Origin of the sequence: Brucella pseudintermedia, assembly GCF_008932435.1 — a bacterium.
GTDB lineage: Bacteria > Pseudomonadota > Alphaproteobacteria > Rhizobiales > Rhizobiaceae > Brucella > Brucella pseudintermedia.
Genome location: NZ_WBWE01000020.1, coordinates 1 through 44,336, shown reverse-complemented (window position 1 = coordinate 44,336; position 44,336 = coordinate 1). Strand labels below are relative to the sequence as shown.

The window sequence follows — 44,336 nt, the reverse complement described above, 5'->3', positions numbered from 1 at the left end:
TCGTGACCCAGTATCTCCATCCGCATCGTCTACCTCAATCTCAAGACACGTCATTAACGTCGTCGCTAAAGACGTGTCTTACGTCACGAGGCTTTGCTTCAACAGGCGGTAGCAATCGGGCCGTTACGGTATATCTCCGATTCTCTCAATTCTCCCGAAACGGCCTGCTCGCCGCTCAGCCCGGCCATGCTCGCCGGCATTTGTCCCCTCCCATCCCCAGGGCTCGCGCCCCCCCGGGAGGCATGTCGGGGACATGCCTCCGGCATTAACGGAAGAAGGATTGGAACAATGGCAAGGACTGCGAAGAAGACGAAGGCCGTCGCTGTTGCGGCGGCGGAAAATGTGGCGACGGATGCGGAAATCCGCAGCATCGGAGACGTAGCGGTGGAGGTGGTGGCGGCATTGCCCGCACCGAAACCTTTTCCGGACCCCGATATAACGGCGGAAGCCGAAACCGTTGCGGATGCGGCAATTGTTGCTAAGGAACCCGCAACCGGCACGGAAATCTTCATTCCTCTCAGCAAGCTCAAAAAGTCGCCCCGCAATGCGCGCAAGACCCCGCACAGCCAAGAGCATATCGAAGCGCTTGCGGCCAGCATCGCCGCCAAGGGGCTTTACCAGAACCTTGTGGTGGAACCGGAACTGAACGAGGCTAGCGAAGCAACCGGCTTCTATTTCGTGACCATCGGAGAAGGCCGCAGGCAGGCGCAGCTTTTGCGTGTCAAGCGCAAGGAAATCAGAAAGACGGAAGCCATCCGTTGCGTTCTGGATACTGCGAACGACCCGCAGGAAATCAGCCTTGACGAGAACGTGACGCGGGCCAACATGCACCCCGCCGACGAGTTCGAGGCGTTCCGCGAGCTTGCGGACAATCGCGGATGGAGCGCGGCGGATATTGCCGCCCGCTTCGGCGTGAGCGAGCATGTCGTGAGGCAGCGCCTCAAGCTCGGCGCGGTCAGCCCGAAGCTGATGCAGGTGTACCGCGAAGGCGGCTTGAACCTTGAGCAGTTGCAGGCATTCGCCATCACCGACAACCACGTGCGGCAGGAGCAGGTGTTCGAGAACCTGCACTATAACAGGGAAGCACGGATCATCCGCCGCGACCTGACCGCGAGCAACGTTCCTGCCACGGAGCGGCGCGCTATCTTCATCGGAGCGGAAGCCTACACGGAAGCGGGCGGCACGATCATCCGTGACCTGTTTACCGAAGATCGCGGCGGCTACTACGACGATCCCGCGCTTCTCGACCGCCTTGTTCTCGAAAAGCTGGAAGCCATCGCCGCCGACATTCGGGCGGAAGGTTGGAAGTGGGTGGAAGCCTATATGGACTTCCCTTACGCCCACGGCTTGCGCCGTGTTTACCCGGAGCCGGTCGGGCTTTCGGATGAAGATGAAGCGGCCTATGCCGCCGCGCAGGAGGAACATGAACGGTTGGCGGAAGAATTGGGGAGCGTGGACGAATACGCCCCGGAAGACGAAGTCCGTTTCATGGAGCTTGAAGCGGAAATGGTGCGGCTGGATGGCAAGCGGGAAGCCTACGACCCCGACGAGCTTGCGCGTGGCGGTGTCTTCATATGCCTCAACCATGATGGAACCGCCCGCATCGAGCGCGGCTTTATCCGCCCCGAAGACGAGGCACCGGCGCCGGAACCGGAGGATGCCGAAGGCGGCGAAACCATCATCGACGGTATTCGCGTCAATGCGGATGGCGAAGTTCTCGAGGACGGTTTCAGCCCGGACCCCGATAACGCCGACGACGAGGAACCGGAAGGAGACGCGGGCCAGCCTATTTCCGATCTTCTCACCCGCGACCTGACCGCGCACCGGACGCTTGGCCTTCGCCTTGCGCTTGGCGAGCAGCCGGAAATAGCCTTGATCGCCGTCACCCATGCGCTGGCGGCGCAGACATTCTATCGCGGCGTGGACGCCCACGCCCTCGAAATCCGCCCCGTCAGTGTTCAGCTTGGCGGGCACGCGGACGGCATCGAGGACACGGCGGCGGCGAAGATGCTGGCGGATCGCCACGCCGGATGGGCTTGCGACATGCCGCAGAACGTGGCGGACCTTTGGGATTTCATCGCTGGTCTCGACCCCGTAAGCGTCATAGCGCTGTTCGCTCATTGCGCATCGCTGACCGTCAATGCCCTGAAACTGCCTTGGGAGCAGAACAAGCGCCGTGCTCATGCGACCGCCGACAAACTGGCGACCGCGCTTGCGCTGGACATGAGCCAGTATTGGACGCCGACCGTCAGTTCCTATCTTGGCCGCGTCACCAAGGCCCATATCCTTGAGGCTGTCGTAGATGGGACAAGCTACGGAGCCGCCGAACGCATCAAGGATAAGAAAAAGCAGGAAATGGCGGAAAACGCCGAGCAGCTTCTGGCCGGAAGCAGATGGCTCCCGCCGCTTCTGCGCACCGAGCCGCCCGCATGGCAGGACGAGCCGCAGCAGGCAGAGGCGGAAGCCGAAACCGTTGCGGATGCACTCGAAACCATAGAGCCGGAAGACCCGGAAGACATTGCGGCGGAAGCAACGGAACCCGCCATGCCGGAACCGGAAGCATCGGAGCTTGTCGGACCCGACGCGGAGGAAATCGCGGCAATCGACGCGGCAGGGTTTGCCGAGCCGGAGGACGCACCCACCTTGGAGGAGGTGCCGGACCCTGATGCGCCGGAGTCGGAGGAAATCGCTCCGGACTTGGCTGATGCCGAAGTCGATGCGGCCTTCTACGAAGCCGCCGAGTGAACCACATGGCCGGAGCCGCTCACGCGGTTCCGGCCTCGTTCCCTTTGCACCGAGGACAGTTTCCGCCGCGCCGCAATCGGCGCGGCAGGAAACCTCGACGGATCGCAGGAAACACGACAATGAACACCTATGCCGAACAGCAAGCAATGCTGGCCCACACGGTCAGAGCGCGGGACGAAACCCGCCGCCATATCGAAATCATCAGGCGGCAGATCGAGAAGCGCGCCGAGCGTATGACCATCACCGCCCGCCTAAAGACCCGCCAGTATGACCGCATGAAATCCACATGGACCCGCGCCGACGAGCGTGACTATCGGGAGAATGCCGCGCAACTCCGCTTCCAGCCGCGTGGCGAAATCGACGCGCTCACCCGGAAGCTGGAACGGCAGGATGCGGCTATCGCCGCCTTTCGTGACCGTTACCGGCTTAACGAGGATGCAGCGCTTTGGTCCGCACCGGAGGGAATGGCGTCATGACACGGCGATTTCCCCGAACCGAACTCCTGATCCCTGACGATCTGCGCGCCGCGCTGATCGCCAATGGCCGCGCCAGCGAGCAACAGGAGGATTTCAATCCGCGCCCTGTCGTGAAGCTGTTCACTCCGGACGGTTCGGCCACATGGCTGATTACCGAAGCATACGAGGAACCGGACGGTGATTTGCGGCTATTCGGCTTGATGGACCTTGGCTTTGGCAGTCCTGAACTTGGCTACGCCATGTTGTCCGAGATTGAGGACGTTCGCGGCGGGCTTGGCCTGCCGGTCGAGCGTGACCTGTATTTCAGGCCCGAATATCGCCTCAGCCGATATGCCGAAATCGCAAACCACGCCGGAAGGATTGTCACCTGAAACACTGTTCCTGCGCGTCGGACCCTGATGCGCCGGAGCGCCTAACCGAAAGAAATGCAAGGAGACCGGGAATGATTGTGTTCGCTACATTGTCCGTCGTGATGGTCATCGCCATGTGTTCGCTGGCCTATATGCTGGCGACCTATGCCGTGCCGTTTTTCTTCGCCGTCATGGCAACCCGCTTCGCTTTCGCTACCGGAGCCGGTTATCTCGGCGCTGGCATCGTTGGTCTGTTTGCGGGCGTGGCTTCCTACGGTTTCCTTACCTATCTTTACGCCACGCTGCGCTCACCGGGATTGCGTCTTGCCATCGCACTGTTATTCGCGCTTCCTGCTGCCATTGCAGGTTTCGCCCTGGTGCATGGCATCGCCCGCGAGGCGGTTCCGTCCGAAGTCTGGCGGAAAATCTTTTCTCTCATCGGTGGCGGGTTCGTTGGAGCGTCAGCGTTGGCGAGGCTGGACGACCCGTCCATGTTCCATGAAGACCGCTAACTCCACATTTGTTGGGCTTTTGACGAACGGCATGATGCAGGCCGCGAGGAAGATATGGGCGTTGCCCTGCGGGCCGGGCTGTCGGCTTCGCTGAAGCCCGCTAAAGCAGTCTTCACCCTTCGGGCTTCCATCCCTAACGCAAGGGATGGCGGCGGCGGCATTCGCCCGAAAAAGCCAGCGCTTCCACAAGACCGAACCGATAGCCTGTTCAGTCGATGACACAGCAACACAACCAGATCAGGGCCATATCCTCGCTGTCCGTCCCGGCCATGCCCGCATGGAGGCGACCGAAGAGCAAAACAAGGAATCGTCCAGCTTCACCGAGAGGTAGGAATTGCCCGGCGCTGGACAGGCAGGCTCTTTCCATGCCGCTCCAAACCCACTGTCTCCAGCAAACAGCATGGGCGGAAGTCCGGCCCGTTTTCGGTTTCGACTCATGACGACCGTGAGGGAACTTCACCGACTTGACGTTGAGATTGAGGGGCTTGCCTGCGAGGGAGGCAGCGAAACCGTTGTCGGCGCAGAAGAAAGTGCTGACCGATAGCAGCCATGACGTGATTTCCTTTTTCCGCCGACCGGACCACGCCCACCGCGATCTCGATTGATTTGGTCTGACCGAAGACCGGCGACGCAAGCGCCGCCTCGATCTCAATCCTGCAACGTCCGGCGACAACTTTTTTCCGCCGCCCAACCACCCCATGCGGCGAGCCGCATGGGGACCCCGGCTTGGCTTTGCATCGCGATCCAAAAAAGCTGCCACCGGCCGCCCTCCATTTCATTCCGGCCCTAAGGACCACCCCCTTACGCAAGCGCAACGGGGACCCCGGTGGGTGCAGGCCGATCGTCCCCGGTCCATCGACCATCATCGAGACCGCGATGGGCGCGGCCCGATCAGCAGAAGGAAAACATGGTATGGCTACTATCGGCACTTTCTCCCGCACCGACAACGGCTTCGCTGGCTCGATCAAGACCCTCAACCTCAACGTCAAGTCGGTGAAGTTCATCCCGGCCGAGGACGAAACCGAAAACGGGCCGGACTTCCGCGTGTTCGCCGGAGCCACCGAGTTCGGAGCAGCATGGAAGAAGCAGTCCGTGCAGGGCAACCCCTACCTCTCGGTGAAGCTGGACGATCCCTCGTTCCCCGCTCCGATCTATGCGAGCCTGGTCGCGACGGACAGCGAGGATATGGCCCTGATCTGGTCGCGCCGCCGCGCCACCAACTAAACAGGCCACCGGCCCGGCCCCGCGAAAGCGGGGCTTCGCCATGCTCATGCCCGCCGCCGCCATCAATCCATACGGAGCGCTGCGCGCCCATTGTCCTGATCGGCTACGGCTGAAGCCTAGCCGATCATGAGGGGAAACCAAGGGGAACTTTTCCCCTTTCTCCCCTCAAGCGCCGCCTGCGCATGGCAGGGTCGCCCGCTTCTCAGGACGGCTCACTGTTTTCATGGTCTTCGCTTTCCAATCCGTCCCGCTTGCGCGCAACCCGGCCATGCTCGCCGGCACTTGTCCCCTTCCATCCCCGCGCACTCTCGCGCCCCCGGAAGGCATGTCGAGGGACATGCCTTCGGCAATTAAGGGAAAAAGAGGAGCAAGGACCATGAATGTCATCACCAGCAGCCACAACAGCCAGCCAATCAATAAGGGTTTTCGCGTGGACATTTCGCGCGGCGTGAACATCGACCGCGTTTCGTCGGAATGGTTTTCGCGCCCGGACGATGAGCGGTTTCTTTCGCTCACCGAGCTTTACGACGCCGTGAAGGCGCGGGCGGATCGCGCCACGGCCCGCACCGTCGAAAGCCGCGCCGTGCGCGTGGACGCCAGCCGCGACAATGCGGAACGGCTTTCGATTATCGTCCCCGGACAGGATGAACCGATTGCGCCGACGCATTGGAGTTTCGGCCAGCTTTGCAGCCTTGTCGGAGCGCCTGCAACCTATATGCGCCAGCTTCCCGCGCCGCTGGCAGGCATCAACCTACAGCATGGCTTGCTTTCGCATCGCGCCGAACTGGTGAAGACGCTGGAAACGGAGGACGGCCGCATTGAATTGCGCGCCGTAACCGGCCCGGACTACGGGCGCATCTGGGATCACGAGCTTGTCGCAGCCGTGATGAAGATCGCGGGCAACGGCGTGGGCGATACCATGTGGAAGGTTCCCGGCGTACTGGATTGGGCGACCATGACGCACAATCCTTTCGTGGACGTGACCAAGGACACGACCACGCTTTACGCTTCGGATCGTGACGTCTTCCTGTTTCTGGTGGACGATACGCACCCCATTGAAGCCGGACGCCTGCCGAACGGCGAGCCGGATTTGTATTTTCGCGGCTTTTATGCGTGGAACAGCGAAGTCGGCAGCAAGACCCTTGGAATTGCAAGCTTTTACCTGCGAGCAGTTTGCATGAATCGCAATTTGTGGGGCGTCGAAAATTTCGAGGAAATAACCATCCGCCACAGCAAGTTTGCGGCGCAGCGTTTCGCCCATGAAGCCGCGCCCGCGCTTCGCAGCTTCGCCAATTCCAACCCCGCGCCCTTCATTGCCGGGATCAAGGCGGCGCGGGAAAGGATCGTCGCCCACAACGACGAGGACCGGGAGACCTTCTTTCGCCGTCGCGGTTTCAGCAAGGCCGAAACCGGCAAGATCATTGAAACCGTCTTGCAGGAGGAAGGACGGCCCCCGGAGACGATTTTTGACTTTGTGCAGGGCATGACCGCCCATGCCCGCACCAAGACCAATCAGGATACCCGCCTTGAACTGGAGGGAAAGGCGAAGACCTTGCTTGAACGGGCGTCGTAGCAGCCAAGGTCCGCGCCGCCAGCAATGGCGGTGCGGTTCCGCCGCAGATTGCGCCGATCCTTCCAGCGAAATCCGGTTTACGCCACAGGCAAATCGGATCGGCGGTGTCCGCGCCTGGACGGCACGGCCGCCGCTCGCCGGTCTGTGACCGGCTCGCAAGACCACGCACAGGTTTTTTGACGAGCCACTTTCCCTTTTCAGGAATCACTAGTATATTGGGTGGAAGTATATTAGGTAGTCGGTGACTGCTTTCCCATGAGCTTACGGGAGAGAGTCGCCAAGAACCTGCGTCGGTTGAGACATGATCGGTCCATGTCACAAGAAGAGCTTGCCCATCGCGCCAAGGTCAATCGCAACTATGTCGGTATGCTTGAGCGCGCGGAGTATTCAGCTTCCGTCGATACGCTTGAAAAACTCGGCGTAGCGCTCGATGTCGATCCGATCGAATTTTTTCGCAACGATCTCTAACAGATGTCCAACCGCAGCCCTGCTAAGACGTTTCAGGTATAAGGCTATTCCGCAATTGCGGATATTACCGTCATGAAACTGTCACCCCGCAGACGGATAAAATACTGGTCCGTTTTGAGCGTGGCTTTCTGCGAAGAGGCCCCATGAAGAAGCCCTTGCGGGACAATGGCCCACCCTTGACCGACAGGGTGAACGCCTATGATGAAGCCCATCTGGCAACCTACCTTCGTCTTCTGGACGCCGACGAGGAGGGAGCTGACTGGCGCGACGCCGTGCGCATCATCTTCGGTATCGACGTCGATGCCGACCCGGAACGCGCCCGGCGTATCCATGAAACGCACCTTGCCCGCGCCCGCTGGATGACCGAAATCGGCTACCGCCATCTTCTCGAACCGCCCATGCAATAGAGTGCTTGGCCCCTTCGGTCGGACGCAAGATCATATTCCAATTTTGTGTATTCCGGCCCCAGAAACTTCGCCAATACTCCCACCATCCCAAGGTTGAGTTTCCCAAGGGGAGTGGCATGGAAGCATTGCAGGACTGGACCTCGCCACGGTTCGAAGAAGAACTGCGGCGTCTTGGACGCGGTGGCATGACCTTCGAGTTCCTTCGCCGCAATAAACGTTACCGCGACGATTACAAGCAAATTTTCGAAGGCCCTGCTTCCGGCTCCGCGGAACAGGATGAAGCCGAGAAACGATTGTCTCAACGTTGGGGCGTCACCTTTCCCGGCTGATCCATCTCAGCCGGCTCCGGTGGCGCGACCGCTCTGGCATCCGCGAATGTTTCCCGCAACCATCATCATTGAACCCGCGCCAGCGGGCTTCAACGGCTTCCCGTTGCTCAATCCGTTCGATCCAGCCTTTGCCGGGCATATGACGGCGGACGGGTTCCATGCGGTCGTCAGGGACAAACACGGCGATCATTATGTCTGGCTTCCATGCGGACGCCGGATCATTAGTGCCGCCATCAAGATGCCGCCTGACGAATATTACACCGAACGCGAGCAATGCGTCCGCCGTTTGGTCTCCTGGATGAGCGGCAAGCCATCCGGACCGTTGCCATACTGGTTGCGCCTTTCCCGCTACCAACTCCACAGGTTCAGCCTGATGCTGCGCGTATGGGACGGCGTGGAGGCAGGCGCATCGCGTCAGGAAATCGCCAGCGTCCTTCTCAACACGGAACTTGGCAGACTGCGTTCTATCGACTGGAAAAACACGTCCGAACGAAGGCGCATTGCCCGTCTTTATGGCGCTGCGCAGGAAATGATCAACGGCGGCTATCCGCGCCTGCTTTGCCCGTTCCAGAAATTTCCCGACCATCCGCGCCGTTGACCGTGCTGCTCGCCTCTATCGTTCGTCGGCTTTGGTGCGACTGGCATGGGGGACATTTACGCAGGCGATTATTTTGTCACTCCGCCAGGCCGCATAAATTTCGCCATCCTCGCAACAGAACCGCCGTTCCGGTGGCGACTGCGATGGAGGCCCACATGCAACAGAAGATCGAAGAGAATTGGCCGCGTTTCGTGCGCACGGTGGAAGCTGCCCACCTTCTTGGCCTCTCTCCCCGGACGCTGGAAAAGCACCGTTGTGACGGAACCGGTCCGATCTATCGCAAGCTCGGCGGTCGTGTCGTTTACACTGTCGCCGATCTTCAGGCATGGATTGATGCCGCCGCCCGTCTATCGACGTCCGAAGCCGCACCACCCCGACTGTTGCAGGTGCTGGACACCGACGCAGACACTGACCTTGCCGCTGACGCCGCGTGCTGAGCGGACGCCGCCATGTCCTCGCACCGGATATATCAGGGCCAGCAGCTTGAACTCTTCCGTCCATGCAGCGGCGACATCGCCACCCGCGATGCGCAGGATCTCATGTCGTGGCCGTTTTTTTCGTTGGCCAAGTCTCGCCGCGTGAGGCCAATCGACTTTCGCATGGGCGATGTGTCGATCCGGGTCGAAGCGACGGCCGAACACGGCATGGCGACGATCTGGGACGCCGATATTCTCATATGGGCCGCTTCGCAGATCGTTCAGGCCCGCGACAATGGCTTGCAGACTTCGCGTTTCATGTTCGCCACGCCTTACGAAATCCTCTCCTTCATCGGCCGCACGGATTCCGGCCTGAACTATGACCGGCTGAAAGCAGCGCTGGACCGGCTTCAATCCACAACAGTCGTTACATCGATCCGCCAGCCGTCAGAGCGTCGGCGGCACCGCTTCTCGTGGATCGCCGAATGGAAAGAGCAACTGGATGCGACCGGCCGGCCGCTCGGCATAGAACTCATCCTGGCGGATTGGTTCTATGCCGGCGTCATAGATGACGCCCTGATCCTCACCATTGACCGGGCTTATTTCGATCTGATGGGCGGGCTTGAGCGCTGGCTTTACCGTCTCGTGCGTAAGCATGGCGGTCGCCAGCAATGGGGCTGGAGCTTCGATCTTGAACACCTCTATCTCAAATCCGGCAGTCTTTCACCTTTCCGGCGTTTCCGTTTCGAGCTGCACGCCATTGTCGAGCGTCAGCCACTTCCGGGCTACCGCCTCGCGCTGGCCGACGATCCGGATGGCAGGCAACGTCTCACATTCCGCCCGGGACCACCGAAGAAAATCATTGTGCCGCGCGGGCGGGAAGGGGGTGGACGATGATCGGTTCAGCTTGCCGCGTCGGTCGGTGGATAAGGTGGGGACAGAGCCGTACTATCGGGAACGCTGGAACCCGTGCTATCCGGAACGCGATTCCCGTACTATCGGGAACGCTGATGGCCCATATCCTTATGAATCCAAAAGCGGATTCCGGCCCCTCTAACTTACCTAACATAGAATCCTTCGGATTCTTCCTAACGCAACCCACCAGAAATCGCGTTGTGGAAGGGCTGCTGATTTTCCCCAAATCGTGGACTCGCTTTCCTTTAATCGTGGAACGACCTTCCCTCTGGTTCTCGATTGAAAGGAAAGCGCAGAGGACGCTTGCTATACCCTTCAGTCGGAGGGCGGGTCGATGAAGGCAGACACTTCCTCTCCCCGCACCTTGGTTCATCTGACATGGCGGGAGAACCGCATCGAGCAGCGTATTCATTTCGGCCGGATCGCCGAAGAACAGCGCATCGACCGTCATCGCCGTGTCGTCGGCTTCGATCCCGGCGCGATTTTCGCGTTCGTCAGATGGGCCGCGAATGATTACGGCACCGTCATTTCCCGCATCGACATTCTGCGCGCCGTTGCACCCGGCGAGGGCTATCAGACCGTGCCTCTGGTTGATCCCGGCGGCGAAATCCTTCTGCGTATCCACGGCTGGCCGAAGGTTCAGAAGGTGCTCGACACTATAGACGCCATCGAGCGGCTTGGCATCGAACCGGAAGACGTTGCGCCGGATCACTGGCGGCACATCCACAATCGCCTTGTCGTCAATGAACCGTTCCGCGCCTACAGTCGTGAACAGCATCGCGCCTGGCTGCGCCGCCGCGAGGTGCAGTCATGACAATGCGCCGTATGACGTTCCTCGCGATGCTGGCCGGCACAGTGCTGATTGCTCTGCCAGTCTGGAACCCGCCCGCTATTCGCATGATCTGGAACGCGTCGGCCAGCGTGCCGGTCGGCCTCTACCGGATCGTTCCGCTGGATGTGTCAGAGGGCGACCAGCTCGACGTCACCGATCTTGCCGTGGTCATGCCGCCCGACGATCTGGCCGGATTCCTCGATGAGCGCCGCTATCTGCCGAAGGGCCTGCCGCTTCTCAAGCGCGTGCTGGCACTTTCCGGAACAACCGTCTGCCGCAACGGCGCGCAGATCACCGCCTACGGCATGACCTACGGGCAGGCCCGCGAGCGCGACGGCCAGGGCCGTCCGCTGCCCGTCTGGCAAGGCTGCCGGACGCTTCGCGCCGGCGAAGCCTTCTTCATGAACTGGGACAGTCCCGACAGCTTCGACAGCCGCTATTTCGGGCCGCTTCCGCTCTCAACCGTCGTCGGCAGGGCAATCCCGCTCTGGACCACTGACGATCCCGATCCGGTCGTGGAAACCTTCCGCGAGCCAGTTTCCGACGAGCCGTGAACGGCTCGCTTCTTCAACCGCAGGAGTTTTTCGCAATGGCCCAGATAGGCACCTTCACCCGCAACAATGATGGCTTCTTCGGCCGCATCCGCACGCTCACCCTCGACGCCGAAGTGACCATCCTTCCCATCGATGAGACGGACGCCGAGAACGCACCGAACCATCGCATCTTCGCCGATGGCCTCGAAGTCGGCGCGGCATGGGACCGAACCGGCGAGCGTGCAGGCGCGTATCTCTCCGTCACCATCGACGATCCTTCCTTCGTCGAACCGATCCGCGCCCGCATGTTCGAGTCCGACACCAGGAAGGACGTGTGGAATCTTCACTGGACGCGCAAGACACGGCGCGACGAACAGGCGTGACCCTCATGCGCTGCCATCCTTCCCGCGAACTTTCAGGCTCACTCCCTTTGATCGATCGAGCGCCGATCACTCCCCTCGACCCGATCGCCAACGGGGCGGCCGTCGCGCGCAGCGGCGGTCAGGGGCGACGGCCTGTTTTCCGTATAACGGACACGTCTTGCGACGATGCCCGTCCGGAAAATGTTGGCCGTCGGCGAAGCCTTGCCCCTGACCATAGCGAGCACGATGGCAGGCTGATGGGCAATCGGGACGGCGGACAATGCGCCGCCGTTCCTGCGATCATCGCGCTGCTGATCGCAGGCACCATGATCGTCACGCTGCCATGCGCTGCAATGGCAGATCCGCTGGCAAACGAAACGCAGACGACGCGCACGGCCATCGCCGTCGCATCGTCCGATTCTTGGTCCTTTCATATCACGGAAGCGGCCAAGCGCTTCGCCATTCCCGAACGCTGGATACGCGCCGTCATGCAGGCCGAGAGCGATCATAATCCGCACGCCATCTCGCCAAAAGGCGCGATGGGCCTGATGCAGATCATGCCCGCGACATGGGCGGAATTGCGCGCCCGACATGGCCTTGGCGACGATCCCTATGATCCCCGCGATAACATTCTGGCGGGCAGCGCCTATCTCGCCGAGCTGCATGAACTCTACGGTTCGCCGGGTTTTCTCGCCGCCTACAATGCCGGTCCCGGCCGCTACGAAAAGCATCTTGTCGCTGGCGATCCATTGCCCGCCGAGACGGTCGCCTACATGGCGAAGATTGTTCCGCAGATCGACGCGGACGCCGCCGTTGCCTATCGCACGGCGGATCGTCCGGCGCGCTCCGAATGGTCCATCGCACAGCTCTTCGTTACTCGTGCGACTGTCGAGATCGCCGACGATCTTCCGTCCGTCCGATCGTTCAATTCCGGCACGATTACAGATCTTTCGGCGCTAGCGCCGCCTTCCAACGGCCTGTTCATACGCGGATCAGCAGATAAAGAAGCTCGGAGATGATTTTCGTGGAAATTCGTGCTATTTCGTGTATTGTCGTAGACTATACTGTTGGCGGTATGTCAGCGGAAGCAACCGTAGAGTTATGGCAAGATAAAAGGCCGCACATCGCGGCTTGGACGGTCGGTTGTTTTGATTGGCTTTTTTCCGGCTTTCCGCACATCGCGGACTATGCGTGCGATGTGCGCACCCTGAATTTATCGAATGTTTTCAATGAAACCTGCACCTCGCAGCGAGTGACCCCATGAGCCGGGACGACGATTTCCGCGTCCGTCCTGGGCGCATCCGTTCCAGCAAGGCCCAGCGGGCGAGGCCGTTCGTCGCCCAGGCGCTCGCCGCCGCGCAGAAGGCCGGCGGGCATGTTTCCCGCTCCGGCAAGGGCCGTGGGCCGAGCTTCGCCCGCGGCCGCGTGGCGAGCGTGCGCGCCAATCGCCTCATTACAAATCGCACCCGCTTCTGCACGGTGAAGGCGCGCATCGTCCGCAACAAGGGCGACCGTGGCCCGCTTGCCCGTCACCTCAATTATCTTCGTCGTGATGGCGTCACCCGCGACGGCGAAAAAGCCCGCATGTTCGGTCCCGAAACCGACAATGCCGACGCGAAGGAATTTGCCGATCGCTGCAAGGATGATCGGCATCATTTCCGGTTCATTGTCTCGCCAGAAGATGCCGCCGACATGGAAGACCTGAAGCGGTTCACGCGCGAGCTGATGGCGCAGGCCGAAAAGGATCTCGGCACGAAACTCGAATGGGTCGGCGTCGATCACTGGAATACGGACAATCCGCATGTGCATGTCATCGTGCGCGGTCGCACTGAGGACGGGCAAGACCTCGTGATAGACCGGGACTATATCAAGAGCGGGCTGCGTGACCGGGCGCAGGATCTCGTGACGCTGGAATTGGGGCCGCGTACCGATCTCGACATTTGCCGCTCGCTGGAGCGTCAGATAGAAGCCGACCGCTGGACGCAGCTTGATCGCCAGCTTGTCCGCGACGCCAACGAGCAAGGCGTTATCGACGTTGCTCCGTCTCCGGATAAGCAGCCCGACGATTATTCGATCCAGAAGGTCGGCCGGCTTCGTCACCTCGAACATCTCGGCCTGGCTGAAACCATCGGTCCCGGCCAGTGGATCATATCCGGCGACGCCGAAGCCACTTTGCGCGAGCTTGGGCTACGCGGCGACATCATCAAGCGGATGCACCGGGCTTTGACGGAACAGGGTATCGAGCGCGGCGCTGCCGACTACGTGCTGTCCGGCGAAGCGCACGGCGAGCCGGTCATCGGCCGGCTGGTCGAACGCGGCCTTGACGATGAGTTGCGCGGCACGGCCTTCGCCGTGGTCGATGGCGTGGACGGCCACACCCATCATATCCGTCTTCCCGACATTGAAGCGGCTGGCGACAGCGCGCCGGGTTCGATTGTCGAACTGCGCTCTTTCGAGGATGCGAGAGGGGAGCGCCGTGTTGCGCTGGCGGTTCGTTCCGATTTCTCCCTTGAGGCCCAGACTACGGCCGACGGCGCCACATGGCTCGACCGCCAGCTTGTCGCCCGCGATCCGGTCGATCTCGGCGGCGGCTTTGGGCTGGAGGTGCAACAGGCGATGAAAGCGCGGGCCGAACATCTGATCGAAGAAGGTCTGGCGCGGCGAGAGGGCGAGCGGGTTATCTTCGCCCGCAATCTTCTCGGCACGCTCCGCGAACGTGAACTGGACGCGCTCGGCGAAAAGCTCTCCCATGAAATGAACATACCGTTTCGCGAAGCGGCCGCAGGCGAATATGTCGCCGGCACCTACAGCCGGCGTTTCACCCTGGCATCCGGCCGCTTCGCGATGGTCGATGATGGCCTCGGCTTCAGCCTCGTGCCGTGGACGCCTTCCGTGGAGAAGCACATTGGTCAGCACATATCCGGCGTAGCTCGCGCCGATGGCGGCGTTGACTGGAGCTTTGGTCGCAAGCGCGGCTTGGGCTTGTGATGGGCATTCGGCCGCCGGATCGCGTGTGCGGTTTGCTGCTCCCTCTGGAAATGGTGTATGCTGGGCAAGCCGTCAGACGGAGGTAGCCGATGAAAATCACAACGCTTTCCAGCGCCGATGACGAGTTCGAAAAATTGGCAGGAGAACGCCGCAGTGTTACGGCGGCTCTGGCCATGCCCGGATCGCCGGACATTGAATTTGATCCACCGCGTTTTGCCGATCTTCTTTTGGCCTTTCCCGGCGAACGGGGAGATATTCCCGAACGGCTGCGTAAGCATGCCCGTGCGCTGGATGAAAACAGCCTTTGAATTATCGTGACCGTTTTGGTCTTGCGCGCCGTTCGCCCGCTTCACGTCCCAAATCGGCGATGAAGCCTTCCAGCTTATCGGCCGGCACATCGACAAACCGGCCTTCGACCAGATCGGTAAATCCGATGCGGGATGCTTTTCGCAAAGCGTTCAGTTGCGCCATTTGGTGATGTTCATCGGGAACAACGTTGCGGGTCGGCATGGGAGTGTCCCTGAATCACTGTCTCAAACCATATGATGCAGATGGGACGCCGCAACCTGCAAGTATTTTTTCGACCGTCTTCGCCAGACTACTATGCCGACGTTCAATCATGTTGAAATCATTTCGGAAATTCCTTTTCCCTGAACATGAAACCATGTTTGGAAGGGAGTTTCCGCCTTGTCGGCTACGCGCGTGCTCTGGGGGCAGATAGCCGTCGTCTTCCTGATCGTGCTCATCGCGGTCTGGAGCGCGACGCAATGGGTCGCGTGGCGTCTTGGTTTCCAGCCGCAGCTTGGCTCGCCCTGGTTCGAGCTTGCCGGTCAGCCCTTCTATCCGCCGCCGGCCCTGTTCTGGTGGTGGTATTTCTATGATGCCTATGCGCCGAACGTCTTTCTCGAAGGTGGCGCGATTGCCGCATCCGGTGGCCTGATCGCAATCGCGGTCGCCATCTTCATGTCGATCTGGCGCGCACGCGAGGCGAAGGACGTCAAGACGTTCGGCTCCGCCCGCTGGGCCGAGCGCGACGAGATCGAAAAGGCCGGCCTGCTTGGCGACGACGGCGTGGTGCTTGGCCGCTATGAACACGAATATCTCCGCCATGACGGTGCGGAGCATGTGCTTTGCTTTGCCCCGACGCGATCCGGCAAGGGCGTTGGCCTTGTCGTGCCGACGCTTCTGACCTGGGCGGGATCGGCCATCGTTCACGACATAAAGGGCGAGAACTGGGAACTGACGTCCGGTTTCCGGGCAAGGCATGGCCGCGTTCTGCTGTTCGATCCGACCAATTCGGCGTCTTCCGCCTACAATCCGTTGCTGGAGGTCCGCAAGGGTGAATGGGAGGTTCGGGACGTGCAAAACGTCGCCGATGTGCTGGTCGATCCGGAAGGGTCGTTGGAAAAGCGGAATCATTGGGAGAAAACATCCCATTCGCTTCTGGTCGGCGCGATCCTGCATGTTCTCTATGCGGAGAAGGACAAGACGCTGGCGGGCGTCGCCGCCTTTCTCTCCGATCCTCGCCGTCCTATCGAAACAACCTTGTCCGCCATGATGACCACGCCGCATCTCGGCGAGAAGGGGTCGCATCCGGTGATTGCCAGCGCCGCCCGTGAACTGCTCAACAAATCCGACAACGAGCGGTCCGGCGTCTTGAGCACCGCCATGTCTTTCCTTGGCCTCTATCGCGATCCGGTCGTGGCGGCCGTTACCAGCCGTTGCGACTGGCGCATTGCCGATCTGGTCAGCGAGGAGCGACCGGCAACGCTCTATCTGGTCGTGCCGCCGTCCGACATTTCCCGTACCAAACCGCTCGTGCGCCTTGTCCTCAACCAGATTGGCCGGCGCTTGACGGAAGACCTGCATGCGAAGGATCGTCGCCACCGGCTGCTGATGATGCTCGACGAGTTTCCGGCGCTCGGCAGGCTCGACTTCTTCGAGAGCGCGCTTGCCTTCATGGCCGGGTATTCGATCAAGGCTTTTCTGATCGCGCAGAGCCTCAACCAGATCGAGAAGGCTTACGGTGCGAACAACAGCGTGCTCGACAACTGCCATGTGAGGGTCAGCTTCGCGACCAATGACGAAAGGACCGCAAAAAGAGTGTCGGACTCGCTTGGCACCGCGACCGAGATGCGTGCCATGCAGAACTACGCCGGACACCGCCTTGCACCGTGGCTGTCGCACCTGATGGTTTCTCGTTCCGAGACGGCGCGGCCGTTGCTCACCCCCGGCGAAATCATGCAGCTCCCGCCCGACGATGAAATTATCATGGTTGCCGGTATTCCGCCGATCCGCGCGAAGAAGGCGCGGTATTTCGAGGATGGTCGCTTCAAGGAGCGGGTGCTTTCTACCCCTGCCGATCCGAAGGCCGGGTTTGCGCCGAAGGCGGATGATTGGTCTGAATTGAACCCGATCCCGGCTCCGCTTGCTGGCAAAGGCGGATCTGCAATAAACGACGACGCCAAACCGGACGACGATCCGGCCAATGCCGGCCTGCGCCGCGAACCCGGTCTTGAACCGCACAAGGACGTAGCGCCGGAACCGGAAAGAAAACCCATCAACGAGTTCGATCCCGACATGGATGAGCCGGAACGCGATGCCGTCACCAGTCGGGCGCTTGCCCGCAACATGCGTCAGGTCGCACGGCAGATTTCGATGGACCCTAGCGACGGTATGGAGTTGTGATCCATGCCCCCACGTCCCGACAAGAAACAGCGCCTTTCCGTCTACCTGGATCCCGATCTGAAGCGTCGCCTCGCGGATTTCGCGGAGAGGCGCGGGCAATCGGATTCCCTGATCGCGGAAGCTGCCATCGCGTCGTTTCTTTCGCCCGATGCCGATGAACGGAAGGAAGCAGCGATCGGCAAGCGCCTCGACCGGATCGACCGTAACATCCAGCGGCTCGAACGGGACGTCGGCATTGCCAATGAAGCGTTTGCCCTGTTCATCCGCTTATGGCTGAACTCAACCGCTTCCTTGCCGGAGACCGTGCAGGCCGCTGCCCGTGCCAAGGGTGGAGAGCGTTATGACAAATTCCTCGAAGCTCTTGGCCGGAGACTCGCCAACGGGCCGCGGCTCAGGCAGGAGGTGCCGGAGGATGAGGAACGATCCCACTGAGTTTCCCCTCGTCATATAACTGGATTTTTTACTGAAAGTTTTGCTAAAGGATAATTCGAGGCATGTACGATGCTCCACTATCGTACCGCATGATGGAGATCACTCGACCGTATTGGGCGCATATTCTAATATGCATGTCGAGAATTCTCGAATGGTTCTAAAGAAATGGCCGGAGACAAGAAGAAAAATATACTTGAGAGCTTCGCGGCCAGTTACGGAGAACTGTTAAGGCATCTCTCCCGTCGCCTTGGTCGTGATGCGGATGCGGACGATGTGTTGCAGGATACGTTTCTGCGGCTTCAAAGCATTCCCGTTGAATCCGACATAAAGAACCCGCGCTCCTATCTGTTTCGCATGGCCGATAATCTGGCGACAGACCATATTCGCGGCAAACGTTCGCTTGAGCGTTATTTATCTTCGGGCGAGTTCCCTGATTCCGTTGACGATAAACCGTCGCCGGAAAGGATTGTCGATTACCGCCAGCGTCTGGGTCGTCTTCAACAGGCGATTTCGGAATTGCCTCAGCGACAACGGCAGGTCTTCCTGATGCACAAGTTCGACGGATTGAGCCACGCCGAAATCGCCAGCGAATTGAAGATCACGAAAAGCGCGGTAGAAAAACTAACTATGAAGGCGCTTGCACACCTGCGGGACCGGCTGGGCGACCTCATTGACTAAAGAATTTGAAAAAATATTTGCGACAAGGGTGAGGTGGTGCCCGTTCGTATACGTCTATATGTCGGATACTCGGACCGGGGAGCGTCGCCCTGTCTTGCGCAAGGAAATAGCCGGTGGCCACGATGGCAGCAACGAGTAACGATAAACAACGAAAATCGCGCGATGAGGCGCTGGCTTGGTTCGTGCGTATCAATTCGGGCGATGCGACCGAAAGCGAACGGGTCGATCACGCCGCATGGATGGCGTCCGATCCTTTGAACCGCGCTGAATACGCCAAGCTCGGCGACATATGGTCCGATCTGGACCGGATTCCTGATCCGCGCACGGTCGCTTCCCGACAAACAGCCTGTCGCCCGTTCCCGTCTCGCCGTGCTTTTCTTGCCGGAGGCACCGCCGCCCTGGCCGTAGCCGCCGTTGCAATGGTGGCTGGCCCACCGGATTTCCTGACAAGCGATCATTTTACCGGAACGGGCGAATTACGCAGCGTAACCCTCGCCGATGGAACGAAGGTTGATCTGGATGCCGACACAGCAATAGCGCTGGACTTTACCGATGCGATCCGCACTGTTCGCTTGCTTCGCGGTCGAGCCTTTTTTAACGTCGCCAAGGATGCCAGCCGTCCGTTCACCGTTGTCGCAGCCACGGGCGGCACCACGGCTTTGGGAACACGTTTCGTTGTTCACGAATGGTCCGGCACTGTTACCGTATCCGTTGAGGAGAGTGCTGTTTCTGTTGTTGGACCTGACGGCTCCAATGCCGTCGTCAACGCCGGAGAATATGTCATCTATGATGACAAGCGGCTTGGCAGGGTTCAGCCCGTCGATATGGAAGCTGAAGTTGCATGGCGGCGCGGCAAACTGATTTTCGAGGATCGTCCACTTCGGCAGGTTCTTGCTGACGTGAACCGTTATCGTTCTGGCACCATCCGCGTCACAGATAGCCGTTTGCTGAACATGCGCGTGAGCGGCATTTTTGACATCAACAATCCCGATGGCGTGCTCGATGCGATCCGGACGACGTTGCCGGTTCGAACCTTCCAATTGTCGCCCTGGCTGGTTGTTCTCCATCCTGCATAAACGAGAGAGAAAAACGGGTTGGTTTGCCGCCTCGTTTGAGCCGAATTTCAAAAAAATCAAATCCTGACGATTATTGTCCACTTTGGGGGTGAGGTGGTATGCCTCGAAATCCGTCTTTGCATAAGACGAGTGCGTGCGTGCTCGTAAAATACGCAAAACAGGAGTTCGACAGGGGCTATGGTCAAGCAGTTTGGGGACAGGTCATCCGCTAGGGTAAGAGGACACATCGGAGGATTTGGTTTGGCGCTTCTGGCGTCAACGGCAATTTCTTTGACGGCTGCCGCCACCGTGCGGCCCGCGGCAGCGCAGCAGACATCCGCCACGATCAACTATTCGGTTCCAGCTGGCTCGCTTGGGACGGCGATTTCCCGCTTCGGGGACCTCTCCAACCTTCAGGTTCTGTATCCGGCCAATCTGGTGCGTGGTAAGACTTCGGCCGGTGTTTCCGGAAATCTCACGCGGGAAGACGCCTTAGGCAAGTTGCTTGCAGGGACGGGACTTTCCTACCGCTTCACCGCTGCGAACACCGTAACCATTGTCGACCCCACAGCGGCGGCGAATGCTGCTGGTATATCGGGTGATGGCTCGACGGTGCTCGATACGATCACCGTGCAAGGTCAAGGTGCGACGACGGAGGGCTCTGGTTCCTACACAACTGGTCAGATGAGCACGGCGACCAAACTGCCCCTATCTATTCGGGAAACACCGCAAAGTGTTTCTGTGGTGACGCAACAGCAGATTAAAGACAAAAATTACGACACGCTCGACAAGGCACTTCAGGATGCGCCTGGGATAACCGCAACACAGGGTTTCGGAGATACCCGTTGGGAATATTTCGCGCGTGGGGATGCAATTAACAATATTCAGTTCGATGGCGTAGCCAGCCCGATCAACAATTTCACGCGCGACGTTCTGGTTCAAGACAATCTGGCGATTTATGACCGAGTAGAAATCATCCGTGGCGCAACTGGCTTGACTGAAGGCTCTGGAAATCCTTCAGCTTCGATCAATCTGGTTCGAAAGCGCCCCACGGCAACGCCACAATATTCGTTTGAGACTTCTGCCTCATCATATGGCAAGGCGCGCGGAACATTCGATGCCTCTGGACCGCTCAATGAGGCCGGAACTCTGCGTGGTCGGTTCGTAGCCTCGGGGGGGGCGGGTGACGGCTACAGAGATTATTTCGAGCAGAAAAACCTCACACTTTACGGCGTGATCGATGCGGATATAACCGAAGATACGACAGTCAGTCTGGGTTTCAGTTATCAAAAAGAAGATACCGACGGCTACACTTGGGGTGGTCTGCCCACTCGGGCAGACGGATCATTCTACAATTTCTCTCCGAAGACCTATCTCGGAAGCGATTGGGAATATTTGAAGAAGACGCAGAACACTGCTTACCTCGATATTGAACATCGCTTCGATAATGGCTGGAAGCTTAATGCGTCGGCTCGTGGTATATGGGCGAACGCCGATATGCTCACCTCCTTCACATGGCGTGTGGGTGACGATGTTCGTAAGAACGATCGCCTTTACGATTATGACGATGATCAGCTTTCGGGAGATATTCATGCCTCCGGCCCTGTGGAGTTGTTTGGACGGGAGCATGATGTTGTCTTCGGCGTGAGCGCTATGCGCGAAAAACATGCCTATGTCGGCGGGAGCAGCCCGTTCTATGTCATCGATCCGGAGACTTGGGATCCAACATCTGTTGCGAAGCCGAATATAACCATCGGTTCGTTCAGTGGGGATTTGGATCAACGCGAGGCAGGTATATATGCCTCGACGCGTCTCAACATTGCAGACCCGTTGAAAGTTATTCTTGGTGGTCGTCTAAGCTGGTACAAGAATAATGATATGTACAGCGATGATGAGTATAGCGAAAACGGAAAATTTATTCCCTATATCGGCGTCGTCTATGATCTGAATGACACTTTTTCTGTTTATGGAAGCTATACCGGCATTTTCAAACCGCAAATGGCCTACGGTGTTGACGGTGCGCTACTTGAGCCGGTTGATGGCGATAATAAGGAAATCGGCATCAAGGGTGAATTTCTCGGCGGACGCCTGAATGCATCGGTGGCTCTCTTTGAAACCACGCAAGAGGGCTTGGCTGTCGAGTTGGAAGAATTCACCTATTGCAATCCGGTTGCTTATACTTGCTATGAAGCGGCCGATAAGATTCGGACACGCGGGGTCGAGCTGGAAGTCAGCGGGGAGGTTTGGGACAATCTGAACCTCGGATTTGGCTACACCTACAGCCAGTCCAAATATGTTGAGGGCGAGAATTCAGGCGACAAGTACAACACGAACAAAATGCCGTCGCATCTCTTCAAGCTCAGTGCAGCCTATCAGCTACCCGGAGAACTGGAAAACTGGACGATTGGGGGCAGCGTCCGCGCTCAAAGCAAGACCTACTATCAAGGGTCGAATTTCAAGATCGAGCAGCCCGCCTACGCCGTCGTCGATCTCATGGCGCGATATAAGTTTAGTGAACAGACAGAGATGCAAGTCAACGTCAATAACCTGTTTGACAAGGAATATTATTCCTCGATTTCAGGGCTAACGTCTTACGGCAATTTCATAGGCGCTTCTCGCGAGCTTACTCTTTCCTTGCGACATAAGTTTTGATTGGCTGCGGCAGGTGTATCATTTGGTGCATCTGCCGCTTTGCTTTTAGCTAGGCAAAAATGATGCTTTTTCCCCAATTATTCCGATTGTCTCGTAGATTGATGTTTCTCTGGCTTCTGGCGTGGATGATTTTCATGCTTGAGCAACCTGCCACGGCCACCGATCTTGATGCCTTTCCGGTTACAATTGAACATGCGTTGGGAAAAACGACGATAACGTCTGAACCACAACGCATCGTTACCTTCGGATGGAATGCGGAGGATGCCGTTCTGGCGCTGGGAAAATATCCGATTGCCATGCCACGCTATAGTTTTTTTCCAAGCGGGATTTTTCCTTGGAACGAGGAAAAGCTTCAAGGGCGCACCCCCGTATTAATGGCGGGCCGAACGGTCGATTTCGAACAAATCGCTTCCTTGCATCCGGATCTGATTCTGGCGATATCTTCTAATATTGATGCTGTGACATGGAAAAGGCTTTCCACCATCGCACCAACGATCGCATATCGCACGGGTCCGTTTGCGGCAGATTGGCGGGAACAGACAGAGCTTGTCGGACTGGCTTTGGGAGATTCTTCGACGGCAAAACTCCAGATTAAGAAAACGGAGAGTTTTCTTCAGAGTCTTTCCACACAATACAAGCAACTACGGGGGAAGACCTTCACTTTCGGGACACATTTTCCTGGTTCTAGCGGGATCGTTGTTTATTTGCCCGCCGATCCTCGTGTCTCCACTCTGATGGAATTAGGGCTGAAGCCATCTGCCGGTGTGGAGAGGCTTGCTTCGAACAATCCTCATAAGACCTCTACGACAGTCAGCCTTGAACACATCGATACGATCAACGCAGATATTCTGATCATGTGGTTCGGAGCCGACGCCAGAGCAGCATTAGAAAATCAGCCATTATTCCAGTCTTTGGAAGTAGTTCGCCGTGGTGGCTACGTCGCTTTAGATGATCCGGTATCGGTGTGGTCCACCTCAGCGTTGAGCGTTCTTTCTATCCCGTACGGATTTCCCAAATTTGTCCCGCGTTTAGCGGAGGCCGCTCGCAAGGTGGAGCATTAGTACCATGACACATAGTAAACACGAGCATCATGACGACCATCATCATGATCCATATGTGGAGGACTACTTTTTTGGCGAGACGATCACAGTTGAGCACTTGTCGCCATCGCTGACCCGGTTGGTTATAAAAATTAAGGACGGCGAGCGCTTGGTACCAAGTGGGCATCCCGACGAATGGGTGCGCCTTGCACTGAAGCCGGACGCTCAGACACCGGTGACGTTGCCGGTGAAAATGGAAAATGGCAAATGGGGCAGACCCGATGGCTCGCAAGATTGCCCGAATCGTCCTTATACAATCCGTCGCTGGGATGCTGAACGCTGCGAGATGACGATTGATATCGTCGGGCATGAGGGTGGTGTTGCTGCTTCATGGGTCATGAATGCGAAAGTCGGCGATGTGGTCGGCATCTGCAATCCGGAAGGCCGCTTCTGGATACCCAGATGCAGTGAATGGCTGTTGATGCTGACGGACATTACCGGGCTTCCGGCTGTTGGTCGTGTTCTGGAAGAGCTTCCGGCTGGGTTTCGGGCCATTGTGCATGTGGAAGTGCCTTCCGAGGCCGACCGTCAGAAGATCGCTACGGAAGCCGACGCTTCAATCGTCTGGCACTATTCGCATGGTTTGAAGTCAGATCGGCCCGGCTACACGGAATTGCCGCGTATAGCGGAATCGATCGCGGAACTGCCAGAAGGTCCCGGCTATATTTACATCGCCGGTGAAGCGCGCGCTGCTTCTGATTGCCGCAAGCATTTCCGCGACGTCCTCGGCTTCGACAAGAACCGCATCGACGCCATCGGCTACTGGATCGAAGGGCAGGCGCGGGTTTGAGTGTTGTTGCTTCGCCTCACGACGATAAGGAAGGAACGGGATTTGCGATCGGCAACACCAAGCGGCTAGCCGGGCTGTTGCTTGGCCTTGTAGTGCTCGCGGCGGTTTCATTGGCAAGTCTTCTGGTGGGAACAAGGTCAATTGCCATTTCGACTGCACAAAACGCGTTGTTTGCCTACGACACCAACTCTGCCGAACATATCATAATCTGGGATTACCGCCTGCCGCGAACCTTGCTTGGGTTGCTTTGCGGGGCCTCCTTCGGCGTATCTGGCGCGCTGATACTGGCGGCGACACGCAATCCGCTCGCCGATCCCGGCATTCTCGGCGTCAATGCCGGTGCAGCCTTCTTCGTGACGCTGGCGGTCGGCCTGTTAGGCTTTCATTCGATTGATACCTATCTGTGGTTCGCCTTTCTTGGAGCGGTTCTTGTCACGCTTGCTGTTTACGCGCTCGGGGCGGCGGGCCGTGACGGTGCGACGCCCGTCCGCCTTGTGCTGGTGGGTGTCGCATTGTCGGCCGTGCTCGGTGGCATCGGCTCGGCGATCACGCTGCTCGATCCGCAGGCTTTCGACTCCATGCGTTTCTGGTCCATCGGCTCCGTGGCTGGCAGGAACATGGAGATCGTGGCGGCGGTCGCTCCGTTCATTGGCCTCGGCCTGCTGATCGCGCTGGTTGCCGCCCGTTCTCTCAACGCCGTTGCGCTCGGCGACGATTTGGCCCGTTCACTCGGTGCGAACATCCCGCGTGCACGCATCCTGACACTCATCGCCGTGACACTGCTTGCCGGTGCAGGCACCGCCGCTTGCGGCCCGATCGGCTTCGTCGGGCTGATGGTGCCGCATGTGGTGCGCTGGTTCAGCGGGCCGGATCAACGCTGGATCATCCCAATGACCATGATCTATGCGCCGGTGCTGCTGCTGTCCGCCGATATTGCCGGACGCCTGATCCTGTTTCCGGATGAACTGGAAGCGGGCATCGTTACCGCCTTCATCGGCGCTCCGGTGCTGATCCTGCTGGCACGTCGGAAGAAAGCGAGTGGACTATGAGAGCCGCCGTATCATCCCAGATCGATTTGGGCCGTTCCGTGCATGTCGTGCGAGGGTTCCGCGGTCGCCTGTCAGCTCGGTTCGACAGGCTTTCGATATTCATTGGTCTTGCGCTTGCCGTTCTCGCAGTCGGCATCGCCGGTCTCTCGCTGGCAAGCGGCAAGTATCCGATCGCGCTGGCTGACGTGTTGGGTGCGCTCGCCCGTCATGGCGACGACATGGTGCGAATGATCGTCGTGGAATGGCGTTTGCCGCGCGTGGCGCTGGCCTTCCTGCTTGGCGCAGCACTTGCCATGAGCGGGGCGATCTTCCAGAGCCTCACCCGCAATCCGCTCGGCTCCCCCGACATTATCGGTTTCTTAGCTGGCTCCTATACTGGCGCACTGGTGGTCATGCTGCTTCTGTCCGGTGGCTATTACGAGACCGCGGCTGGCGCGTTGATCGGCGGCATCCTCACGGCCATGGCTGTCTATCTCCTTGCCTACCGGCGAGGCGTGCAAGGTTTCCGCCTGATCGTGGTCGGGATCGGTGTCGCAGCCATGCTGTCGGCCTTCAATGCCTGGATGATCCGTGAGGCTGACCTTCAGGTGGCGATGAGCGCCGCGATATGGGGCGCTGGTTCGCTCAACGGTCTCGGTTTCGAGCAGCTTGTGCCGGTCGCCATCGTGCTTTGTGTCGTCGTTCCTCTGACTTTGTTCCTCGCTCGCCCGATGCGCCAGCTTGAGATGGGTGACGATGCGGCAAGGGCGTCCGGTGTCAATGCAAACAGGACACGGCTTGCCTTGATGGTTCTCGGTGTGGCGTTGACCGCAATCGTCACGGCGGCAGCCGGTCCGATTTCCTTCATCGCGCTTGCCGCACCGCAGATTGCAAGGCGGCTGACCCGCTCGGCCGGTGTGGTGCTGATTCCCTCCGCGCTTATGGGTGGTCTTCTGTTGCTTGCCGCCGATTGGGCCGCGCAGCATGCCTTTGGTGTCCAGCTTCCCGTTGGTGTCATGACGGTGAGCATCGGCGGTCTCTACTTCGTCTGGCTGCTCTACAGGGAGGGCCACAAATGACAGACCGCCTTCATGCGGACAATGTGACCCTGCGCTATGACGAGCGGACGATTTCGCGGAATCTTTCGGTCGCCGTGCCTGATGGCTCCTTCACCGTGATCGTCGGCCCGAACGCTTGCGGCAAGTCCACGCTGTTGCGCGCCTTGTCGCGTCTGCTTGTCCCTGCCGCCGGACAGGTGATCCTCGACGGACACAGCATTTCCGATCTTGCCGCCAAGGAGGTCGCCCGCCGTCTCGGTTTGCTTCCGCAATCGTCCATCGCGCCAGAGGGCATCACCGTTGCCGATCTGGTGGCGCGCGGTCGCTATCCGCACCAGTCCTTCTTCCGGCAATGGTCCAAGGCCGACGAGGAAGCCGTCATTACGGCGATGGAAGCAACCCGCGTCACGGACCTGTCGGCCCGCTTGGTGGACGAGCTTTCCGGCGGCCAGCGGCAGCGCGTCTGGGTGGCGATGGTTCTGGCGCAGGAAACGCCGATCCTGCTGCTGGATGAGCCAACCACTTTCCTCGACATCGCCCACCAGATCGAACTCATGGACCTGCTGGCCGATCTCAACCGTCAGAGCCGCACCGTCGTCGCCGTGCTGCACGACCTCAATCATGCCTGCCGCTACGCCTCGCACCTCATCGCCATGAAGGACGGCGCAATTGTCGCCGAAGGCAGACCCTCAGCTATCGTCACCGAGCAACTGGTCGAAGACGTATTTGGCCTGCCGTCCGTCATCATCCCCGATCCAGTGTCTGGTACACCGCTGATCGTTCCAAAAGGCCGGCAGGTTGCTCCCGTTGTGCATCTGGACACGTCTCGTCGTTCGGGAAAGGAGCGGCATGGTGACTGATCTTCTGAAGCGTTTCGCCGCCTATTACCGTCCGCATCATGGCCTGTTCGCGCTCGATTTCTCCAGTGCTGTGGTTGCGGGCCTGCTGGAACTGGCCTTTCCCGTCGCCGTGACGCTGTTCATCGACCGCCTGCTTCCGACCAACCAGATCGGCATGATCGCGCTGGCCTCTCTTGGTTTGTTCGTCATCTACCTCGTCAACGCCGGTCTCCAGATCATCGTCACCTATTGGGGCCATATGCTCGGCCTGAAGATCGAGACGGAGATGCGAAGGAAAGCCTTCGACCATCTGCAAAAGCTCTCCTTCGGTTTCTTCGACAATCAGAAGACCGGCCATCTGGTCGCAAGGCTGACCAAGGATTTGGAGGAAATCGGCGAGGTCGCCCATCACGGCCCGGAAGACCTGTTCATCGCTCTCATGACCCTGATCGGGGCATTCTTCCTGATGATGTGGGTGCATGTACCGCTGGCACTGATCACCGCGACCATCGTTCCGGTCACGGCGGTCGTCACCACGCTTTACGGCAAGCGCATGACTGCCAATTCTCATGCGCTCTATGGCAGGATCGGCGAGTTCAACGCCCGCATCGAGGAGAATGTCGGCGGCATCCGCGTGGTGCAAGCCTTCACCAATGAGGATCACGAGCGAAAACTGTTCGCCGAGAACAACCGCAACTATCTCACCACCAAGCTCGAAGCCTACAAGGTCATGGCGGCGTCCATGTCGCTCTCATACCTGTCGATGCGCTTCGTGCAGGTGGTGGTCATGCTGGCCGGCGCATGGTTCGTTGTGCGCGGCGAGCTGACCGCTGGCGGCTTCGTCGGCTTCCTGCTGCTGGTTGGTGTGTTCTTCCGGCCAATCGACAAGATCAATTCGATCATTGAGAGCTACCCGAAGGGCATCGCCGGCTTCCAGCGATATACGCAGTTCCTCGACACAAGGCCGGATATTGCTGATCGACCGGAAGCCCGTTCCGTCGAGCGGCTGAACGGCGACATCGACTATCGTGATGTTCGTTTCGGCTATAGCCCGGACAAGCCGGTGTTCGAGGAGCTGAACCTGTCAATCCGTGCCGGAGAGACCGTCGCCTTCGTCGGCCCGTCCGGCGCGGGCAAGACGACGATATGCTCGTTGCTGCCGCGCTTCTACGAGGTGACGGGCGGCGCGATCACGATTGACGACATCGATATCCGTGACATGACCTTGAAGTCGCTGCGCTCGAATATCGGCATCGTGCAGCAGGACGTGTTCCTGTTCGCCGGCACCATCCGCGAGAACATCGCCTATGGCCGTCTCAATGCCACCGAAGCGGAGATCGTCGACGCGGCCCGACGCGCCCGTCTGGATGGCGTGATCTCCTCGCTTTCCGCTGGTCTCGACACGATCATTGGCGAACGCGGCGTAAAACTGTCGGGCGGGCAGAAGCAGCGCCTCTCCATCGCCCGCATCTTTCTCAAAAACCCGCCGATCCTGATCCTCGATGAGGCGACCTCGGCGCTCGACACCGAGACGGAGCGGGCCATCCAGCAATCTCTGGCAGAGCTTTCCGAGGGGCGCACGACGCTGGTCATCGCCCATCGGCTCGCGACCATCGCCAATGCCGACCGCATCGTCGTGGTCGAGGATGGCAGGATCGTTGAACACGGAAGCCATACGGAATTGCTGGCCCGCAAGGATGGCCGTTACCGCCAGCTTCATGCCGCGCAGGGCAGCGACCGTTTCGCTGTCGCCAACGACCGAAAATCGTCCGTCACGCCGCTTGCCGGCGAATAGCAAGGGAGGAATGCCGATGCGTCTCAACCGCCAGTCCGAAATCGCCATCGGTGTTCTTGTCGCCTGCGCCCGCTCACAGATGAGGAAGATCACGACCTTGCAGGCGGCGGAGGCATCGGCCACGTCGAAGGATTATGCCGCCCAGGTGGTCAATCTGCTGGTACATGAAGGCTTTCTGCGCACGGAGCGCGGCCGTCAGGGTGGTATCGCCCTTGCTGTCCCGGCAACGGAAATCCTTCTCGGCGACGTGCTGCGCCGCGTCCAGCCTGATCTCGTGCGTCATGCAGGCAGGGACGATCTTTCCGGGCATAACGCCACCATTCCGGCCTTCGCCGCAATCGTCGGAGCGGCCGAAGCTACGTTCCTCACCTTCATGGACCGATACAGCATTGCCGATCTCATATCCGGCCCGCTGCAACACGCTTCCACCGGCAAGCAGGTTTCTCATCTTCCTTGTTTTGATTGCGGGCTGGTGAAGTCGGTTCGCGAGACGGAAGCCGGCCACTGGCCCTTTGTCATCGAGCAGGCGCGCAGATCGTCATTGCCGGTTCAGCGGTGAGCGCTGGCAATGGCTGATTCGCCTATATCAACGACTGTAGGAGGCAGAGAAGGGCTTTCCCGGCTGGAGATGGTCTTATGGGGTGCGGCCGGTCTCGTGTCACTGGCCGTCCATGTCGGCGGTGCCGCATGGGTCACGCGGGAAATGCCGGTCGAGATGGCCGACAACGCCCCGCCGCCTGCAATCATGATCGAGCTTGCCGCCGAGCCGGAAGCGATCAACACAGATGCGAACGAAATCTCCGAGCAGATGGAAAATTCGCTGGAGATGAAGAGCGATACGGTTGAGCCGGTAGAACAGCCGGAGGAGCTCGTCGAGCAGCCGACCCCGGCGGAAATCCAGCCGGAACAGCCGGTCGAGGAAATCGCGGAAGCCGAGCCGGAGTCGGTGGAAACACTGGAACCGGAGCCAGAACCCGAACCCGAACCGGAGATCAATCCCGTCGAGGAGCAGATACTGACCGATCTTGAGAATGTCGAGGTTCCGATTCCGGTCATCCGTCCGACGCCGGAGGAAAAGAAGCCGGTCGAGAAACCGAAGCCGAAAAAGCAGGAAGTGGCGAAGAAGCCAGAGCGCAAGAAACCGGCCCCGTCATCGAAGGCATCCACGGAAGCGGCGGCGCAGGTCCGACAATCGAACCGCAACGCGGCGAACCAGAGAACGGCGGGCATGGGTTTTGGCTCCGCCTCGCCTGCTAAATGGCAATCGCGCCTCATGGCGCATCTGGAACGGCGCAAGCGCTATCCGTCCGGGGCACGGTCGAGGGGAGAGCAAGGCACGGCCTATGTGCGCTTCCGCATAGACGATGCCGGCAACGTGCTCTCCGCCAGCCTTGCCCGTTCGTCCGGTTTCCCCGATCTCGACAACGAAGTGGTCGAGATGGTCCGGCGCGCATCTCCGGTTCCGGCCCCGCCGGCCGGTGTCAACAAGACCATTACAGCCCCGGTGCGCTTCACCGTCAGGTGAGCGGGCCAAGTTGAAAATATCGCATCCAGTACGAAACGAAAGACATGCACATGCCGCACACGATTCCGACCTCTTCCATGATCGCCACTGTTCTCACGGCCATCGTGCTTGCCGCTGCGCCGACCTGTGCGCAAGAAGCGCAACCCAGTAGCAAGGGTGATCGCGCACTTGCCGCAGCGCCGGTGCAGGATGACAAGAAGCCCGCCATCTCGCTGCCGAATGGCGCGGCTTCCATCAGCGAAGTCTATGGCGACTGGACGGTCAATTGCGCCATTGCCGATAACAGCAAGCGTTGCGGGTTCAGCCAGGAACAGGGCAACAGCCAGACCGGCCAGCGCCTGTTCGCCATAGACCTTCAGCCACCGGCGAACGGGCAGACCAACGGCGTCCTTCTGCTGCCGTTCGGCCTGCATCTGGACGACGGCGTGAAGCTGAAGCTGGACGAGCAGAACCTTGGACAAGGTGCGCGGTTCTCGACCTGCGTTCCTGCCGGTTGCCTCGTGCCTGTCAGCTTCCCGACGGTTGCCACCGACGCGATGAAGAAGGGTGAGAAGCTGGTTGTCACCGCCACGCGCAATGGCGGCGGCGAGGCTCCGACCTTCACCGTGTCGCTCAACGGTTTCACCACGGCCATGAGCAGGGTCGCGGAACTGGCCAAATAAGCCGGTTCTTCAACCGGACCGAAGACCCATTTCAGGAGCGAGCATAGACGTAATTCAAACAATACATAGCCCGGATCGGGAAGGGAGGACAGGATTGGAACTGCGCCATCTTCATTACATCGTGGTGAGCGCCAGAAATGGCAGTTTCAGCGCCGCCGCGAATGAACTCAATGTCAGGCAACCGATCGTCAGCAAACGGATCAAGGAAGTCGAGGACGAACTCGGCATTCCCCTGTTCGACCGTGCTTCGACCGGAGCACGTCTCACCCCGAGCGGCGAGGAATTCATTATTGGCGCGAGGCGCATTGTCGAGGATGTTCAACGCCTCAAGGAACGGGCCAAAGCGAGCAAAGCCGGGAAACTTGGCCATATTGTTATTGGTTTCTATAAATCGCTTTCGACCGGACGCTTGCGCATGGCCCTTCACGAATTCCGCCAGGGCAATCCGGCTATAGAGGTGGAGCCGATAGAGTTGTCCTATATGGAACTCAGGGCAGGGGTGAGCACTGGCGCAATCGATGTGGCAGTCATTCTTGGTGACGTGGGGAGATTGAACCTGCTGGACTCCATGGCCCTATGGTCGGAGCAATTGGTTGTGGCGCTTCCGGAGAACCATCCGCTTACGGCAAAGCAGATCATCTACTGGCCGGAACTGAAAGGGGAGCGGTTCCTTGTCAGCCATCACGATCCGGGGCCGGATATTCGCAACATCCTTCTTCGCCATCTTGCCGCGCCGTCGGATCACCCGGAGATCGTCACGAGACGATTGAGCCGTGAGAGTATCTTGAGCGAAGTTGGCAGCGGGCAAGGGATCAGCCTGCAATGCGAGGCCGTTTCGGGCATAACAGGGCTTGGTGTTACCTATAGGCCGGTTCACGATGGAAGTGGTGCCACTCGCCTCGGTTACATCGCCTGCTGGAAGCCAGATAACGCCAATCCAGTTCTCAAAGCGTTTCTGGATACCCTGAAACCGAAATGCTGATTCGGTTGCGGCGTCGGGCCTACGCCGCACCATGCGCCTTTGACGCGCCGAGAGCCGCAAGTATTTTTTCGACCCTCTACGACCGCCTACGAAATCTGAAATAATCTTGTTGCGAAGGCGCGAATTGTGCCTTTCTTGATTGTCCCCGTCGCCATCCGACCGTGTTGCGGATGGCCGGAAACGGGGACCATCGTGGCACATCACCATCATGACCGGGACGTGATCTCTCGCAGCGTGCGGATGCTTCGCACGGCGCTTGGCGCGTCGATCGTCCGCCATCTCGAAGACCCTGGCGTTGTCGAGGTGATGCTGAACCCTGACGGTCGCTTGTGGGTGGACCGGCTGAAGGACGGTCTTGCCGATACCGGCGAGGTTCTGTCGCCCGAAGACGGCGAGCGCATCGTCCGGCTGGTCGCCCACCATGTCGGCGCGGAAGTCCATGCGGGCAATCCCCGCGTTTCGGCCGAACTGCCGGAGACCGGCGAGCGGTTCGAGGGGCTGTTGCCGCCCGTCGTCACGGCCGCCGCCTTCGCGATCCGCAAGCCGGCGGTCGCCGTCTTCACCCTGTCGGATTATGTGGCGGGCGGGATCATGACGCAGCAACAGGCCGACGTGCTGCGCATCGCCGTCGAAAAGCGGAAGAACATCCTTGTCGCCGGCGGCACCAGCACCGGAAAGACCACGTTGACGAATGCGCTTCTGGCCGAAGTCGCCAAGACCGCCGACCGCGTGGTGCTGATCGAGGATACCCGCGAACTGCAATGCGCGGCTCCCAATCTGGTCGCCATGCGGACGAAAGACGGCGTGGCGTCGCTCTCCGATCTGGTGAAGTCGTCGCTTCGTCTGCGTCCTGACCGCATTCCTGTCGGCGAGGTGCGCGGCGGTGAAGCGCTCGATCTCCTGAAAGCATGGGGAACGGGGCATCCGGGTGGGATCGGCACGATCCACGCCAATACGGCGATCGGCGCGCTGCGCCGGCTCGAACAGCTCGTGCAGGAAGTGGTGATCACGGTCCCGCGGGCTCTGATCGCCGACACGATCGACGTCATTGCCGTTCTTTCCGGCCGAGGCTCCGCCCGCCGCCTTTCGGAAATCGCCCTCGTCGACGGGATCGATCCCGCCACCGGCGATTATCGGACCCTTTCCGCTCAACTTTCCCCTGCCAACCCTCAGCAAGAAACCCAATCGCTCCCGAAAGGAGAATCGCTATGATCACGCCTGTCCTTCGCCGTTTCCACGCCCGTCTTGCGCAGGCGACGGCGCTTGCGTCCGTCACGCTGCTGATGGCCGCACCCGCCCACGCTTCCGGCTCTTCGATGCCGTGGGAAGAACCGCTGGAACAGATTCTCGAAAGCATCGAAGGTCCGGTCGCCAAGATCGTTGCCGTCATCATCATTATCGCCACTGGCCTTGCGCTCGCCTTCGGCGATACCGGCGGCGGCTTCCGGAAGCTGATCCAGATCGTCTTCGGCCTGTCGATCGCCTTCGCCGCATCGAGCTTCTTCCTGTCCTTCTTCTCCTTCGGCGGCGGAGCGCTCGTCTGATGACGGTGCTGCTTTCCGAACAGGAAGAGGTGCGCGGCTTCCTTGCGCCGGTTCACCGGGCGCTGACCGAGCAGATATTGCTCGGCGGCGCTCCCCGCGCCATCGCCATCGTCAACGGCACGCTCGCCGGAGCCGTGGGCCTCGGCCTTCGCCTCTGGATCGCCGGTCTGGTCATCTGGGCCATCGGGCATTTTGCCGCCGTCTGGGCGGCACGGCGCGACGCGCAATTCGTGGACGTCGGCCGCCGCCACCTGCGCTATCCCGCGCATCTCAGCGTGTGAGGAGACGGCCGATGCTCAATCTCTCCGAATATCGCAAGCGTTCCTCACACCTTGCCGACTTCCTGCCCTGGGCCGCCCTGATCGCACCGGGCGTCGTCTTGAACAAGGACGGCAGCTTCCAGCGCACGGCCCGTTTCCGTGGTCCCGATCTCGACAGTGCCACGCCGTCCGAACTGGTCGGCACCACCGCACGGCTCAACGGCGCGCTTCGCCGTCTCGGCTCCGGCTGGGCGATCTTCGTCGAAGCGCAGCGCAACCCGGCCACCGAATATCCGACAAGCCTGTTTGCCGATTCAGCATCGGCGCTTCTCGATATTGAGCGCCGGGAGCAATTCGAGGAAAGCGGCCTTCTTTACGAAAGCAGCTATTATCTCACCTTCGTCTGGTTGCCGCCCGCCGAAGAAGCCTCGCGCATGGAGGGCTGGCTTTACGAGGGCCGCGAACGCTCCGGAGTCGATCCGTGGGAATTGCTGAAAGGTTTTATCGACAGGACGGATCGTGTCCTTCATCTGGTCGAAGGGTTCGTGCCGGAAGCGGACTGGCTCGATGATGCCGAGACACTGACCTACCTGCATTCCACCATTTCCACGAAGCGCCATCGTGTCCGCGTTCCCGAAACTCCGATGCACCTCGATGCGCTCCTGGTCGATCAGCCGCTTGCCGGTGGGCTGGAGCCAAGATTGGGCGATTTTCATCTTCGCACCCTGACCGTGATCGGTTTCCCGACCGTGACCTTTCCGGGCATACTGGACGATCTCAACAGGATCGCCTTTCCGTATCGCTGGTCGACGCGGGCGATCATGCTCGACAAGCTAGAGGCAACCCGGCTGGTCACGAAAATCCGCCGCCAATGGTTCGCCAAGCGGAAGAGCATCGCCGCCATCCTCAAGGAAGTCCTGACCAACGAGCAATCCGTTCTTCTGGATTCGGATGCCGCCAACAAGGCGGCCGACGCCGATGCGGCCTTGCAGGATCTCGGTTCCGATCAGGTCGGCGAAGCCTATGTGACCGCCACCGTCACGGTCTGGGACGCCGATCCGCGCATTGCTGATGAGAAGCTTCGCCTTGCGGAAAAGGTCATCCAGAGCCATGACTTCACGGCCATCGTGGAAACGGTGAACGCGATCGAGGCATGGATGGGCAGCATTCCCGGCCATGTCTATGCCAATGTCCGGCAACCGCCGATCAGCACGCTCAATCTGGCCCACATGATGCCTCTCTCGGCGGTCTGGGCCGGGCCGGAGAAAGACGACCATCTCGACGCGCCGCCGCTGTTCTATGCGAAGACGGAGGGCGCGACGCCGTTCCGTTTTTCATTGCACGTCGGCGACGTCGGGCACACGATGGTCGTCGGCCCGACCGGCGCGGGCAAGAGCGTCTTGCTTTCTCTCATGGCGCTCCAGTTCCGCCGTTACGAACGATCGCAGGTGTTCGCCTTCGACTTCGGCGGCTCGATCCGCGCCGCCGCGCTGGCGATGCGCGGCGACTGGCAGGATTTGGGCAGCTCGCTCTCCGACGACACATCGCTCCTCAATACCGTTTCGCTCCAGCCGCTTGGCCGTATCCACGACACGCCGGAACGGGCATGGGCGGCTGACTGGCTGGTGGATATTCTGATCCGTGAAGGCGTCGAGATTACCCCGGACGTGAAGGAACATCTCTGGACGGCGCTGACCTCTCTGGCGTCCGCGCCGGTCGTGGAACGGACCATCACCGGCCTGACCGTGCTGCTGCAATCGTCGGTATTGAAACAGGCGCTTCGCCCCTACTGCATCGGCGGTCCCTATGGCCGTCTCCTCGACGCGGAAATGGAATGGCTTGGCGAAGCGTCGGTGCAGGCGTTCGAGACCGAAGGGCTGATCGGAACCGGGGCAGCTCCTGCCGTACTGTCCTACCTGTTCCACCGCATCGAATCCCGCTTCGACGGCCGCCCTTCGCTCCTGATCATCGATGAAGGCTGGCGGGCGCTGGACGATGGCGGCTTCGCGCAGAAAATCAAGGAATGGCTGAAGACGCTGCGCAAGAAGAACGTCTCCGTTGTCTTTTCCTCGCAATCGCTCGCCGACATCGAGGCTTCTCCGATTGCGCCGGTCATTGTCGAAAGCTGCCCGACGCGCATCTTCCTCGCCAATGAACGGGCCATCGAACCGCAGATCGCGTCCATCTATCGGCAATTTGGCCTCAATGGCCGGCAGATCGAAATCGTCGCCCGCGCCACGCCGAAGCGAGATTATTACTGCCAGTCCCGGCGTGGCAACCGGCTGTTCGAGCTTGGCCTTGGCCATATCGCGCTCACCCTTTGCGCCGCGTCCGATAAAGCCGCCCATGCGCTGATCGACGAGCTCATGAAGGACGGCGCGAAGCCGTATTTCCTCGAAGCATGGCTTGAAGCCAATGAGCTTCGCTGGGCGGCTGATCTCATTCCCGATCTCACCAACGTTCTTGACCCGTCCGCAGCAGCGAACAGCGGGCCGGTCGCTGTTTCCCCGTCACCTGAAGAGGAATCTCCGCTATGAGGCATATCGCCCGTTCCCCGCGTGTCCGCGCTCTGGCCTGCGCCGTCAGCGCATCCGCCATCCTGTTTCCCGTCACCCTGCCTCTGGTCGTGATCCCGTTCACACCGTCGCCGGCGCTGGCGTGGAAGATCGTCTATGATCCCACGAATTATTCGCAGAACCTGCTTTCGGCCGCCCGCGCGCTGGAGCAGATCAACAATCAGGTGACGTCTCTCGCCAACGAGGCGCAGATGCTCATCAACCAGGCGAAGAACCTCACCAGCTTGCCCACGTCCTTGCTCTCGAAGATCGAGGGCAACTTTTCCCAGATGAAGTCGCTTCTCAACGAAGCCGACCAGCTCGCTTACAACGTCCAGAATATCGAAACGCAGTTCAACGCGACCTATCGGGATTTTGCATCGGGCGACCGCACCGCATCGCAACTGGTGTCCTCGGCGCAGCAGCGCTGGCAGCAATCGGTATCGGCTTTCGAGCATTCGCTGAAGGCGGGGGCCGTCGCGGTTGGCAATATTGAAGGCACGCAGGAACAGACCAGCGAGCTTGTCAGCGCCAGCCAGTCGTCCGTTGGCGTGCTTCAGGCGACGCAGGCCGGCAACCAGCTTCTCGCCGTGCAGGCGAAACAGATTTCCGATCTCACCGCCATGCTGGCCGCACAGGGCCGCGCCAGCGCGCTCGAACAGGCACGGCAGGCCGCCGCACAGGAGCAGGCCCGCGAGCAGTTTTCCCGCTTCATGACGGGGACCGCCTACACATCGTCCAGCGTCCGCATGTTCCACGATTGAAAGGAATGGACGTCATGGACATGAAGATCGCCGCCCGGATGATCGCCGTCTTCGCCATCGGCGCAGGGCTGACCGCCGCCATCGCCGCCCTGCAAAACGATGAAGACCGGCCCGATGCCGACGCCCCCCGCATCGAGCATCCGGGCGGCGACCCTTCCTCTCTATCGGCCGCGAAAAGCGAACTTACCCGTTGCCGCGACCTTGGCACGGCGGCGCTCGAAGACGTCGCCTGCCGCAAGGCATGGGCGGAGAACCGCCGCCGCTTTTTCCGCATGGACAAGCCGGATCGGCCGACGCCGCCCAAGGGTAAACGGGGAGGCCGGGCATGAATAATGTCGGCGTCATCGACCGTTTCCTTGAGACCTTCACCAGCTATATCGACAGCGGATTCGGCCTGTTGTCCGGCGAAGTTGCCTTCCTTACCTCAACGCTGATCGTCATCGACATTGTGCTCGCCGGCCTGTTCGGGGCATGGGGCGCCGACGAGGACATTATCCAGCGGCTCGTGAAGAAGACGCTCTATATCGGCTTCTTCTCCTTCATCATCGGTAATTTCAACAACCTGGCGAAGATCGTGTTCGAGTCCTTCAGCGGGCTTGGCCTCAAGGCTGGCGGGTCGTCGCTTTCCGGTTCCGAGCTTCTCCAGCCCGGTCGCGTGGCGCAGGTCGGCCTTGACGCCGGCGAACCGCTCCTGACCGCCGTGGGTGAACTGACCGGCTATATTTCCTTTTTCGAGAACTTCATCCAGATCTTTGTGCTGCTGGTGGCGTGGGTGGTCGTGCTGATCGCCTTCTTCATCCTGGCGATCCAGATTTTCGTCACGCTGATCGAATTCAAGCTCACCACATTGGCCGGGTTCGTGCTGATCCCGTTCGCGCTGTTCAACAAGACCGCCTTCCTCGCCGAAAAGGTGCTCGGCAATATCGTCGCCTCCGGCGTGAAAACATTGGTTCTGGCCGTCATCGTCGGGATCGGCTCCGGTCTGTTCAGCGAATTCACCGCCGGTTTTTCCGATACGCCGACGATCAGCGAAGCGTTGTCACTGGTTCTCGGGGCGCTGGCGCTGATGGGCCTGTCGATCTTCGGCACGGGCATCGCCACCGGCCTTGTTTCCGGTGCGCCGCAGCTTGGTGCAGGGGCCGCGGTTGGAACCGGCCTTGCCGCCGCCGGTATTGCTGCCGGTGGTTTCATGGCGGCGAAAGCCGGGGCCGGTATGGCTATCAGTGCGGCAGGCGGCGCGGCACGCGGTGGTGCTGCCTTGGCCGGTGGTGCCAAAATCGCCTACGGTCTGGGCGACGCTTCCGTGGGATCGACCGGGACAGGTGGCGGCGCGGCGGGCATGATGGGGGTCGCCAAGGCTGGTGCCGGCATGATCGCCAATCGCGGCAAAGAGGCGGCCTCTCGCGCCGGTGAATCCTTGCGCTCCAGCTATCGTTCCGGTCAGGCCGCCGCATGGAAGGCGACGGGCGGCAAGAACGACGTCAATCCCGGCGGCGCTGCTGGCGGCGGCAAGGCCGCCAACGATCCGGTTTATGCCGCCTCACAGCCCGCCAAGGCCGTTTCCGGTTCGGACATTTCTCCGCAATCGGCATCCGCGCCCGACTGGGCGCAGCGGATGAAGCGCAACTGCACCATTCACCATGGGGTCAGCACCGCAGCCCACTCGATCCGCTCCGGCGATCATGGTGGCGGTTCCATGTCCGTTTCTCTCAACCAGGATGACAAATGATGACACTCTTCAAGCGTCCTTCCGTACGCTATGCCCGCACGCCCGAATCCGAAACGCCATACCAGCGCGCCGGACAGGCATGGGACGAGCGTATCGGGTCAGCCCGCGTGCAGGCGCGCAACTGGCGGCTGATGGCCTTCGGCTCCCTGATCCTGTCGGCCGGATTCGCATCTGCCCTTGTCTGGCAATCGACACGCGGCACGGTGGTTCCGTGGGTGGTACAGATCGACCGCTTCGGCGAGGCGCAAGCAACCGCGCCCGCCGTGGCCGATTACCGGCCGACCGACCCGCAGATCGCATGGCACCTGGCCCGCTTCATCGAGCAGGTCCGCTCCATTCCCGTCGATGCGGTCATTGTCCGGCAGAACTGGCTTCGCGCCTACGAGTTCACCACGGATCGCGGCGCGATCGCGCTCAACGACTACGCGCGGGCGAACGATCCCTTCACCAAGGTCGGCAAGACGCAGGTTTCCGTGGAGATTTCCAGCGTCATTCGCGCCTCTCCAGATTCGTTCCGCATCGCATGGGTGGAGCGCTCCTATGAGAACGGCCAGCTTTCCGGCACGGAACGCTGGACGGCGATCCTGACGGTCGTGCTCCAGCAGGCGCGCACCGCCGAAAAACTCCGGGCCAATCCGCTCGGCGTCTATGTCAACGCAATCAACTGGTCGAAGGAAATGGGGCAATGAAGACGAATGAATCACGCATGAAGTCGCGCTACGCATCCGGAATGGTTCTGGCTCTGGTATCGGCAACCGTGCTGGCCGGTTGCGCGAAGAAGTACATTCCACCGGAAATCGACTATGACGATGCGGTTCCGGCTGTCAGGACGACTGATCCCATCCCGCCAGTCAAGGTGGTCGCGGTGCCGAAGACCTTGCCGTTACCCGGACAGTTGAAGCCGGTCGAGGGATCGAAAGCCAAAGCGGAATCAACTGATCCGAAGCAGCGTATCAGCGCGGCCAACGAGGCTGCCAGAATGCAGCCGGTCCGTGACGGCTTCATCAACGCCGTGCAGGTCTATCCCTTCGCGTTAGGCGCGCTCTATCAGGTCTATGCCGCGCCGGGACAGGTGACGGATATTGCCCTTCAGCCGGGAGAAACCCTTGTCGGTTCCGGCCCGGTTGCGGCCGGTGACACGGTACGCTGGATCATTGGCGACACCGAGAGCGGTACAGGCGCATTGAGGCAGGTCCATATCCTCGTGAAGCCGACACGGCCGGATCTTCAGACCAACCTTGTCATCAACACCAACCTGCGCACCTATCACCTGGAACTGCGCTCGACGGAAAAGACCTACATGGCCTCCGTCTCGTGGCAATATCCCGCCGACCAGCTCATTGCCTTGCGCCGCCAGAATGCCAAGGCGGCGGAAACACAGGCCGTCGCATCCGGCGTCGACATATCCAAGATCAACTTCCGCTACCGCATCGAAGGCGATGCAGCGCCCTGGCGGCCGCTGCGCGCTTTCGACGATGGAAGCAAGGTCTATATCGAGTTTCCGTCCGGCATCGGACAGGGAGAAATGCCGCCGCTCTTCGTCATCGGCGGATCGGGCAATTCCGAACTGGTCAACTATCGTGCCCGCCAGAACTATTATGTCGTGGATCGCCTGTTCGCGGCCGCGGAACTGCGGCTTGGCGACAAGGACACGCAGAAGCGCGTTCGCATCGTCCGCACCGATGGCCGGCCGGCAACGGCGAAGCGGACGGCGCTGTTTTCGTCGGAGAACAGCCGATGACGAATGCTTCCGATCTCACGGCGCAATTGCGCCTGCGACCAGAACCGCCGCGCGTCACGCGCCTTTCGCGGAAAATGCTGATCGGAGCCGGCGGCGTGGCGGGCATCGCCATTGCCGCTGCCCTGTTCTGGGCGCTCGACACAAGCCGGCGCGGCAGCCAGTCCGCGACCGAACTCTATAATGTCGACAACAAGACGCCTGCCGATGGGCTGGCCGGTCTGCCGAAAGATTACACCAATATCCCGAAACTTGGTCCCGCGCTTCCCGGCGACCTTGGCCGTCCGATCCTGCGGGCGCAGGAACAGGGCAAGCCGGTTGCCGCGCCCAATATCCAGACGCCGCGCGTCGATCCTGAAGAGCAGCGGCGGCTTGCCGAGATCGAGGCAGCGCGGCTTGCGAAGCTCTTCACCGACAGTCGGGGAGAGACGACAACAGGCAATCAGCAGGTCGCATCCGCTGCATCACCGTCAGGCCCCAGCGTCGATCCGGCAACCGGCCTTGCTCTTCCGGCCGAGACTCCGCAGCTCGATTCCGGCTCCGCGCAGAACATGCAGGATCGCAAGCTCGCCTTTGTCGGCGCCGAAGCCGACCGCCGTACCGTCAGCGCCGACCGGGTGCAGGAAAAGGCGTCGCCCTATATCGTGCAGGCGGGCACCGTGATCGCCGCGGCGCTGATAACCGGCATCAAGTCCGATCTTCCCGGCCAAATCACCGCGCAGGTCACGGAGCACGTCTATGACAGCCCGACCGGATCGCATCTTCTGATCCCGCAAGGGTCCCGCCTGATCGGCCAGTACGACAGCCAGGTTGCGTTCGGTCAGAGCCGTGTGCTTCTGGTCTGGAACCGGCTTATCATGCCGGACGGCACATCGATCGTGCTCGAACGCCTTCAGGGTGCCGACAGCCAAGGCTATTCCGGCCTTGAGGATGGCGTCGATTACCATTGGGGCCAACTGTTCAAGGCCGCTGCCCTGTCCACGCTGCTTGGCATCGGCACGGAAATCGGCTCCAGCAATGACGAGAACGAAATCGCTAGGGCAATCCGCGAAAGCGCGCAGGACATCGCTTCCGACGTCGGCCAGCAGATCGTCCGCCGCCAGCTCAACATCCAACCGACGCTCACGATCCGGCCGGGGTTCCCGATCCGCGTGATCGTCCAGCGGGATTTACTGATGCAGCCGTGGGGCGGCGCTGCGAAGGAGCCGACATGACCAAGCTGAAGCTCTCCGCCATTCCTGACGACAAGCCGGTGAAAATCACCGTCGAGCTTCCGGCAGAGGTGTTTCGGGATTTGCAGGCGTATGCTGCAATTCTTGCCAAAGCTGCCGGGGAAACAACGCCGCCCGATCTGGCGAAGCTCGTTTCGCCGGCGCTACAACGGTTTATGGCGACGGACGGTGGGTTCTGGAAGGGAAATAGAGCTATGCGTAGGTGTAAAACTGCGCATTATAAATAAAATTGACTGACACCTTGCATCATTAATTTTGGATGCTTTTCTCCAGTTTTGCTTGGTTCGTCAAATATTCCTGTTCAGGAACAAGACCCTCCCAAGCATCATGTACCCATCTGTTTACAGCTGTGACCTTGCGAGCTAACAATTGATCGGCATTTGAGCATTCAGTAAAGTCCCCGTCTCTAAAGTCATAGTTTGCTTTATGTTCTTCAAGTTCTCTTTGGGCACGACGATAAATCATCCAGAGGCGCTGCGGCTTACGTAACTGGAGCCAGCTCGTCAACCCACCTGCCAAAATAGACAGGACCGATGGGATTGCTTTTGAACACAAAATTCCAGTGCCGAGTGTGACAAACAGTGGCGCGATTAGCGTGCAAGCGATAATTACCGAAAAGCAGAATTGCGCCTCAAACTTATTATGATCTGCTTTCTCACGGAATCCTTGTCGAATTGACGAGTAATATTCTGATGCAGATGTGAAATTATCTTCTGGTACAGTCCTGTCTTTACGAAACATTCGTTATACGTGCTCGTTTTTGTTGAAAATATTTCAATTGGCTCCGTCGAAAAAAAGATAATCGGGAGCGCTAGCCTCCACCGAGGCCGACATTGTAATAAGATCAGGCAGACGTCTGATTCTCGGATATATTGTACCACATGAGCAAGCGTGCGTTCGACATTCTCTTACGACGTAGACTCATAAACTAATGCACCAGATGCGGATAGCGATGAGTTTGACAGCTGCCAGGAAATTGGCGGGGTTCTTGTCGTAACGCGTTGCGATACCGCGATAGTGTTTGATGCGGTTGAAGAACCGCTCGACCAGATTTCTCTGACGATAAACCCACGGTGAGAACGACAAGACGCCCGTGCGGTTGGATTTGGGTGGAATATTGGCCCATATTTTTTGGTCTGCTGCCGTCTTGCGGATGGCATCGGTATCATAGGCCTTGTCTGCAAGCAGCGTGCCGCCTTCTTTAACACACGCCATGAGGCCCTCAGCCTGAGAGCAGTCAGCAACCTGGCCACCCGTCAGGCAAAAATTGATCGGACGGCCTTGCGCATCAACAATTGCGTGGATTTTGCTTGTGAGGCCGCCACGGGAACGTCCCATGCAACCATCGTCGGCATCCCTTTTTTTCCTGTGGCTCCGTGCTGGTGAACACGGACACAGGTGCTGTCGATCATCACGATGTCACCGTCATAGGCCTCCGAGACGGCCTCCAGTAACCGATCCCAGACACCGGCACGTCGCCAGCGAACGAACCGGTTGTAACAGGTCGTTGCAACACCATAGCGTTCAGGGATTTCCGACCACGATGAGCCAGTGCGGAACCGCCATAGTATGCCATTGAGAACCATGCGATCGTCAACCCGAGGCACACCACGAGGTTTGCTGGGCAACAGCGGCTCAATAATCGACCATTCCCGGTCTGTCAGCTCATAGCGGCGACGTGACATCAAACACCTCCAATTTTGAGGCCATTTGAATCACTAATCCTTTCAAATAACTAGTCTCTTTATGAGTGTACGACCTAGTGATTCCCTTGGAAGAGGAGCTTTTGGAAGTTCAAAGGTTCTTCAAGTCAATTGAGGATCTTTCAACCGATACCATCTATCGTCATTGCGTAGATGTCGGGGATCCAGATATCTCAATGCTGGTTGTCCAACAAGAGGAGATGGGGCGGAATTCAGCGCGAGACGCGGTTGAGGCCGCATTTGATGAATTTGATTTCTCATTTGTTGTTTGTTTAGGCATTGCTGGTTCCCTCACTGCTAACTTGAGACTCTGTGATGTCTGCTACAGCTATGGAATATATGACGTTTATGACAACACAAAAGCGCACGAGTCCAAGGACGGCGTATTCGACATTGCATTCTCCCCTCACTATGAGAAATGTTATGCCCCAATTGTTGCAGCGATAAACTTCATTCGAACTGATCCTAATTTGCAGGATTTATACGCAGCTTGGCAACTTGAGCGCGAAGAAGCAGCGAAGGCAAAATTTACGGGACGGGTAATTGGTCGTGCTGGTGCCTTTGAAGCGATCCAGCAGCCTAAATCGAAAGATTGTAAGGTTGTTTGTGCGGCGGTAAGTGATAGTGAAAAGTATAATAACAAAATTAGAACCGTTGATCGTAAAATATTTGTGATCGGCCCCCACGGACGGGTCCAATTTGATTGTTAGTGCAATGATGGTCGTGGCGCCAGCGCGGGCGGCATCGCTGGTTGGGGTTGCAGGGCCGCCCGCGCGAATGCCGGAATGAAGACCTCAGG

The 44,336-nt window shown here is 59.6% G+C and carries 49 protein-coding genes; 46 read left to right on the top strand and 3 right to left on the bottom strand.

Going from position 1 to position 44,336, the window contains the following annotated elements; translation table 11 throughout:
* Positions 1-288 precede the first annotated feature (288 nt).
* The 19 genes from F9K78_RS20560 to F9K78_RS22150 all read left to right on the top strand — a co-directional run bounded on the left by F9K78_RS20560 (position 289) and on the right by F9K78_RS22150 (position 15,036).
* The gene (locus tag F9K78_RS20560) at positions 289-2,745 is read left to right on the top strand and encodes a ParB/RepB/Spo0J family partition protein (RefSeq protein ID WP_151682684.1); all 2,457 of its coding nucleotides are present in this window, start codon (positions 289-291) and stop codon (positions 2,743-2,745) included.
* 119 nt (positions 2,746-2,864) lie between these two features.
* Positions 2,865-3,221 (top strand): hypothetical protein, encoded by a 357-nt coding sequence (locus F9K78_RS20555; protein ID WP_151682683.1) that lies wholly within the window; start codon positions 2,865-2,867, stop codon positions 3,219-3,221.
* On the top strand, positions 3,218-3,592 hold the full coding sequence (locus F9K78_RS20550) for a DUF2958 domain-containing protein (RefSeq protein WP_151682682.1): 375 nt from the start codon (positions 3,218-3,220) through the stop codon (positions 3,590-3,592). Before F9K78_RS20555 ends, F9K78_RS20550 begins: the two co-directional genes overlap by 4 nt.
* A gap of 71 nt (positions 3,593-3,663) precedes the next feature.
* Positions 3,664-4,083, top strand: a complete 420-nt coding sequence (locus F9K78_RS20545; RefSeq protein WP_167518148.1) for a hypothetical protein — start codon at positions 3,664-3,666, stop codon at positions 4,081-4,083.
* 912 nt (positions 4,084-4,995) lie between these two features.
* Positions 4,996-5,307 carry a DUF736 domain-containing protein gene (locus tag F9K78_RS20535; RefSeq protein WP_151682681.1) on the top strand — a complete coding sequence of 104 codons (312 nt, stop codon included), beginning with the start codon at positions 4,996-4,998 and terminating at the stop codon, positions 5,305-5,307.
* A gap of 376 nt (positions 5,308-5,683) precedes the next feature.
* A complete protein-coding gene (locus tag F9K78_RS20530; RefSeq protein ID WP_151682680.1) occupies positions 5,684-6,880 on the top strand; it encodes a DUF932 domain-containing protein in 1,197 nt (398 codons plus the stop codon).
* Between the two features lie 255 nt (positions 6,881-7,135).
* Entirely contained in the window at positions 7,136-7,348 is a 213-nt protein-coding gene (locus F9K78_RS20525; protein ID WP_151682679.1) for a helix-turn-helix domain-containing protein, read from the top strand.
* A 143-nt stretch (positions 7,349-7,491) separates the two neighbouring features.
* Complete coding sequence (locus tag F9K78_RS20520) at positions 7,492-7,755, top strand: DNA -binding domain-containing protein (protein WP_151682678.1); 264 nt, start codon at positions 7,492-7,494, stop codon at positions 7,753-7,755.
* A 116-nt stretch (positions 7,756-7,871) separates the two neighbouring features.
* Positions 7,872-8,084, top strand: coding sequence for a transcriptional regulator domain-containing protein (locus tag F9K78_RS20515; RefSeq protein ID WP_151682677.1), 213 nt, complete (start codon positions 7,872-7,874; stop codon positions 8,082-8,084).
* Positions 8,085-8,130: 46 nt separating this feature from the next.
* Positions 8,131-8,682: a DUF2285 domain-containing protein gene (locus tag F9K78_RS20510; RefSeq protein ID WP_235925492.1), complete on the top strand. Its 552-nt coding sequence runs from the start codon at positions 8,131-8,133 to the stop codon at positions 8,680-8,682.
* A 155-nt stretch (positions 8,683-8,837) separates the two neighbouring features.
* Positions 8,838-9,119, top strand: a complete 282-nt coding sequence (locus tag F9K78_RS20505; protein WP_151682676.1) for a helix-turn-helix transcriptional regulator — start codon at positions 8,838-8,840, stop codon at positions 9,117-9,119.
* A 12-nt stretch (positions 9,120-9,131) separates the two neighbouring features.
* Positions 9,132-9,995 carry a replication initiator protein A gene (locus tag F9K78_RS20500; RefSeq protein ID WP_151682675.1) on the top strand — a complete coding sequence of 288 codons (864 nt, stop codon included), beginning with the start codon at positions 9,132-9,134 and terminating at the stop codon, positions 9,993-9,995.
* Positions 9,996-10,347: 352 nt separating this feature from the next.
* The gene (locus F9K78_RS20495; protein ID WP_151682674.1) at positions 10,348-10,827 is read left to right on the top strand and encodes a DUF2840 domain-containing protein; all 480 of its coding nucleotides are present in this window, start codon (positions 10,348-10,350) and stop codon (positions 10,825-10,827) included.
* Entirely contained in the window at positions 10,824-11,399 is a 576-nt protein-coding gene (locus F9K78_RS20490) for a S26 family signal peptidase (protein ID WP_151682673.1), read from the top strand. Before F9K78_RS20495 ends, F9K78_RS20490 begins: the two co-directional genes overlap by 4 nt.
* A gap of 35 nt (positions 11,400-11,434) precedes the next feature.
* A complete protein-coding gene (locus tag F9K78_RS20485) occupies positions 11,435-11,761 on the top strand; it encodes a DUF736 domain-containing protein (protein ID WP_151682672.1) in 327 nt (108 codons plus the stop codon).
* Positions 11,713-12,759, top strand: a complete 1,047-nt coding sequence (locus tag F9K78_RS20480; RefSeq protein ID WP_235925491.1) for a lytic transglycosylase domain-containing protein — start codon at positions 11,713-11,715, stop codon at positions 12,757-12,759. The genes F9K78_RS20485 and F9K78_RS20480 overlap by 49 nt, the downstream gene beginning before the upstream one ends.
* 5 nt (positions 12,760-12,764) lie before the next feature.
* Positions 12,765-13,004 (top strand): hypothetical protein, encoded by a 240-nt coding sequence (locus tag F9K78_RS20475; protein WP_151682671.1) that lies wholly within the window; start codon positions 12,765-12,767, stop codon positions 13,002-13,004.
* Positions 13,001-14,728 carry a relaxase/mobilization nuclease domain-containing protein gene (locus tag F9K78_RS20470; protein WP_151659233.1) on the top strand — a complete coding sequence of 576 codons (1,728 nt, stop codon included), beginning with the start codon at positions 13,001-13,003 and terminating at the stop codon, positions 14,726-14,728. Before F9K78_RS20475 ends, F9K78_RS20470 begins: the two co-directional genes overlap by 4 nt.
* 89 nt (positions 14,729-14,817) lie before the next feature.
* On the top strand, positions 14,818-15,036 hold the full coding sequence (locus tag F9K78_RS22150; protein ID WP_235925490.1) for a hypothetical protein: 219 nt from the start codon (positions 14,818-14,820) through the stop codon (positions 15,034-15,036).
* Position 15,037: 1 nt separating this feature from the next.
* On the opposite strand, the gene F9K78_RS20460 is transcribed toward F9K78_RS22150, so the two are convergent.
* Positions 15,038-15,238 carry a hypothetical protein gene (locus F9K78_RS20460; RefSeq protein WP_151659234.1) on the bottom strand — a complete coding sequence of 67 codons (201 nt, stop codon included), beginning with the start codon at positions 15,236-15,238 and terminating at the stop codon, positions 15,038-15,040.
* A gap of 177 nt (positions 15,239-15,415) precedes the next feature.
* Here F9K78_RS20460 and F9K78_RS20455 point away from each other — a divergent pair, with 177 nt between their 5' ends.
* The 26 genes from F9K78_RS20455 to F9K78_RS20330 all read left to right on the top strand — a co-directional run bounded on the left by F9K78_RS20455 (position 15,416) and on the right by F9K78_RS20330 (position 42,061).
* The gene (locus F9K78_RS20455) at positions 15,416-17,416 is read left to right on the top strand and encodes a conjugal transfer protein TraG (RefSeq protein WP_151682670.1); all 2,001 of its coding nucleotides are present in this window, start codon (positions 15,416-15,418) and stop codon (positions 17,414-17,416) included.
* A gap of 3 nt (positions 17,417-17,419) precedes the next feature.
* Positions 17,420-17,848: a CopG family transcriptional regulator gene (locus F9K78_RS20450; RefSeq protein ID WP_151682669.1), complete on the top strand. Its 429-nt coding sequence runs from the start codon at positions 17,420-17,422 to the stop codon at positions 17,846-17,848.
* A gap of 165 nt (positions 17,849-18,013) precedes the next feature.
* On the top strand, positions 18,014-18,526 hold the full coding sequence (locus F9K78_RS20445) for an RNA polymerase sigma factor (RefSeq protein WP_151682668.1): 513 nt from the start codon (positions 18,014-18,016) through the stop codon (positions 18,524-18,526).
* A 122-nt stretch (positions 18,527-18,648) separates the two neighbouring features.
* The gene (locus F9K78_RS20440) at positions 18,649-19,602 is read left to right on the top strand and encodes a FecR family protein (RefSeq protein WP_151682667.1); all 954 of its coding nucleotides are present in this window, start codon (positions 18,649-18,651) and stop codon (positions 19,600-19,602) included.
* A gap of 240 nt (positions 19,603-19,842) precedes the next feature.
* Positions 19,843-22,233 (top strand): TonB-dependent siderophore receptor, encoded by a 2,391-nt coding sequence (locus F9K78_RS20435; RefSeq protein WP_167518147.1) that lies wholly within the window; start codon positions 19,843-19,845, stop codon positions 22,231-22,233.
* Between the two features lie 134 nt (positions 22,234-22,367).
* Complete coding sequence (locus tag F9K78_RS20430) at positions 22,368-23,294, top strand: iron-siderophore ABC transporter substrate-binding protein (protein ID WP_235925489.1); 927 nt, start codon at positions 22,368-22,370, stop codon at positions 23,292-23,294.
* Between the two features lie 4 nt (positions 23,295-23,298).
* On the top strand, positions 23,299-24,123 hold the full coding sequence (locus F9K78_RS20425; protein ID WP_151682665.1) for a siderophore-interacting protein: 825 nt from the start codon (positions 23,299-23,301) through the stop codon (positions 24,121-24,123).
* Complete coding sequence (locus F9K78_RS20420; protein ID WP_208851943.1) at positions 24,120-25,172, top strand: FecCD family ABC transporter permease; 1,053 nt, start codon at positions 24,120-24,122, stop codon at positions 25,170-25,172. The genes F9K78_RS20425 and F9K78_RS20420 overlap by 4 nt, the downstream gene beginning before the upstream one ends.
* Positions 25,169-26,230: a FecCD family ABC transporter permease gene (locus F9K78_RS20415; RefSeq protein ID WP_151682664.1), complete on the top strand. Its 1,062-nt coding sequence runs from the start codon at positions 25,169-25,171 to the stop codon at positions 26,228-26,230. The genes F9K78_RS20420 and F9K78_RS20415 overlap by 4 nt, the downstream gene beginning before the upstream one ends.
* Positions 26,227-27,069 carry an ABC transporter ATP-binding protein gene (locus F9K78_RS20410; RefSeq protein WP_151682663.1) on the top strand — a complete coding sequence of 281 codons (843 nt, stop codon included), beginning with the start codon at positions 26,227-26,229 and terminating at the stop codon, positions 27,067-27,069. Before F9K78_RS20415 ends, F9K78_RS20410 begins: the two co-directional genes overlap by 4 nt.
* On the top strand, positions 27,062-28,843 hold the full coding sequence (locus F9K78_RS20405) for an ABC transporter ATP-binding protein (protein WP_151682686.1): 1,782 nt from the start codon (positions 27,062-27,064) through the stop codon (positions 28,841-28,843). The genes F9K78_RS20410 and F9K78_RS20405 overlap by 8 nt, the downstream gene beginning before the upstream one ends.
* A 16-nt stretch (positions 28,844-28,859) precedes the next feature.
* Positions 28,860-29,402, top strand: coding sequence for an RrF2 family transcriptional regulator (locus F9K78_RS20400; protein WP_167518146.1), 543 nt, complete (start codon positions 28,860-28,862; stop codon positions 29,400-29,402).
* A 9-nt stretch (positions 29,403-29,411) separates the two neighbouring features.
* Positions 29,412-30,368, top strand: coding sequence for a cell envelope integrity protein TolA (gene tolA, locus F9K78_RS20395; RefSeq protein ID WP_151682661.1), 957 nt, complete (start codon positions 29,412-29,414; stop codon positions 30,366-30,368).
* A gap of 50 nt (positions 30,369-30,418) precedes the next feature.
* Positions 30,419-31,030 (top strand): invasion associated locus B family protein, encoded by a 612-nt coding sequence (locus F9K78_RS20390; protein WP_235925488.1) that lies wholly within the window; start codon positions 30,419-30,421, stop codon positions 31,028-31,030.
* 94 nt (positions 31,031-31,124) lie between these two features.
* On the top strand, positions 31,125-32,012 hold the full coding sequence (locus F9K78_RS20385; RefSeq protein WP_151682660.1) for a LysR family transcriptional regulator: 888 nt from the start codon (positions 31,125-31,127) through the stop codon (positions 32,010-32,012).
* 240 nt (positions 32,013-32,252) lie between these two features.
* Positions 32,253-33,224, top strand: coding sequence for a P-type conjugative transfer ATPase TrbB (gene trbB / locus F9K78_RS20380; RefSeq protein ID WP_208851944.1), 972 nt, complete (start codon positions 32,253-32,255; stop codon positions 33,222-33,224).
* Positions 33,225-33,295: 71 nt separating this feature from the next.
* Positions 33,296-33,556 (top strand): TrbC/VirB2 family type IV secretion system protein, encoded by a 261-nt coding sequence (locus tag F9K78_RS20375; RefSeq protein ID WP_412842100.1) that lies wholly within the window; start codon positions 33,296-33,298, stop codon positions 33,554-33,556.
* Positions 33,556-33,837 carry a VirB3 family type IV secretion system protein gene (locus F9K78_RS20370; RefSeq protein ID WP_151682657.1) on the top strand — a complete coding sequence of 94 codons (282 nt, stop codon included), beginning with the start codon at positions 33,556-33,558 and terminating at the stop codon, positions 33,835-33,837. Before F9K78_RS20375 ends, F9K78_RS20370 begins: the two co-directional genes overlap by 1 nt.
* 11 nt (positions 33,838-33,848) lie before the next feature.
* Positions 33,849-36,353: a conjugal transfer protein TrbE gene (gene trbE, locus F9K78_RS20365; RefSeq protein ID WP_151682656.1), complete on the top strand. Its 2,505-nt coding sequence runs from the start codon at positions 33,849-33,851 to the stop codon at positions 36,351-36,353.
* Complete coding sequence (gene trbJ, locus F9K78_RS20360) at positions 36,350-37,135, top strand: P-type conjugative transfer protein TrbJ (protein WP_151682655.1); 786 nt, start codon at positions 36,350-36,352, stop codon at positions 37,133-37,135. The genes trbE and trbJ overlap by 4 nt, the downstream gene beginning before the upstream one ends.
* A gap of 14 nt (positions 37,136-37,149) precedes the next feature.
* Positions 37,150-37,464 (top strand): putative entry exclusion protein TrbK-alt, encoded by a 315-nt coding sequence (gene trbK-alt / locus F9K78_RS20355; RefSeq protein WP_151659267.1) that lies wholly within the window; start codon positions 37,150-37,152, stop codon positions 37,462-37,464.
* A complete protein-coding gene (trbL, locus tag F9K78_RS20350) occupies positions 37,461-38,864 on the top strand; it encodes a P-type conjugative transfer protein TrbL (RefSeq protein ID WP_151682654.1) in 1,404 nt (467 codons plus the stop codon). Before trbK-alt ends, trbL begins: the two co-directional genes overlap by 4 nt.
* Positions 38,864-39,553 (top strand): conjugal transfer protein TrbF, encoded by a 690-nt coding sequence (gene trbF / locus F9K78_RS20345; RefSeq protein ID WP_151659296.1) that lies wholly within the window; start codon positions 38,864-38,866, stop codon positions 39,551-39,553. Before trbL ends, trbF begins: the two co-directional genes overlap by 1 nt.
* Before the next feature lie 17 nt (positions 39,554-39,570).
* The gene (gene trbG, locus F9K78_RS20340; RefSeq protein ID WP_192799626.1) at positions 39,571-40,605 is read left to right on the top strand and encodes a P-type conjugative transfer protein TrbG; all 1,035 of its coding nucleotides are present in this window, start codon (positions 39,571-39,573) and stop codon (positions 40,603-40,605) included.
* Positions 40,602-41,816 (top strand): TraB/TrbI/VirB10 family type IV secretion system protein, encoded by a 1,215-nt coding sequence (locus F9K78_RS20335; RefSeq protein ID WP_151659270.1) that lies wholly within the window; start codon positions 40,602-40,604, stop codon positions 41,814-41,816. The genes trbG and F9K78_RS20335 overlap by 4 nt, the downstream gene beginning before the upstream one ends.
* On the top strand, positions 41,813-42,061 hold the full coding sequence (locus F9K78_RS20330; RefSeq protein WP_151659271.1) for a DUF2274 domain-containing protein: 249 nt from the start codon (positions 41,813-41,815) through the stop codon (positions 42,059-42,061). Before F9K78_RS20335 ends, F9K78_RS20330 begins: the two co-directional genes overlap by 4 nt.
* 22 nt (positions 42,062-42,083) lie before the next feature.
* Here F9K78_RS20330 and F9K78_RS20325 read toward each other — a convergent pair whose 3' ends face one another.
* Positions 42,084-42,575, bottom strand: coding sequence for a DUF4231 domain-containing protein (locus F9K78_RS20325; protein ID WP_151659272.1), 492 nt, complete (start codon positions 42,573-42,575; stop codon positions 42,084-42,086).
* Between the two features lie 180 nt (positions 42,576-42,755).
* A protein-coding gene (locus F9K78_RS20320) for an IS5 family transposase (RefSeq protein ID WP_151682653.1) occupies positions 42,756-43,519 on the bottom strand; the annotation gives its coding sequence in 2 pieces (ribosomal slippage) (positions 42,756-43,192 and positions 43,192-43,519; 765 coding nt in all).
* An 86-nt stretch (positions 43,520-43,605) separates the two neighbouring features.
* Here F9K78_RS20320 and F9K78_RS20315 point away from each other — a divergent pair.
* Positions 43,606-44,247, top strand: coding sequence for a hypothetical protein (locus F9K78_RS20315; RefSeq protein ID WP_151682652.1), 642 nt, complete (start codon positions 43,606-43,608; stop codon positions 44,245-44,247).
* Positions 44,248-44,336 lie beyond the last annotated feature (89 nt).

Coding starts and splice junctions, on each gene's coding strand:
- F9K78_RS20485 (WP_151682672.1), top strand. CDS start 11,435: ATGGCCCAGATAGGCACCTTCACCCGCAACAATGATGGCTTCTTCGGC.
- F9K78_RS20530 (WP_151682680.1), top strand. CDS start 5,684: ATGAATGTCATCACCAGCAGCCACAACAGCCAGCCAATCAATAAGGGT.
- F9K78_RS20560 (WP_151682684.1), top strand. CDS start 289: ATGGCAAGGACTGCGAAGAAGACGAAGGCCGTCGCTGTTGCGGCGGCG.
- F9K78_RS20400 (WP_167518146.1), top strand. CDS start 28,860: ATGCGTCTCAACCGCCAGTCCGAAATCGCCATCGGTGTTCTTGTCGCC.
- F9K78_RS20325 (WP_151659272.1), bottom strand. CDS start 42,575: ATGTTTCGTAAAGACAGGACTGTACCAGAAGATAATTTCACATCTGCA.
- F9K78_RS20375 (WP_412842100.1), top strand. CDS start 33,296: ATGGCCGCACCCGCCCACGCTTCCGGCTCTTCGATGCCGTGGGAAGAA.
- trbB (WP_208851944.1), top strand. CDS start 32,253: ATGCTTCGCACGGCGCTTGGCGCGTCGATCGTCCGCCATCTCGAAGAC.
- trbL (WP_151682654.1), top strand. CDS start 37,461: ATGAATAATGTCGGCGTCATCGACCGTTTCCTTGAGACCTTCACCAGC.
- F9K78_RS22150 (WP_235925490.1), top strand. CDS start 14,818: ATGAAAATCACAACGCTTTCCAGCGCCGATGACGAGTTCGAAAAATTG.
- F9K78_RS20510 (WP_235925492.1), top strand. CDS start 8,131: ATGTTTCCCGCAACCATCATCATTGAACCCGCGCCAGCGGGCTTCAAC.
- F9K78_RS20520 (WP_151682678.1), top strand. CDS start 7,492: ATGAAGAAGCCCTTGCGGGACAATGGCCCACCCTTGACCGACAGGGTG.
- trbE (WP_151682656.1), top strand. CDS start 33,849: ATGCTCAATCTCTCCGAATATCGCAAGCGTTCCTCACACCTTGCCGAC.
- F9K78_RS20370 (WP_151682657.1), top strand. CDS start 33,556: ATGACGGTGCTGCTTTCCGAACAGGAAGAGGTGCGCGGCTTCCTTGCG.
- F9K78_RS20535 (WP_151682681.1), top strand. CDS start 4,996: ATGGCTACTATCGGCACTTTCTCCCGCACCGACAACGGCTTCGCTGGC.
- F9K78_RS20500 (WP_151682675.1), top strand. CDS start 9,132: ATGTCCTCGCACCGGATATATCAGGGCCAGCAGCTTGAACTCTTCCGT.
- F9K78_RS20425 (WP_151682665.1), top strand. CDS start 23,299: ATGACACATAGTAAACACGAGCATCATGACGACCATCATCATGATCCA.
- F9K78_RS20515 (WP_151682677.1), top strand. CDS start 7,872: ATGGAAGCATTGCAGGACTGGACCTCGCCACGGTTCGAAGAAGAACTG.
- F9K78_RS20490 (WP_151682673.1), top strand. CDS start 10,824: ATGACAATGCGCCGTATGACGTTCCTCGCGATGCTGGCCGGCACAGTG.
- F9K78_RS20415 (WP_151682664.1), top strand. CDS start 25,169: ATGAGAGCCGCCGTATCATCCCAGATCGATTTGGGCCGTTCCGTGCAT.
- trbF (WP_151659296.1), top strand. CDS start 38,864: ATGACACTCTTCAAGCGTCCTTCCGTACGCTATGCCCGCACGCCCGAA.
- F9K78_RS20495 (WP_151682674.1), top strand. CDS start 10,348: ATGAAGGCAGACACTTCCTCTCCCCGCACCTTGGTTCATCTGACATGG.
- F9K78_RS20460 (WP_151659234.1), bottom strand. CDS start 15,238: ATGCCGACCCGCAACGTTGTTCCCGATGAACATCACCAAATGGCGCAA.
- F9K78_RS20430 (WP_235925489.1), top strand. CDS start 22,368: ATGCTTGAGCAACCTGCCACGGCCACCGATCTTGATGCCTTTCCGGTT.
- F9K78_RS20450 (WP_151682669.1), top strand. CDS start 17,420: ATGCCCCCACGTCCCGACAAGAAACAGCGCCTTTCCGTCTACCTGGAT.
- trbK-alt (WP_151659267.1), top strand. CDS start 37,150: ATGGACATGAAGATCGCCGCCCGGATGATCGCCGTCTTCGCCATCGGC.
- F9K78_RS20470 (WP_151659233.1), top strand. CDS start 13,001: ATGAGCCGGGACGACGATTTCCGCGTCCGTCCTGGGCGCATCCGTTCC.
- F9K78_RS20555 (WP_151682683.1), top strand. CDS start 2,865: ATGAACACCTATGCCGAACAGCAAGCAATGCTGGCCCACACGGTCAGA.
- trbJ (WP_151682655.1), top strand. CDS start 36,350: ATGAGGCATATCGCCCGTTCCCCGCGTGTCCGCGCTCTGGCCTGCGCC.
- F9K78_RS20390 (WP_235925488.1), top strand. CDS start 30,419: ATGCCGCACACGATTCCGACCTCTTCCATGATCGCCACTGTTCTCACG.
- F9K78_RS20545 (WP_167518148.1), top strand. CDS start 3,664: ATGATTGTGTTCGCTACATTGTCCGTCGTGATGGTCATCGCCATGTGT.
- F9K78_RS20445 (WP_151682668.1), top strand. CDS start 18,014: ATGGCCGGAGACAAGAAGAAAAATATACTTGAGAGCTTCGCGGCCAGT.
- F9K78_RS20330 (WP_151659271.1), top strand. CDS start 41,813: ATGACCAAGCTGAAGCTCTCCGCCATTCCTGACGACAAGCCGGTGAAA.
- trbG (WP_192799626.1), top strand. CDS start 39,571: ATGAAGTCGCGCTACGCATCCGGAATGGTTCTGGCTCTGGTATCGGCA.
- F9K78_RS20440 (WP_151682667.1), top strand. CDS start 18,649: ATGGCAGCAACGAGTAACGATAAACAACGAAAATCGCGCGATGAGGCG.
- tolA (WP_151682661.1), top strand. CDS start 29,412: ATGGCTGATTCGCCTATATCAACGACTGTAGGAGGCAGAGAAGGGCTT.
- F9K78_RS20525 (WP_151682679.1), top strand. CDS start 7,136: ATGAGCTTACGGGAGAGAGTCGCCAAGAACCTGCGTCGGTTGAGACAT.
- F9K78_RS20550 (WP_151682682.1), top strand. CDS start 3,218: ATGACACGGCGATTTCCCCGAACCGAACTCCTGATCCCTGACGATCTG.
- F9K78_RS20505 (WP_151682676.1), top strand. CDS start 8,838: ATGCAACAGAAGATCGAAGAGAATTGGCCGCGTTTCGTGCGCACGGTG.
- F9K78_RS20335 (WP_151659270.1), top strand. CDS start 40,602: ATGACGAATGCTTCCGATCTCACGGCGCAATTGCGCCTGCGACCAGAA.
- F9K78_RS20410 (WP_151682663.1), top strand. CDS start 26,227: ATGACAGACCGCCTTCATGCGGACAATGTGACCCTGCGCTATGACGAG.